Annotated in this window: 58 protein-coding genes and 1 tRNA gene (2 of these 59 cut by a window edge); 23 read left to right on the top strand and 36 right to left on the bottom strand. The window is 63.3% G+C overall.

Features of this window, described 5'->3' with window-relative positions:
- The 5 genes from NKJ72_RS24250 to NKJ72_RS24230 all read right to left on the bottom strand — a co-directional run.
- Window positions 1-1,828: the 5' portion of an aldo/keto reductase gene (locus NKJ72_RS24250; protein WP_352479726.1), read on the bottom strand. The gene continues 206 nt to the left of window position 1, outside the view; 1,828 of the gene's 2,034 nt are visible here — the first part of the coding sequence; the start codon lies at window positions 1,826-1,828; its stop codon lies beyond the left edge, outside the window.
- Between the two features lie 57 nt (window positions 1,829-1,885).
- Window positions 1,886-2,983, bottom strand: a complete 1,098-nt coding sequence (locus tag NKJ72_RS24245; protein WP_352479725.1) for an ABC transporter ATP-binding protein — start codon at window positions 2,981-2,983, stop codon at window positions 1,886-1,888.
- Window positions 2,984-2,991: 8 nt separating this feature from the next.
- Window positions 2,992-3,858, bottom strand: coding sequence for a carbohydrate ABC transporter permease (locus NKJ72_RS24240; protein WP_023720571.1), 867 nt, complete (start codon window positions 3,856-3,858; stop codon window positions 2,992-2,994).
- Window positions 3,855-4,715, bottom strand: coding sequence for a carbohydrate ABC transporter permease (locus tag NKJ72_RS24235; protein WP_254817930.1), 861 nt, complete (start codon window positions 4,713-4,715; stop codon window positions 3,855-3,857). The genes NKJ72_RS24240 and NKJ72_RS24235 overlap by 4 nt, the downstream gene beginning before the upstream one ends.
- A 204-nt stretch (window positions 4,716-4,919) precedes the next feature.
- Complete coding sequence (locus tag NKJ72_RS24230; RefSeq protein WP_254817929.1) at window positions 4,920-6,191, bottom strand: extracellular solute-binding protein; 1,272 nt, start codon at window positions 6,189-6,191, stop codon at window positions 4,920-4,922.
- 106 nt (window positions 6,192-6,297) lie between these two features.
- Here NKJ72_RS24230 and NKJ72_RS24225 point away from each other — a divergent pair, with 106 nt between their 5' ends.
- On the top strand, window positions 6,298-7,170 hold the full coding sequence (locus NKJ72_RS24225; RefSeq protein ID WP_352479724.1) for a helix-turn-helix domain-containing protein: 873 nt from the start codon (window positions 6,298-6,300) through the stop codon (window positions 7,168-7,170).
- A 9-nt stretch (window positions 7,171-7,179) separates the two neighbouring features.
- On the opposite strand, the gene NKJ72_RS24220 is transcribed toward NKJ72_RS24225, so the two are convergent.
- Together NKJ72_RS24220 and NKJ72_RS24215 are read right to left on the bottom strand one after the other, a co-directional pair.
- A complete protein-coding gene (locus NKJ72_RS24220; RefSeq protein ID WP_352479723.1) occupies window positions 7,180-8,418 on the bottom strand; it encodes a M24 family metallopeptidase in 1,239 nt (412 codons plus the stop codon).
- A gap of 184 nt (window positions 8,419-8,602) precedes the next feature.
- The gene (locus NKJ72_RS24215) at window positions 8,603-8,941 is read right to left on the bottom strand and encodes a hypothetical protein (RefSeq protein ID WP_254817926.1); all 339 of its coding nucleotides are present in this window, start codon (window positions 8,939-8,941) and stop codon (window positions 8,603-8,605) included.
- 397 nt (window positions 8,942-9,338) lie between these two features.
- Here NKJ72_RS24215 and NKJ72_RS24210 point away from each other — a divergent pair, with 397 nt between their 5' ends.
- Window positions 9,339-10,211, top strand: coding sequence for a ferritin-like domain-containing protein (locus tag NKJ72_RS24210; RefSeq protein ID WP_352479722.1), 873 nt, complete (start codon window positions 9,339-9,341; stop codon window positions 10,209-10,211).
- Window positions 10,212-10,352: 141 nt separating this feature from the next.
- Here NKJ72_RS24210 and NKJ72_RS24205 read toward each other — a convergent pair.
- A tRNA-Gly gene (locus NKJ72_RS24205) sits at window positions 10,353-10,427 on the bottom strand.
- A gap of 231 nt (window positions 10,428-10,658) precedes the next feature.
- Between NKJ72_RS24205 and NKJ72_RS24200 the strand changes: the two genes are divergently transcribed.
- The 4 genes from NKJ72_RS24200 to NKJ72_RS24185 all read left to right on the top strand — a co-directional run bounded on the left by NKJ72_RS24200 (window position 10,659) and on the right by NKJ72_RS24185 (window position 13,408).
- Window positions 10,659-11,156 (top strand): prolyl-tRNA synthetase associated domain-containing protein, encoded by a 498-nt coding sequence (locus NKJ72_RS24200; RefSeq protein WP_254817917.1) that lies wholly within the window; start codon window positions 10,659-10,661, stop codon window positions 11,154-11,156.
- Window positions 11,157-11,256: 100 nt separating this feature from the next.
- Complete coding sequence (gene trxA / locus NKJ72_RS24195; protein ID WP_352479721.1) at window positions 11,257-12,249, top strand: thioredoxin; 993 nt, start codon at window positions 11,257-11,259, stop codon at window positions 12,247-12,249.
- Window positions 12,250-12,412: 163 nt separating this feature from the next.
- Complete coding sequence (locus tag NKJ72_RS24190; RefSeq protein WP_023675985.1) at window positions 12,413-13,084, top strand: LON peptidase substrate-binding domain-containing protein; 672 nt, start codon at window positions 12,413-12,415, stop codon at window positions 13,082-13,084.
- An 84-nt stretch (window positions 13,085-13,168) separates the two neighbouring features.
- Complete coding sequence (locus NKJ72_RS24185) at window positions 13,169-13,408, top strand: Trm112 family protein (protein ID WP_352479720.1); 240 nt, start codon at window positions 13,169-13,171, stop codon at window positions 13,406-13,408.
- Window positions 13,409-13,440: 32 nt separating this feature from the next.
- On the opposite strand, the gene NKJ72_RS24180 is transcribed toward NKJ72_RS24185, so the two are convergent.
- The 3 genes from NKJ72_RS24180 to NKJ72_RS24170 are packed head-to-tail and all read right to left on the bottom strand — an operon-like array spanning window position 13,441 to window position 19,224.
- Window positions 13,441-16,749 carry an error-prone DNA polymerase gene (locus NKJ72_RS24180; protein WP_352479719.1) on the bottom strand — a complete coding sequence of 1,103 codons (3,309 nt, stop codon included), beginning with the start codon at window positions 16,747-16,749 and terminating at the stop codon, window positions 13,441-13,443.
- On the bottom strand, window positions 16,746-18,224 hold the full coding sequence (locus NKJ72_RS24175) for a DUF6504 family protein (RefSeq protein ID WP_352479718.1): 1,479 nt from the start codon (window positions 18,222-18,224) through the stop codon (window positions 16,746-16,748). Before NKJ72_RS24175 ends, NKJ72_RS24180 begins: the two co-directional genes overlap by 4 nt.
- Window positions 18,166-19,224: an ImuA family protein gene (locus NKJ72_RS24170; RefSeq protein WP_352479717.1), complete on the bottom strand. Its 1,059-nt coding sequence runs from the start codon at window positions 19,222-19,224 to the stop codon at window positions 18,166-18,168. The genes NKJ72_RS24175 and NKJ72_RS24170 overlap by 59 nt, the downstream gene beginning before the upstream one ends.
- Before the next feature lie 184 nt (window positions 19,225-19,408).
- Between NKJ72_RS24170 and NKJ72_RS24165 the strand changes: the two genes are divergently transcribed.
- The gene (locus tag NKJ72_RS24165; RefSeq protein ID WP_023680515.1) at window positions 19,409-19,831 is read left to right on the top strand and encodes a metallopeptidase family protein; all 423 of its coding nucleotides are present in this window, start codon (window positions 19,409-19,411) and stop codon (window positions 19,829-19,831) included.
- 277 nt (window positions 19,832-20,108) lie between these two features.
- Here NKJ72_RS24165 and NKJ72_RS24160 read toward each other — a convergent pair whose 3' ends face one another.
- Together NKJ72_RS24160 and NKJ72_RS24155 are read right to left on the bottom strand one after the other, a co-directional pair.
- Window positions 20,109-20,315 carry a DUF1737 domain-containing protein gene (locus tag NKJ72_RS24160; protein WP_352479716.1) on the bottom strand — a complete coding sequence of 69 codons (207 nt, stop codon included), beginning with the start codon at window positions 20,313-20,315 and terminating at the stop codon, window positions 20,109-20,111.
- A gap of 28 nt (window positions 20,316-20,343) precedes the next feature.
- Window positions 20,344-21,225 (bottom strand): HpcH/HpaI aldolase/citrate lyase family protein, encoded by an 882-nt coding sequence (locus tag NKJ72_RS24155; protein WP_352479715.1) that lies wholly within the window; start codon window positions 21,223-21,225, stop codon window positions 20,344-20,346.
- Between the two features lie 278 nt (window positions 21,226-21,503).
- On the opposite strand from NKJ72_RS24155, the gene NKJ72_RS24150 reads away from it, so the two are divergent.
- The 4 genes from NKJ72_RS24150 to NKJ72_RS24135 are packed head-to-tail and all read left to right on the top strand — an operon-like array spanning window position 21,504 to window position 26,516.
- Window positions 21,504-23,048, top strand: a complete 1,545-nt coding sequence (locus NKJ72_RS24150) for a DUF4153 domain-containing protein (protein ID WP_352479714.1) — start codon at window positions 21,504-21,506, stop codon at window positions 23,046-23,048.
- Window positions 23,049-23,052: 4 nt separating this feature from the next.
- Window positions 23,053-23,745 (top strand): response regulator, encoded by a 693-nt coding sequence (locus NKJ72_RS24145; protein WP_352479713.1) that lies wholly within the window; start codon window positions 23,053-23,055, stop codon window positions 23,743-23,745.
- Window positions 23,733-25,319 carry an ATP-binding protein gene (locus NKJ72_RS24140; RefSeq protein WP_352479712.1) on the top strand — a complete coding sequence of 529 codons (1,587 nt, stop codon included), beginning with the start codon at window positions 23,733-23,735 and terminating at the stop codon, window positions 25,317-25,319. Before NKJ72_RS24145 ends, NKJ72_RS24140 begins: the two co-directional genes overlap by 13 nt.
- A 30-nt stretch (window positions 25,320-25,349) precedes the next feature.
- Complete coding sequence (locus NKJ72_RS24135; RefSeq protein WP_352479711.1) at window positions 25,350-26,516, top strand: NAD(P)/FAD-dependent oxidoreductase; 1,167 nt, start codon at window positions 25,350-25,352, stop codon at window positions 26,514-26,516.
- 36 nt (window positions 26,517-26,552) lie between these two features.
- Here NKJ72_RS24135 and NKJ72_RS24130 read toward each other — a convergent pair whose 3' ends face one another.
- The 4 genes from NKJ72_RS24130 to NKJ72_RS24115 all read right to left on the bottom strand — a co-directional run bounded on the left by NKJ72_RS24130 (window position 26,553) and on the right by NKJ72_RS24115 (window position 28,354).
- The gene (locus tag NKJ72_RS24130) at window positions 26,553-27,041 is read right to left on the bottom strand and encodes an SRPBCC family protein (protein ID WP_254817905.1); all 489 of its coding nucleotides are present in this window, start codon (window positions 27,039-27,041) and stop codon (window positions 26,553-26,555) included.
- A gap of 37 nt (window positions 27,042-27,078) precedes the next feature.
- A complete protein-coding gene (locus NKJ72_RS24125) occupies window positions 27,079-27,525 on the bottom strand; it encodes an SRPBCC family protein (protein ID WP_352479710.1) in 447 nt (148 codons plus the stop codon).
- Entirely contained in the window at window positions 27,525-27,836 is a 312-nt protein-coding gene (locus tag NKJ72_RS24120; protein WP_031213186.1) for an ArsR/SmtB family transcription factor, read from the bottom strand. The genes NKJ72_RS24125 and NKJ72_RS24120 overlap by 1 nt, the downstream gene beginning before the upstream one ends.
- A 92-nt stretch (window positions 27,837-27,928) precedes the next feature.
- Window positions 27,929-28,354, bottom strand: a complete 426-nt coding sequence (locus tag NKJ72_RS24115; RefSeq protein WP_352479709.1) for a GNAT family N-acetyltransferase — start codon at window positions 28,352-28,354, stop codon at window positions 27,929-27,931.
- 155 nt (window positions 28,355-28,509) lie between these two features.
- Here NKJ72_RS24115 and leuD point away from each other — a divergent pair, with 155 nt between their 5' ends.
- The 6 genes from leuD (at window position 28,510) to NKJ72_RS24085 (ending at window position 32,913) form a co-directional block, all read left to right on the top strand.
- The gene (gene leuD, locus NKJ72_RS24110; protein WP_352479708.1) at window positions 28,510-29,115 is read left to right on the top strand and encodes a 3-isopropylmalate dehydratase small subunit; all 606 of its coding nucleotides are present in this window, start codon (window positions 28,510-28,512) and stop codon (window positions 29,113-29,115) included.
- 46 nt (window positions 29,116-29,161) lie between these two features.
- Complete coding sequence (locus NKJ72_RS24105) at window positions 29,162-30,073, top strand: Ivy family c-type lysozyme inhibitor (RefSeq protein ID WP_352479707.1); 912 nt, start codon at window positions 29,162-29,164, stop codon at window positions 30,071-30,073.
- A 321-nt stretch (window positions 30,074-30,394) separates the two neighbouring features.
- The gene (locus NKJ72_RS24100; protein WP_352479706.1) at window positions 30,395-30,778 is read left to right on the top strand and encodes a RidA family protein; all 384 of its coding nucleotides are present in this window, start codon (window positions 30,395-30,397) and stop codon (window positions 30,776-30,778) included.
- 52 nt (window positions 30,779-30,830) lie between these two features.
- Complete coding sequence (locus NKJ72_RS24095; RefSeq protein WP_352479736.1) at window positions 30,831-31,181, top strand: VOC family protein; 351 nt, start codon at window positions 30,831-30,833, stop codon at window positions 31,179-31,181.
- A 139-nt stretch (window positions 31,182-31,320) separates the two neighbouring features.
- Window positions 31,321-32,424: a 3-isopropylmalate dehydrogenase gene (leuB, locus tag NKJ72_RS24090; RefSeq protein ID WP_352479705.1), complete on the top strand. Its 1,104-nt coding sequence runs from the start codon at window positions 31,321-31,323 to the stop codon at window positions 32,422-32,424.
- Between the two features lie 57 nt (window positions 32,425-32,481).
- On the top strand, window positions 32,482-32,913 hold the full coding sequence (locus tag NKJ72_RS24085) for a GNAT family N-acetyltransferase (protein WP_352479704.1): 432 nt from the start codon (window positions 32,482-32,484) through the stop codon (window positions 32,911-32,913).
- Here NKJ72_RS24085 and NKJ72_RS24080 read toward each other — a convergent pair.
- The 3 genes from NKJ72_RS24080 to NKJ72_RS24070 form a co-directional block, all read right to left on the bottom strand.
- Window positions 32,903-33,547 (bottom strand): DUF805 domain-containing protein, encoded by a 645-nt coding sequence (locus NKJ72_RS24080; protein ID WP_352479703.1) that lies wholly within the window; start codon window positions 33,545-33,547, stop codon window positions 32,903-32,905. The genes NKJ72_RS24085 and NKJ72_RS24080 overlap by 11 nt on opposite strands.
- A gap of 96 nt (window positions 33,548-33,643) precedes the next feature.
- A complete protein-coding gene (locus NKJ72_RS24075) occupies window positions 33,644-34,351 on the bottom strand; it encodes a DUF805 domain-containing protein (protein WP_352479702.1) in 708 nt (235 codons plus the stop codon).
- Between the two features lie 88 nt (window positions 34,352-34,439).
- Entirely contained in the window at window positions 34,440-36,287 is a 1,848-nt protein-coding gene (locus tag NKJ72_RS24070) for a DEAD/DEAH box helicase (RefSeq protein WP_352479701.1), read from the bottom strand.
- 456 nt (window positions 36,288-36,743) lie between these two features.
- On the opposite strand from NKJ72_RS24070, the gene NKJ72_RS24065 reads away from it, so the two are divergent.
- Entirely contained in the window at window positions 36,744-37,778 is a 1,035-nt protein-coding gene (locus NKJ72_RS24065; protein WP_352479700.1) for an aspartate-semialdehyde dehydrogenase, read from the top strand.
- 187 nt (window positions 37,779-37,965) lie between these two features.
- Here NKJ72_RS24065 and NKJ72_RS24060 read toward each other — a convergent pair whose 3' ends face one another.
- Window positions 37,966-38,373, bottom strand: a complete 408-nt coding sequence (locus NKJ72_RS24060) for an ACT domain-containing protein (protein ID WP_352479699.1) — start codon at window positions 38,371-38,373, stop codon at window positions 37,966-37,968.
- Between the two features lie 254 nt (window positions 38,374-38,627).
- On the opposite strand from NKJ72_RS24060, the gene NKJ72_RS24055 reads away from it, so the two are divergent.
- On the top strand, window positions 38,628-39,038 hold the full coding sequence (locus NKJ72_RS24055; protein ID WP_352479698.1) for a DoxX family protein: 411 nt from the start codon (window positions 38,628-38,630) through the stop codon (window positions 39,036-39,038).
- A 206-nt stretch (window positions 39,039-39,244) separates the two neighbouring features.
- Window positions 39,245-39,508, top strand: a complete 264-nt coding sequence (locus NKJ72_RS24050; RefSeq protein WP_023680734.1) for a YMGG-like glycine zipper-containing protein — start codon at window positions 39,245-39,247, stop codon at window positions 39,506-39,508.
- 71 nt (window positions 39,509-39,579) lie between these two features.
- On the opposite strand, the gene rpsP is transcribed toward NKJ72_RS24050, so the two are convergent.
- The 7 genes from rpsP to NKJ72_RS24015 form a co-directional block, all read right to left on the bottom strand.
- Entirely contained in the window at window positions 39,580-39,981 is a 402-nt protein-coding gene (rpsP, locus tag NKJ72_RS24045; RefSeq protein ID WP_254817891.1) for a 30S ribosomal protein S16, read from the bottom strand.
- A gap of 49 nt (window positions 39,982-40,030) precedes the next feature.
- Window positions 40,031-40,357 carry a chorismate mutase gene (locus NKJ72_RS24040; RefSeq protein WP_352479697.1) on the bottom strand — a complete coding sequence of 109 codons (327 nt, stop codon included), beginning with the start codon at window positions 40,355-40,357 and terminating at the stop codon, window positions 40,031-40,033.
- Window positions 40,358-40,364: 7 nt separating this feature from the next.
- A complete protein-coding gene (gene ffh, locus NKJ72_RS24035; RefSeq protein ID WP_254817889.1) occupies window positions 40,365-41,993 on the bottom strand; it encodes a signal recognition particle protein in 1,629 nt (542 codons plus the stop codon).
- Between the two features lie 410 nt (window positions 41,994-42,403).
- Window positions 42,404-43,372 (bottom strand): CPBP family intramembrane glutamic endopeptidase, encoded by a 969-nt coding sequence (locus NKJ72_RS24030; RefSeq protein ID WP_352479696.1) that lies wholly within the window; start codon window positions 43,370-43,372, stop codon window positions 42,404-42,406.
- Between the two features lie 146 nt (window positions 43,373-43,518).
- Entirely contained in the window at window positions 43,519-44,121 is a 603-nt protein-coding gene (locus NKJ72_RS24025; RefSeq protein WP_352479695.1) for a DUF1236 domain-containing protein, read from the bottom strand.
- A 63-nt stretch (window positions 44,122-44,184) separates the two neighbouring features.
- Complete coding sequence (locus NKJ72_RS24020; RefSeq protein ID WP_352479694.1) at window positions 44,185-45,279, bottom strand: zinc-binding metallopeptidase family protein; 1,095 nt, start codon at window positions 45,277-45,279, stop codon at window positions 44,185-44,187.
- Between the two features lie 90 nt (window positions 45,280-45,369).
- Window positions 45,370-46,617 (bottom strand): flavin monoamine oxidase family protein, encoded by a 1,248-nt coding sequence (locus NKJ72_RS24015; RefSeq protein WP_352479693.1) that lies wholly within the window; start codon window positions 46,615-46,617, stop codon window positions 45,370-45,372.
- A gap of 185 nt (window positions 46,618-46,802) precedes the next feature.
- Here NKJ72_RS24015 and NKJ72_RS24010 point away from each other — a divergent pair, with 185 nt between their 5' ends.
- Entirely contained in the window at window positions 46,803-47,597 is a 795-nt protein-coding gene (locus tag NKJ72_RS24010) for a lytic murein transglycosylase (protein WP_352479692.1), read from the top strand.
- 92 nt (window positions 47,598-47,689) lie between these two features.
- Here NKJ72_RS24010 and NKJ72_RS24005 read toward each other — a convergent pair whose 3' ends face one another.
- Window positions 47,690-48,283 carry a hypothetical protein gene (locus tag NKJ72_RS24005; RefSeq protein WP_352479691.1) on the bottom strand — a complete coding sequence of 198 codons (594 nt, stop codon included), beginning with the start codon at window positions 48,281-48,283 and terminating at the stop codon, window positions 47,690-47,692.
- 191 nt (window positions 48,284-48,474) lie between these two features.
- A complete protein-coding gene (locus NKJ72_RS24000) occupies window positions 48,475-49,698 on the bottom strand; it encodes an argininosuccinate synthase (RefSeq protein ID WP_352479690.1) in 1,224 nt (407 codons plus the stop codon).
- Between the two features lie 168 nt (window positions 49,699-49,866).
- On the opposite strand from NKJ72_RS24000, the gene NKJ72_RS23995 reads away from it, so the two are divergent.
- Window positions 49,867-50,508: a LysE family translocator gene (locus tag NKJ72_RS23995; protein WP_352479689.1), complete on the top strand. Its 642-nt coding sequence runs from the start codon at window positions 49,867-49,869 to the stop codon at window positions 50,506-50,508.
- 39 nt (window positions 50,509-50,547) lie between these two features.
- On the opposite strand, the gene NKJ72_RS23990 is transcribed toward NKJ72_RS23995, so the two are convergent.
- From NKJ72_RS23990 to NKJ72_RS23980, 3 genes are all read right to left on the bottom strand, one after another.
- Entirely contained in the window at window positions 50,548-51,000 is a 453-nt protein-coding gene (locus tag NKJ72_RS23990) for a hypothetical protein (protein ID WP_352479688.1), read from the bottom strand.
- Window positions 50,997-52,229: a dual-specificity RNA methyltransferase RlmN gene (rlmN, locus tag NKJ72_RS23985; RefSeq protein ID WP_352479687.1), complete on the bottom strand. Its 1,233-nt coding sequence runs from the start codon at window positions 52,227-52,229 to the stop codon at window positions 50,997-50,999. Before rlmN ends, NKJ72_RS23990 begins: the two co-directional genes overlap by 4 nt.
- Before the next feature lie 261 nt (window positions 52,230-52,490).
- Window positions 52,491-52,997 (bottom strand): invasion associated locus B family protein, encoded by a 507-nt coding sequence (locus tag NKJ72_RS23980; protein ID WP_023721899.1) that lies wholly within the window; start codon window positions 52,995-52,997, stop codon window positions 52,491-52,493.
- A 362-nt stretch (window positions 52,998-53,359) separates the two neighbouring features.
- On the opposite strand from NKJ72_RS23980, the gene NKJ72_RS23975 reads away from it, so the two are divergent.
- On the top strand, window positions 53,360-53,968 hold the full coding sequence (locus NKJ72_RS23975) for a methyltransferase family protein (protein ID WP_352479686.1): 609 nt from the start codon (window positions 53,360-53,362) through the stop codon (window positions 53,966-53,968).
- A gap of 40 nt (window positions 53,969-54,008) precedes the next feature.
- Here the strand turns inward: NKJ72_RS23975 and NKJ72_RS23970 are convergent, their stop codons facing one another.
- The 3 genes from NKJ72_RS23970 to thpR form a co-directional block, all read right to left on the bottom strand.
- Window positions 54,009-54,371 (bottom strand): YkvA family protein, encoded by a 363-nt coding sequence (locus tag NKJ72_RS23970; RefSeq protein ID WP_352479685.1) that lies wholly within the window; start codon window positions 54,369-54,371, stop codon window positions 54,009-54,011.
- Between the two features lie 92 nt (window positions 54,372-54,463).
- A complete protein-coding gene (locus NKJ72_RS23965; protein ID WP_352479684.1) occupies window positions 54,464-54,760 on the bottom strand; it encodes a 4a-hydroxytetrahydrobiopterin dehydratase in 297 nt (98 codons plus the stop codon).
- Between the two features lie 6 nt (window positions 54,761-54,766).
- On the bottom strand, window positions 54,767-54,795 hold the 3' portion of the coding sequence (gene thpR / locus NKJ72_RS23960; protein ID WP_352479683.1) for an RNA 2',3'-cyclic phosphodiesterase. The gene runs 568 nt beyond the window's last position; the window shows 29 of its 597 coding nt (coding positions 569-597); its start codon lies beyond the right edge, outside the window — the gene reads right to left on this strand; it ends in the stop codon at window positions 54,767-54,769.

The raw sequence follows: 54,795 nt of genomic DNA, 5'->3' as shown, positions 1-54,795 counted from the left end.
TGGCGCGGTCGCGGCGGCCGAAGTTCCTCTCCGAGTACCAGACCCGGACCAGTTCCTCATTGTCGCGCCTGTCGCGGCCGGCGCGGTCGGTGAAGAAGCCGCGGCCCTGGCTCGACCAGGCGAAGTTCGGCATTTGCCGGGCGGTGAGCCAGGCCTTCCATGCGTCACTGGAGGACGTGACGCAGCCCGCCCAGATCGGCTCCAGCATCTCGGCCAGCGAGAAATTGTTGGAAAGCGCGCCGGGCTTCTGCTTGCCGGTGCGCTCGGCATAGGCAATCGCCTCGTCCATGCGTTCCATCGTCCAGTTCGAGCCGCCGAACGGACCGCGAATGCGGCCGGCCTTGACCTCGCGATCCATCGCATCGACGAACTCGTCGACCGGCACGTCCGGGTTGTCGCGATGCATGAAATAGACGTCGATATGGTCGGTCTGCAGCCGCTCGAGCGACTGGGTGAGCTGCTTGCCGATGACGTCGGGATAGCAGAGCGGCGAGTGCGCACCCTTGCCGATGACCACCGATTGCTCGCGCACGCCGCGGTTCTTCAGCCACTGGCCGAGCAGCGTCTCGGTATAGCCGGAACCGTAGACGAAGGCGGTGTCGAACAGATTGCCGCCCGCCTCAAAATAGGCGTCGAGCAGGATGGCGCCCGACGAAAAGGTGCGGAAATCCTCGAAGCCGAGCGCCAGGCACGAGGCCGGCCGCGGCAGGCCCGGAATGCCGCGCTTGGGGATGGCGGTCCCGCCGGAGCGCAGCTTCCGCCCGGAGATCGTGTTGACGCGCTTTGCCGGTTTCTCGATGTCATATTCGAGCCCGATGGCGGCCCGCCATCTATCGAGCACGCGCAGATTGCCGAGACTGTCGGCCCAGCTCATGCCCGGCCAGGCGAACTCCTGCTTCCCGCCGAGAATGGCCTCGCCGGCGGCGTCCACCTCGAATGCGTAAAGCCAGCCGTCCTCCTTGACCTCGACCACCTCGGTGTCACCCGGACGGATGATGCGGATTTCGCCGGTGCCGCCTTGCTGGCCGCCGGCATACCAGAAATCCGCCACCTCGATACGGCCCTTGCTGCCGAGAATACGCAATACGTTGTCCTGCGCGAGCGAAATGCTGCAGGAGACTTCCGCGACGATGCCGCCCGGAAAATGCAACAGCGCCGACGCCCATTCGTCGACGCCGGATTGGCCGAGATGCGCAGCGCCGACCACTTTGTCCGGCTCGGCAAAGGGCTTTCCCGCCGCGGCGCCGGCAATCAGCCGCGCCATCGAGACGGGATAGCCGCCGACATCGAGAATGCCGCCGCCGGCGAGATCCTTGGCGTAAAGCCGGTGCTCCGGCATGAAGCCCGGCATGGCGAAGCCGAAACTGGATTTGATCATCTTGATGTCGCCGATCGCGCCGGCCCTGATCAGCTCGACCAGCCTGGCCGTCTGCGGATGCAGCCGGTACATGAAGGCTTCACCGAGAAAGGTGCCGGCCTTGCGCGCGGCATGGATCATAGCGTCGGCCTCGAAGGCGGTCAGGCCAAGCGGCTTTTCGCAAAGCACATGCTTTCCGGCCTCAGCCGCCTTGATCGCCCATTCGGCATGGCTTGGATGCGGCGTTGAAATATAAATCGCGTCGACATCCGGATCGCCAAGCAAAGCCTCGTAGCCATCAAGGATGCGGGCGCCGGGGAAAGCCTCAGTGAGCCCGGCCTTGCCGGGATTGCGCGCCCCTAAGGCGACCAATGTGCCGGTGCGCGAATGGGCAACGCCGCCCGCAAAGGCCTTGGCGATGTTGCCGGGCCCGAGAATGCCCCAGCGAATTTTTTCTGGCTTGGACGTCATGTCAACTCTCCGTGGGGTGGCCGCGACCAATCGCGATCGGACAAAAGAAAAGATGGGTTAGCGAATGCGTGCGCCGGTGGCGTCGAAGAGAAGCGAGCGGTCGGCCTTGATCGACACCACCAGGTCGTCGCCGTTCGCGCGATGCCGCGAGGCCTCGCGCTCGATGATCAGTTCCTCGCGCCCGCCCCCGGTCCCGGAATTGGCATAGACATAGCTCACCGATCCCAAGTGCTCGGCGACGTCGGCCTTGAGGGTAAGGTCGCAATCGCCCTGGCCGGCGTCGAAGAAATGCTCCGGCCGCACGCCAAGCACGACATCGCCGCCTATCGCAGGCAGAGCATCCGAAAGCGGCTTGCGCAGTCGCGCGCCGCGATGATTGACCAGTTCGACGACCGCAGCACCGTTGTCGGCCCCGACCATTTTCGCCGCCAGAAAGTTCATTTTCGGGGAGCCGACGAAGCCGGCAACGAAGCGGTTGGCGGGGTCGTCGTAGAGATCGAGCGGCGCGCCGATCTGCTCGATATTGCCGGCGTTGAGCACGACGATCCTGTCGGCCAGCGTCATCGCCTCGGTCTGGTCGTGCGTCACATAGACCATGGTAACGCCAAGCTCCTTGTGAAGGCGCGATATCTCGACGCGCATCTGCACCCTGAGCTCGGCGTCGAGATTGCTGAGCGGTTCGTCGAACAGGAACACTTGCGGCTCGCGCACGATGGCGCGACCGATGGCGACGCGCTGGCGCTGGCCGCCCGACAATTGCCGCGGCCGCCGCTTCATCAGCTCGGCGATACGCAGAATTTCGGAAGCCCGCTTCACCCGCCGCTCGGTATCTGCCTTGGGGTTGCCGGTCATTCTTAGGCCGAAGCTCAGATTCTGCTCGACCGTCATGTGCGGATAGAGCGCGTAGGACTGGAACACCATGGCGATGCCGCGATCGGCTGCCTCGACGTCGTTCACCACCTTGCCGCCAATGGCGATCTCGCCGTCGCTGATGTCCTCGAGCCCGGCGATCATCCGGAGCAGCGTGGACTTGCCGCAGCCGGAAGGGCCGACGAAGACGACGAATTCGCCGTCATCGATATCGATATTGGCGCCGTGGACGATTTCGAAGACGCCGAAGCGCTTGATGACGTTTTTGAGTGTGACTGCCGCCATGCTGATCCTTACTTGATGGCGCCGGCGGCGATGCCGGCGACGAAATGGCGCTGCAGAAGCACGAACACGACGAGCATTGGCGCCGTCAGCATCACCGCGCCCGCCATGATGCCGCCCCAGGACACCTTGGTGAGACCGATCAGCGTGCCGAGGGCCACCGGTGCGGTCATAGCGCCCGGCTTGGAATTGATCAGCAGCGGCCACAGATAGTTGTTCCAGGAAGCAAGGAAGAGAATGATGGCGAGCGCCGCCAACATCGGCCGCGCCAGAGGCAATGCGACGAACAGGAATATCCGCCATTCCTTGACGCCCTCGACCTTGGCGGCGTCGAACAGCTCGTGCGGCATCATCGAAAAACTCTGCCGCATGAACAGCACGCCCAGCGAGTTGAACAGCGGCGGCACGATCAGCGCCACCCAGGTGTTGGCGAGCTTGAAGTCGCGCGCCACCATGATGAATTGCGGGATCAGCACGACCGCATAGGGCAGCGTGATGGTGCCGAAGATGATGGCGACGACCATGCCCTTGCCGAAGAAGTTGTAACGCGCCAGCGCCCAGCCGGCCATCGAGGTGAGCATCACCGACAGGAAGGTATAGGTGACCGCCACTGAGACGGAGATGCCGATGGCGCCGATGAAATTGGTGCCGCGCTGCAGATTGCTGACATTGTCGAGAAAATTGCCGTGCGGCAAAAGCTCGATGTCGGGGCTGAAGATGCCATTGTCGGGCATCGTGGAAAAGACCACCATCATCCACAGCGGAAACAGCCAGACCAGCGCCAGCGGCGTCAGGAACAGATGCAGCGCGATGCTGCGGCCCAATCTGGCCTGGGAACGGCTGACCCGGGAATGGCTGATTGGGGAGCGCGAGGTCATTTCGGTTCCCTCGTCAGCCATATCTGCACCAGCGAAATGGCAATCGCCAGCCCGGCCATGGTGTAGGCGACGGCCGAGGCGTAGCCGAAATTGAGCGACCGGAAGCCCTGGCGGTAAAGCAGCAGCCCGAGCGTTTCGGTGCCGCCGCCCGGCCCGCCGCGCTCGGTGATCAGGAAGGGCTCGGTGAACAGCTGCATGGTCCCGATGATCGACAGCACGGCGCAGAACACGATGATCGGCTTGAGCAGCGGCAGCGTGATGTAAAAGAACTGTTTGACCTTGCTGACCCGGTCCAAGGTTGCCGCCTCGTAGACATCCTCGGGGATGGACTGCAGGCCGGCGAGCAGGATGATGGCGTTGTAGCCGGCCCAGCGCCAGGTCACCGCCATCATGATCACCGCCATCGCCGGGGTGACGTTGGTAAACCAGTCGACACTGGGCAGGCCAATGCTGTTCAGCAATTTGTTGATGATGCCGTAGTCGAGATTGAACATCAGCCGGAAAACCGCCGAATAGGCGACTTCGCCGACCACGACCGGCGCGAAGAAGGCAAAGCGGAACAGGCCACGCGCCTTGAGCAGCGGCGAATTCAAAAGCACCGCCATCACTATCGCCAGGGAAATCATCACCGGCACCTGGATGACGAGGATCAGCAATGTGTTCTTCAAGGCATTGAAGAAGGCGGGGTCGCCGATCAGCCGGCCCCAGTTGAAGGTCGGCGCGAACCGCCACGGCACGGTGCGCGTCGCCTGGAACGAGATCAGGAAGGAATCGATGATCGGCCACAGCCAGAAGATCGAGAAGATCAGCAGATAGGGCGCGAGAAAGCGATAAGCCGTGGCGTTCTGGTAGCGCATCGTTTTCCTCCTTTCTGCTTTCAAGTTCTTGCCTTCTCCCCTTGTGGAGAAGGTGGATCGGCGCATAGCGCCGAGACGGTTGAGGGGTGATGGCCGGAGTGCCGCCGGCGCCAAGCTGGAGCACCCCTCATCTGCCGCCTTCGGCGATACCTTCTCCCACAAGGGGAGAAGGGGAGCCGTGCGCTCGGAGCCGCCTCGTCTAGATCACGACTTGACCGGTAGGCCGGTCGCCGCGGCGATCTGGCTTGCGGCATCGTCGAGCGCTGCCTTGGCGTCGGGATAGCCGCCGGCCAGATATTTGGTCTGCACCGCGCGGATGATGATTTCGGCGTCGCTCTGGAACGGAGTGCCGCGGCTGGGGACGACCTTGGGCAAGGTGCCGAGGATGTCCTTCCACACGGCTTGGCCACCCCAATAGGGCAGGCCTTCGGAGACGTAAGGGTCGTTGAGCGCCGAGATCAGAGACGGCACCAGGCCGAAGCCTTTCAGCATGGTGATCTGGCCCTCATTCGTCCCTAGCGTGTATTTCAGATAGGCGTAGGCGGCTTCCTTGTTCTTCGACACCGAAGTGATGGCGAGCGAGGAGCCGCCGAGATTGGCGGCGCGCGGACCGTCGGCGGTCAGGCTCGGCATCAGATAGACGCCCCATTTGCCTGCGCCATCGGGCGACTCGGTGCGTATGGTGCCTTCATACCAGCCGCCATACATCTGGCTGGCGACCTTGCCGGCGGTGTTGTTGGTGATCTTGGTGCTCCAGTCGGCAGAGGAAATGATGCCGGCGTCCTTCATCTCCTTGATCTTGGTCATGGCATCGACGCATTTGGGCTGATTGACGGTGATCGATTGACCATCGGCGGAGAAATAGGCGCAGCCCTGCTCGTTGGAGATCATGCGGAAGAATTCGGAATCGCCGTTGAAATCGGCGTTGGTCATCGTCACGCCAGGATTGGCGGCCTGGATCTTCTTGGCGGCGGCAATGAAATCGTCCCAGGTCTTGATCGAAGACGGGTCGACGCCGGCCTTCTCATAGAAGTCGCGGCGGTAGAACATCGCTACTGGACCGGAATCCCAGGGCATCGCATAGGCCTTGTCGTCCACCTCGAGCTCGGTGCGCTTGAAGTCGGGGAATTTTGCCTGGTCTTCCGCGGTGTAGCCGAGCGTATGCAGGTCGACGAAGCAATCCGGGAACTGGCTCCAGTAGTTTTCCGCCTCGCCGTTCTCGATCGTCACGATGTCCGGCAGCCCCTCGCCGCCGGCGGCACAGCCGGCGATCGACTTGTCGTAGGTCGGCTGGTTGCCGAGGTCCTCGACCGTGACCTTGATGTCGGGATACTGCTTGTTGAAGCCCGCTATGGTGGCCTTCAGCGACGAAGCGGCGATGTTCCAGCTCCAGATCGTGATTTCACCGGACTGCGCAAAGGCTGGGCTGGAGCCCAGGGCAAGCGCGAGCGCGGCGCAGGTCAATTTTAAGCGCATTGAAATCCTCCCATTTCAGTTGCTCTCTGTTTGCGAGCGTGGCTAGACTAGGCTTCGGGAAAGCCTTGTCCGCGACAAAGGGAATAAGAAATGAGCGGAAAGTAAGATGCCGGAAAGGCCGTTTTACCAGCCTGGCGCCAGCAGCGTGGAGGGCCTGCCGCTGCTGCTGCAAATGTTCCACACCCAGCCCCTGGTGATGCTCAAGCCGCATTGGCATGCCCAGGTCGAGGTGAATTTCATCGTGCGTGGCGCCGTGCATTACCGCATGGACGGGCACGGGCTTTCGCTTTCTGCGGGCGACATGTGCCTGTTCTGGGGCGGCCTGCCGCACCAGATGGACGAAGCCTCCGACGATACCATCTACGCCGGCGCGCATCTGCCGCTGGTTCATTTCTTCCGGCTGCATTTGCCCGTCGACGTCCGCAACAGGCTGATGACCGGCGCGACGCTGGTGACCGACGCCACAGACCGGTCGGACGACCACAATTTCGAGCGCTGGAACCGCTATGCCCGCTCCGGCGACCCGGTCAAGGCGGAGCATGCCGTCAACGAGCTTTTGCTGCGGCTTGAGCGGGTGCGGTTCGAACCCTACCGGCTGGTGCCGGAAACGCCGGTCGAACAGGAGCTAGGCAGCCCGTTCGATCAGCAATCGCTGCGCAATGTCGGGCGCATGTGCGACTTCATTGCGGAGAATTTCCTCTACGAGATCGATTGCGTCGACATCGCCGCGGCGGCCGACATCCATCCCAAATACGCCATGAGCATCTTCAAGAAATCGACCGGCATGACGCTCAATGAATATGTGAATTTGCTGCGCCTCAGCTACGCGCAGGCGCTGCTGATGCATCAGGACACCAATGTGCTGCGCGTCGCCATGGAATCGGGCTTCGGCTCGCTCAGCGCGTTCAACAAGTCGTTCCGCAAGCTTGCCGGCATGTCGCCGTCGGATTTCCGCAGGGGCGTGGCCGGCGCCAGATAACGGCTGGATTCAGCCGATAACCCCCAGACGTCTCGGCAGGCGGTTCATCGGCAGCGGCCCGTTGGCCGTGATCAGGAACTGGTCCTCGAGATTGAAACTGGCGAGACCGTCGATGTAGAGCGGGATCTCGAATGCCAGCACCATGCCGGGTTCGATCGCGACATCGCAGTCGGCCGAAATGAACGGCCATTGCTCGGAAAACACGGAATGGCCGACGCCGTGGCCGAAATGGCCGCGGCGATAGGAACGCAGGCCCTGGCGCGCCAGGCTGTCGCTGGCGGCGCGATACACAGTGGCCAACGGCTTTCCGGGCATAAGCGCGGCAAGCCCGTCGGCGAAGGCGCGTTCGGCTATCGCATGCAATTCGGCCTGTTCGGGCGACGGCGGCCCGAAGGTGAAATTCCGCGACATATCCGAGGCATAGCCGTTCACGCTGCACACCATGTCGGCCTTCAGCGGATCGCCGGCGGCGGCGACCGCGTCGGCGCCTTTTGGGCGAGCGCCCAGCGTGACGTATTCCGCCGTCGAGATTTGCTGCGACGACCCGGCGGCTACATCCGCGACGCCTTGCCGGTAAAGCGCGACCAGCTCAGACTGACGCATGCCGGCCGCTGCATGCTGCTGCAGCCGCGACAGGCCGGCCTCCGACAGGACGATGCCCTGCTGCAACAGGTCGATCTCGCTCTGCGACTTGATCGCCCGCAGCCGGTCGAGGATCGGCGAACCGTTGACCAGGGCAGTGCCCGGCAACATCGCCTGCATCGCGGAAAAATCGCTGGCCGAGACGAAATCCAGCTCGATGCCGAGCGTCGCACGCTCCAGCCCGAATTCTGCGAGGATCGTCTTCAGCTCGCGGACGGAGCGGGCAAGCTCGAAGGTCGCCGGACGTGAAAAACCGGGGGCGCGGCCAACCAGGCCGGCCTCGATGCGCTGCGCAACAGGCCGGTCGGCCGTCGCCGGCTCGAGCGACGCCGATTCGATCCAGGTCGGATGCGTGCGTACCATGGCGCCGGCCATCGGCGCCGGGAGCTGGGCAGCCTGGAAATCCGCCACCACGACGCCGATCGGCAGGTCGCCTCGCTTGGGAATAACGACGAAACCGGCGCCGGCCCGCCGGAACAGGCCGGCCGGGCCGATCCAGGCACCGGTGGCATATTGGAACGCCTCGGGCTCGCAAAGCACCAGCGCCTCGATGCCGGCGCGCTGCATCAGGTCAGTCGCGCGCTCGCGGTCGACAAAGCCGGTCATGGGATCTCCTCATATGCAGTCGAAACCGACGCCGATGCGGCGGCGTTTGGCCTTAGCCTAGTTTCAGTGCCGTGGAGCAGCTTTTTTCTGGAAGCGCTGTTCACCTTGAGAGTTCGTCGTCGGGAAACGAAAAAGCCGCGGCGAACCGCGGCTTTTCAACACAACAAGCGGCTGCTTCGAAAGCTTATTCGGTTTCGTCGGAAGTGTCGTCGGCAGTGTCTGCCGCGTCATCCGCGGTCTGTCTTGCCAGCGCTGCCTGCAAGGCCAACGTGGCCTGTGGCGAGGCCGGTGTCGTCGCAACGACCGCCGCTGCGTGAGCAACTCCGTGCGTCGACTTGTCCCTGGCCGCGGCGGAGGTAGCGGCTCCGTGTCCCTGCGAGCCGGCCCCGGCCGAGTTTCCGCCGTTGCCGTTGCTGCCGCCATTGCCGTTGCCATTGCCATTGCCGCCGGGAGCAGCGAGGACCGGAGATGCGACAAGGGTGAGAGCGGCCACAGTCGCGAATAGACAGGTGCGCGTTTTCATAGTTCCTCCTTCGAGTCGCCCTCCCGCCAGGATGGGTTCCAGATGAAAAACGCCAGGACTTCCAATGTGAAAGCCGGCTATTACTAGCTTTGTTCAAATACAGTATTCTGCAAGATGGACCTTGGTCCGAAACCGGCACGCAAAAGTCCTTAATTTTATCGACAGCGTACTTCGGACGACCGCAACGGCTGGATTTTGCTGCCGTCAGATCAAGCGCCGCTACAGCGTATGTGCGTCGGCTGACATGAGGTTACAATCGAGGAAACCTCGGTGCTCGCCATCCGGCGAGATCATTTGAGGCGATTGAGGAACATTCCACCCTTCGTGAAGTTGGGAGCGCAGGCCCGCTTTTGAGGTGCCAAAATGTTTGATGCCGGCGGGCTTTTGGGAGGAAGCCATGATCCGCGTCACGCCTGCATTTCGTGTTTCACGCCGCCGCGCATTGCAGTTTGGCCTAGGAGCCACGCTCGCTTCGGCCACCGGGCTTGCCCCGGTTTCCCGCGCCTATGCGCAGGATGAGGTCAAAGACGAAGACATTTTCCGGTTCGCCCTCAATCTCGAATATATGGAAGCCGAATATTACCTGCGCGGCACCACCGGAAAAGGGATCGATGACTCGGATGCCGGCCCGAAGGCCGGCGCTGTGGCTGGCGGCAAACAGGTTCGCTTTGACACGCCTGCAATCGGCGAGTTCATGCGGGAGGTCGCCGAAAACGAACTTGCCCATGTCAGGTTCTATCGCAAGACACTTGGAAGCGATGCCGTCGACCGGCCGGCAATCGATTTCGATGCGGGCTTTGCGGCGGTTGCCAAGGCGGCGGGGCTCGGAGCGGACTTCGATCCTTTCGGCAACCAGATGAACTTCGTGCTCGGCGGCATGCTGTTCGAGGATGTCGGCGTCACTGCCTATGCCGGCGCCGCGCCCCTTCTGAAAAACAAAGATTTCCAGGCCGCCGCCGCTGGCATTCTGGCCGTCGAGGCCTATCACATGGGGATGGCGCGATCGTCGCTTTACCGAATGGGCGAGGATGCCTGGAAGGCCGCCAATGCGGTTTCCGACGCCCGCGACAAGATCGATGGACCGGAAGACAAGGACCAGGGCATCCGAGTGGACGGCAAAGCCAACATCGTTCCATCGACCCCGGATGCAATCGCCTTCACGAGGACGCCGCAAGAAGTGCTTCGGATCGTCTATCTGACCGACCAGAAAGGCGTCAGCAAGGGCGGCTTCTACCCGAACGGAATGAACGGAACGCTCAAAAGCACCTGAGCGGTCTGCGGATGAATCTCGTGGCAAATGAACTTGCGCGCGCGGCCAGGCGATTCGGCGCGCTGCGCCCTGTTGGCGCGCAAAAACGAAAAAGCCGCGGCGGACCGCGGCTTTTCGATGCTTGATTTCCCTTGAGAGAAATGGAGCGGGTGAAGCGATTCGAACGCTCGACCCCAACCTTGGCAAGGTTGTGCTCTACCCCTGAGCTACACCCGCTCGCGCGGCTTTTGGGCCGCAAGCCGCGCCTATATGGCTGAAGAGCGCGGCGATTGCAACAGGGAATTCGCAGGCTTTTTGCTTCGCCGGCAATGCGGAGAAGCGCTCCTCCGGACGTCGCAAGGCAATCACCCCCGGCGTTGCGCGACGGACTTGTCTTGGCCGCATCATTGGCCGTAAACGGCGTTAGCCGAACAAGCCGTTGAAAGCGGGCCACCAGAAGAAAGACCGATGCCGAAGACCGAAGCCGAACTTTTCGCCTTTCTTGCCGGACTTGGGATCGAGGTATCGACGCGGCGGCATCCGCCGCTGTTCACGGTCGCCGATTCGCAGGCGCTGCGCGGTGAGATTGCCGGCGGCCACACCAAGAACCTGTTCCTCAAGGACAAGAAGGACAATTTCTTCCTGGTCAGCGTCGACGAGGAGGCGGTGGTCGATCTCAAGCAGATCCACCATCTGATCGGCGCTGCGGGGCGCGTGTCTTTCGGCCGGCCGGAGATGCTGATGGAGCTTCTCGGCGTCGTCCCGGGCGCGGTCACGGTGTTCGGGCTGATCAACGACACCGAGCGAAGGGTCAAGGTCGTTTTGGACGAGAAGCTGATGAGCCATGCGGTGGTCAATGCCCACCCGCTGACCAATGAAGCGACGACTTCCATCGCTGCCGCGGACCTGGTCAAATTCGTCGAGGCAACCGGACATGATGCTGTTATCTTGAAAGTCTCGGCATGATCGCCACATGGGTGACTAAGACCGGGGTGACTGAAACCGGGTTCTAAAGAAGGATGTTGCGCCCGTCCCTTGCCCGGCGGCGCGACCGAAAGGCGACGAGATGAGCGATAGCAACCCCTTTGGCGGCCCATTTGGCAGCAATGGCGGCCAGTATGCCACCACCGTGCAATATGGCGGCACCGACGCCGCGCGTGAGAAGGTCGCACTTGCGGAGGCGCCGGCCGATGTCATCAAGGACACAACGACCGCTGGATTTGCTGCAGACGTCATCCAGGAATCGCGTCGCCAGCCGGTGCTGGTCGATTTCTGGGCGCCGTGGTGCGGCCCCTGCAAGCAATTGACGCCGCTGCTGGAGAAGGCGGTGAAAGCCGCCGGTGGCAAGGTCAAGCTGGTCAAGATGAATATCGACGACCATCCATCGATCGCCGGCCAGCTCGGCATCCAGTCGATACCGGCGGTCATTGCCTTCAAGGACGGCCAGCCGGTCGACGGCTTCATGGGCGCCATTCCCGAGAGCCAGATCACGCAATTCATTCAGAAGGTCGGCGGCAAGAACGGTGGCGCGCCGCAAGTGGCCGAGGCACTGGCCGCCGCTGCCGAGGCGCGCGACGCCGGTGACGTGCAGACCGCTGCCGACATTTATGATGCCATCCTGGAACAGGCGCCGGAGACGATCGAGGCGATCGCGGGCTTGGGCGATCTGCTGTTCGAGGCCGGCGATACCGAAGGTGCCGAGGCGGTGCTGGCGCGGGCGCCGGAAGCGAAGAAGGATGCGCCCCAGCTCGCCGCGCTGCGCGCCAAGATGGCGCTCGCCGCGCAAGCAGCAGTGCTCGGCAATCCGGCGGAACTGGAACGGCGGCTGGCCGAAAATCCCGGGGATCACCAGGCACGGTTCGAGCTCGCCATGATCCAGAACGCCAAGGGTGATCGCATGGCGGCGGCCGACAATCTGCTGGCGATCATCAAGGCCGACCGCTCGTGGAACGACGACGGCGCCAGAACCCAGTTGCTGCAGCTCTTCGAGGCATGGGGCATGACCGACGAAGCAACGCTGTCGGCACGGCGCAAATTGTCGTCGCTGCTGTTTTCCTGAGCCGGCGCAGACTGTTTTGTCGCGCGGGCTTGCGGTGGGCGGCAGCTGCGCCAGATTAGGTTTTCGGACGGCGTTCGATTTCAGGTTTCCGGTGTTGCGCCTTGTGCCGGCCGGGAGGAGACGGATTTGGTGCGCTTCCTGACAAAGCGATCGGAGGATTGAGGTGCAGGCGGGAAACGCGCATTACCGGCTCGCTGCGGACTTACCGTCGACCATGCCGATCTTTCCGCTCGAGGGCGCATTGCTGCTGCCGGGAGGCCGCATGCCGCTCAACATCTTCGAGCCGCGCTATCTGCAGATGGTCGACGAAGCGATCGCCGGGCCGCGGCTGATCGGCATGATCCAGCCCAGCCTCGACGGTGCGCTGCGTCCAGACGGCGAGCCGGAGCTCTGCAATGTCGGCTGTGCCGGGCGCATCATTGCGCTGTCCGAGAGCGGCGACGGCCGTTACCTGATTTCGCTGCAGGGCGTGTGCCGGTTCCGCATTGTTCAGGAACTCACGGTCAAGACGCCGTTCCGCCAGTGCCGGTTGGCACCTTTTCTCGCCGATCTCGACGAGGAGCAGGCAGACGCCGAGATCGACCGGCCGGCGCTGCTCAAAGCGTTTCGCGCCTATCTGCAGGCCAACGATCTGGAGGCCGACTGGGAGAGCGTCAGCCGCGCCGAAAACGCCATGCTGGTCAACGCACTGTCGATGATGGCACCCTACGGTCCGGCCGAGAAACAGGCGCTGCTCGAAGCGGCCGATCTGAAGACACGCGCCGAGACCCTGATCGCCATCACCGAAATGGCGCTGGCGCGCGACAATGAGGATTTCGGTTCGAGTTTGCAGTAGGTTGGCCCTCCTTCTCCCACAAGGGAGAAGGAGAGGCCGCGCGCAAAAACCTGAAGCGGTCGCCTTGTGGAAAAGATGGATCGAATGGCGGATGGACGTGACGGGAACAGGACTGTCGACCCCAAGCTGCTGGAACTCTTGGCCTGCCCGCTGACCAAGGGGCCGCTTGCCTGGGATCCGGAGCGCGGCGAGCTTATCTCGCGGGTGGCAAAGCTTGCCTATCCGGTGCGGGACGGCATTCCGATCATGCTGCCCTCGGAGGCACGTACGATCACCATTGACGATACCGTGCCCACGCCACCGCGCCTGGGCGGAACGTCCTGACGAAGAGAAGAGGCCAATAGCCAGCCACTGTTCTACTGAAAATTGCGCCCCTTGGGCATGACCTTCTCTGCCTTTCCCAATAGTTCCGTTTGCGCGATGCTGTCGGGCCGTTTCTCCTCGGGGCCGCTCGAAGGCTCATCCACAAGCCTTGCCTCCTCAAGCAGCACCGACAGCCACGGCGTCAGATCCTCGACCTTCTCGGCGACGATATGGATGACGTCCGATTCCGATTGCAGCTTGCCGGTGACGCGGATGAGACGCGCGCCCATGACGATGGGGCGGAAGCGGTTGAAGGTTCTTTCCCAGAAAATGATATTGGCGACCGCATTCTCGTCTTCCAGCGTCAGGAAAATCGCCTTGCCATTGCCCGGCCGCTGCCGCACCAGCACGAGGCCGGCGACCGAAACCCGGCGGCCGTCCCGCACCTGGCCGAGCTGCGCATTGGGCGTGACGCCGGACCGATCCAGCCTTTGACGCAGGAAGGCGACCGGGTGCGCCTTCAGCGACAGGCCGAGCGAGCGGTAGTCGTGGACGACGTGCTCGCCGAGCGGCATTGCCGGGAGCCGGGTTTCAGGCTCGAGATCGCGCAAGCGGATCGCCGGCTGATCGAACAGCGGCAGCTTTTCGGCGGCACTCTTGCCGTCGAGCGCGCGGACCGCCCATAGAGCGTCGCGGCGGTTCAATCCAAGCGAGCGGAAAGCGTCGGCCTGTGCCAGTTTTTCGATCTCGTCGACGTTGAGGCCCGAGCGCAGCCAGACATCGCGCACGGATGCGTAGCCGTCGCCGCGTCGCAGCACAAAGGTCTCCATGCGCTCCTTCGACAGGCCCTTGACCTGGCGAAAACCAAGCCGGACGGCATGGCTGGTCCGGATGACGCCGCGCATCTGGGCATGGCGGTCAAGGATACGATCCGGATCGAAAGGCGATTTCTCCAAGGCGCAATCCCAGCCGGAAAAATTGACGTCGACCTCGCGGATCTCGACGCCGTGGTCATGCGCGTCGCGGACAAGCTGAGCCGGCTGGTAAAACCCCATCGGCTGGGAATTCAGGATCGCGGCGCAGAACACGTCGGGATAGAAGGTCTTGAACCAGCAGGAGGCATAGACCAGCAGGGCGAAGGAGGCGGCGTGGCTTTCGGGAAAGCCGTATTCGCCAAAGCCTTCGATCTGCTTGAAGCAGCGCTCGGCGAAGTCTCTTGCGTAGCCCTTGGCGACCATGCCGTCGACCATTCTCTTGCGGTAATTGCCAATCGTGCCGGTGCGCTTAAACGTCGCCATGGCACGGCGCAGTTCATCGGCCTCGCCCGGCCTGAAGCCGCCGGCGACGATGGCGATCTTCATCGCCTGCTCCTGGAACAACGGCACGCCCAGCGTCCTGCCGAGGATTTTTTCCAGTTCCGGCTTGGGGTATTCGGGTTTTTCCTTGCCTTGCCGGCGGCGCAGATAGGGATGGACCATGTCGCCCTGGATCGGGCCGGGCCGCACGATCGCCACCTCGATGACGAGATCGTAAAAGTTTTTCGGCCGCAGCCGCGGCAGCATCGACATCTGCGCGCGGGATTCGATCTGGAAGACGCCGATCGTGTCGGCGCGGCAGATCATGTCGTAGACACGCTTGTCCTCGGCAGGCAGAGTGGCCAGCACATAGGGTTGGCCGTAATCGTCCCGCGCCTCCGGATAATGATCCCGGAGCAGGGTGAAGGCGCGCTGCAGGCAGGTCAGCATGCCGAGCGCCAGCACGTCCACTTTAAGGATTTTCACCGCGTCGAGGTCGTCCTTGTCCCACTCGACCATCTTGCGCTCGTCCATCGCCGTCTTGACGATGGGCACGATCTCGTCGAGCCGGTCCCTGGTGATGACAAAACCGCCGACATGCTGCGACAAATGACGGGGAAAGCCCATGATCTCGTTGGCGCATTCGATCACGTGCCTTGTCGATGGATCTGTCTGATCGAGGCCGCCGGCTTTTGTCTCCTTTTCGCCGAGTTCCGAGGTCGACCAGCCCCAGATCGAACTGGACAGCGCGCTGCGGACGTCGTCCGACAGGCCCATCGCCTTGGCCACTTCGCGCATCGCCGAGCGGCCCCGGTAGCTGACGACGGCAGCGGCCAGCGCGGTGCGCTTGGTACTGTATTTGGAATAGATGTACTGGATGACCTCCTCGCGCTTTTCATGCTCGAAATCGACGTCGATGTCGGGCGGTTCGTTCCTTTCCTCGGAGATGAAGCGCTCGAAAAGCGTGTCGATCTTGTCCGGGCCAACTTCGGTGATGCCGATGCAGAAGCAGACGATCGAGTTGGCGGCGGAGCCGCGCCCCTGGCAGAGAATGTTCTGGCTGCGGGCGAATTTGACGATGTCGTGGACAGTCAGGAAATAGCGCGCGTAGTTCAGGCGCTCGATCAGGGCGAGCTCCTCCTCGATGCGTTGCGTCACAAAAGCGGGCACGCCCGAGGGGTAGCGGATGGCGGCCCCCTCCTTGGCCAGCCTTTCCAGCTCGGCCTGCGGCCCGAGGCCCGATTCCGTCGGCTCGTCGGGATAGTTGTATTGCAGATCACTGAGCGAGAAGGTCAGCTCGCTGGCAAAACGCAGCGTTTCCGCCAGCGCTTGCGGATGCCTGCGGAAAAGCCGTGCCATCTCCAGCGGCGGCTTTAAGTGGCGCTCGGCATTGGCCGCCAGCTCCAGCCCCACCTCGGCGACGGGCACATTGAGGCGGATCGCCGTCAGCACGTCCTGCAGCGGGCGCCGTTCCGACGTATGGTAGAGAACGTCGTTGGTGGCCATCAGCGGGATGCCGGCCAGCTCGGCCATCGCCGCCGCCTGCTCGATACGGAAGCGGTCGTTACCGCGGTAATCCGGCGAAACCGCCAGCCTCAGGTTTTCGCCGAAACGCTCCATGAGCCGGCTAAGGAGTGCGAGGCTGGTTTCCGCGTCCGCCGACAGATCCGGCAGTATGGCCAGCGACAGGAGATCGCCCCATTCGAGAAGATCGCTCTGTTTGAGAAGCGTTGCGCCCTTTTCGTTCTCGTCGCGCAGATTGGCCTGTGTCAGCATGCGGCAGAGATGTCCCCAGCCCTTGCGGTCCTGCGGATAGGCGAGGATGTCCGGCGTGCCGTCGCAAAAAACCAGGCGGCAGCCGGGATGATAGGAAACACCCTCCACCTTGGCCTGCTGCCAGGCGCGTACCACGCCCGCCACCGTGTTTCGGTCGGCGAGACCGATCGCCGAAAACCCCAGGAATTTTGCCGCGACCACCAGCTCCTCCGGTTTCGAGGCACCGCGCAGGAACGAGAAGTTCGACTGGATGCCGAATTCGGCATAGGGGATGGCCGTCAGCGCATTCATGCGAAGATCCCATGCATGTACCAGCGCGGCGGGACTTGAGAGGCGCCGTAAAGGCCCTGGCGATAGAGCCAGTAACGGCGGCCGTCGGCATCCTCGATGCGGAAATAATCCCGGGTCGGGGCATCTTCTCGTCCCGCCGCCTCTCGCCACCATTCCGGCGCGATGCGCTCCGGCCCTTCGGCGCGCGCGACCCGGTAGAGCGCGCGCCGCCAGCGGAAGTTCAAAGGCGGGCCTTCCGGCATTTCGGTGGCTGGCACTTCGATCGGCTCGGGCGACCGGAAAAGCCGGATCGGTCGTTCAGGCTGGAAGATGGTCGAGGGAGCGTCCTTCGCCTTGTCCGGCTGCTTCGGCGGCGAGCTTCTCTGCGGCGCCTCCGTGAAGGGGATAGTGGCGACGGCGCGCTCCGGCAAATGGCTCTCGACGGCAACCGGCTTCAAGACCGCGCCTTCGCCGAGCCGGGCGCGAATGCGGTCGGCAAAAAGCGCGATATCGGCACCGTCGTCGCTCGTCTCGCCGGCAAGGTCTGCCTGCTGCATGTCGAAGGCGGCGGCGGTCAGCACCGAAAGGCGCACGAGATCGAAGCCATAGCCGGCGTCGATATCCCGTTCGAGCGCGGCAAGCCTTTCGTGGAACAATTTCTGGATCAGCCGCGGCTCGCGCAGAGGCCGCGAGGTGCCGACGGCGATGCGGCTGACGCCGCCATCGACGCGGAAAAGCAGCAGCGCCAGCCGCCTTGCGCCCTCGCCGCGACGCTCGAGGTCGCTCTTCAAGGTGGTCGCCAGCATGCCGGTCAGCCGCTCGATGTCCTCGGTCAACAGGATCGGCTCAGCAAGGTGACGCTCGACCGAAAGCGGTGCCACCGGCAGGCGCGGCGACACGGCTTCGTCGAGGCGGCCGAGCGCCTGGTCGAGGCGCAAGAGCAGCGATGCGCCGAAGCGGCGGGCCAGCGGCGCGCGCGGTGCTGCCATGACGGCGCCCGCCGTGCGCAGGCCGACGCTTTCGAGGCTGGCGCGGACCTCCGGGTCGATGCGCAGCGCCGCCAGCGGCATGGGCGCGAGAAGCGCTTCCTCCTCGCCATCGGGCACGATGCGGTCGCCGGCAAACCGCGCCGCCGCCCAGGCAGCACCAGGTGTGGCGGCAAGCCCGGCGCGGACATCGAAGCCCTGATGGAAAAAACGCGACAGGATATCGTCCAGCATCGAGCGTTCGCCGCCGAAAAGATGCGTGCAGCCGGTGACATCGAGATAGAGGCCGTCGGTCCCGTCGAGCGCCACCAGCGGGGTATAGCGGTCGCACCAGTCGGCGAGGCCTTCGAGCAGGCGCCGGTCGGCCTCCGGATCGGCCTCCACGATGTCGATCGAGGGATGCATGGCGCATGCGTCGGCTATGCCCATGCCGCGTTTCAGATTAAGCGCCTCAGCCCGTTCGTCGAGGGCGGCGATGCGCTGGGCGTTCCCTTGGCGATGGCTGATCACCAGCGGCAGGTGATTCGAGGGCCGGGAACGCCAGGACCGCCCCAGACGCTGCCGCAGGATCCTCTCGGCGGCGAGATGCGGAAACCACAGGGACAGGATTCTTTGGCCGTTCTGGGGCCGATTCCTGAGACCATCCTTGCTCGCCCCGTCTTTCTTCGAATATGCGTTCATCGGGGTTCCACTCCAGTGTGAATTGTCCGGGCAAGGCCGTGCGGCTCTTGCCGATGGCGACGGTGAAGGCGGGCCGGCCGATCGAGCCGGCGAGCGGCCCGGCGATTGTCTGGCGCGCTGCCGCCGGTGCCGCCGACAGGATGAGGCGGACGGGCGCTGCCGTAGGCTCGGGCTCGCCGGCCTGGCGCAGCAGGAACAGCGGCCGGCCGGCACTCTGCGCCCGCGCGTGCAACCGCCGCGTCGCGGTGAGATCCAGCCGCTGCGGGCTGCCGCGGATTTCGAGGATGACGGCGGCCAGCGCCGTCATCCGGGCAGCCTCCTCGGCGACCCACAGCGCATCGAGCAGCCTTGGCGCCTCGGAAAACAGCAATTGCTCCGGCTCGATGCCGAAAAAGGCGTGAAGCCCCCTGGCGTAAGGGAAGCCGGCCTCGCGGAAAACCTCGGATGTGCCGATCCACAGCACCGGCAGTCGCGGGCCCTGGCTGAGGATCAGGCTGACGAGCGCGAGCACAAAGCCGGCGACGGCCCCGGCATCGCGCGTCGCGGCGCCATGAAACTCGCTCAGCGCCGCCTTCGGCAGGCCACCGCTCAGCGCAGCATCGAGGCGCTCGGCGCCGGTGGACAAAAACGCATCCTGCGAAGTCACGGCGAGGCCGCGCCGGACAATAGTTAGATTTCGAGGCAATGTCAGAGTCTGGGGGCTGACATCCGCATCAACGGCGGCTGCGCCGGCCGACGCCTCCAGACGCTCGGACAGCGTTCCCTCGATCTTCGCGATCTGGCGGCGCAGGGCAAAAACAGTCTCCCGCGCCACGGCGCTTGTCGCCATGACGGTCAGCTTCCACTCACAATTGTTCCTGTTATGTTCCTATAGATTCCAGAGGCCGGCCAAAGAGTCAAGCGGAGTCATGGGGAATTTATTCCTGTAGTGGGGGCGTGTCACGGTCACCCCAGCCCGGCCATTTGCCGAGTCCGGCTCGAAAGCCTATATGCCGGGATCAAAGGGACAAAGCATGGCTCGCATCTACCAAACACGCATCTGGCACGACCAGCTTTCGCCAACGATGGAGGAAATCGAGCTCCTGGCGCTGGAGGCCTATGCCCATCTGCCGGAGGACTTTCGCAAGTTGACCGGCGAGATCGTCATTCAGATCGCCGAATTCCCGACCGACGAGATCATGGACGACCTTTCGCTGGAAACGCCCTTCGACCTGTTGGGGCTGTTCGAGGGGCGCGGCATCGCCGAGCGCTGGAATCCGCAAACCGGCGAGGGGCCGAACCGCATCACGCTCTATCGTCGCGCCATCCTTGACTACTGGGCCGAGAACGAGGAAACGCTGGGCGACATCGTCACCCATGTGCTGATCCACGAGATCGGCCACCATTTCGGCCTGTCGGACGACGATATGGAGAAGATCGAAGAGGCAGCGGAGTGAGCGACCCCGCTCCTCGTCATCCTGGGGCGGAGCAAGGAGCGAAGCGACGCGGCGCAGACCCCAGGATCCATGCCGTGATGGTGGTGCAGTGCTCCGGCGGTGCAGAACCGAACGCCCATCATCCCGTTCTGGGTAACGGGGGTGGTAGATCACACTAATCCTGATCCGCCGTGCCCTTCGGCAGAGGTAACGGCATGGATCCTAGGGTACTCCGCGACGTCGCTTCGCGACTGCTACGCCCTAGGATGACGAAGGACGAGCGCTTCGGCGAACCTCCCTACCAATCGCTGAGCTTGGTGTCGGGGCCGTATTCCTGGCCCTCGATGTCCTTCACCACCGCCTGGCCGCAGCGCATGGTTTTCGCTTCCTTGTCATAGGCATAGGTCGGTGAGCCGAACAGGTGCCAGCCCGTGTTCAGCGCCGCCGTCACCTTGTGGCAGAAGCTGGCATCGTCCGGGCCGGACAGAAAGCGGTAGAGTTTCATTCTTCAATCCTGTTGTCAGTTACGATAATCATGCGCGAACAGCGGCGGCCTTCGCCAGCAGTTTTTCGGCCTGCGCCAGATGCAGCCGCTCGACCATTTTTCCGTTCAGCGCAATCACCGCCTTGCCGGCATTTTCGGCAAGCGCGAAGGCTTCCTTGATCGCGCGCGCCTCGGCCAATGCGTCAGGCGTCGGTGCAAAAGCGCGGTTCGCCGCCTCGATCTGGGCTGGATGGATCAGCGACTTGCCGTCAAAACCCATGGCGGCCGCTTCCGTGCACTCGCGCGCAAACCCGTCCATATCGCGAAAATCATTGAAGACGCCATCGAGCAGGTCGAGGCCGCCGGCACGCGCCGCGAGCACCATTTGCATCAGCCATGGCACGAGATAGCGCCGATCGGGCGTGGCGAGAATGCCGGTGTCCTTGACCAAGTCGTTTGTTCCGGCAACGAAACAAACCAGGCGCGAGGCCGGGTCGCGGCCGAGCTCGGCGATCGGCCCGATATTGAGCAGCGCCTTGGGCGTCTCGATCATTGCCCACAGCTTGACCTCGTCCGCGATAAAATTGTCGTCGAGCACGTCGCCGGCCTCGAGGATGTCGCGCGGCGTGTCGACCTTGGGCAGCAGGATGGCGTCGGGCGTGCATTTTGCCGCGGCCAGCAGATCGTCGGCGCCCCATTCGCTCGACAGCGCATTTATGCGCACCACCATTTCGCAGCGCCGGTTGGAACGGCCGGCGAAAATCGCCGCCAGTTTTTCGCGCGCGGAAAGCTTGTCGGCCGGGGCGACGGCGTCCTCGAGATCGATGACGACGGCATCGCAGGTCAGCGACGGGATCTTGGCCAGCGCCTTGTCGTTCGAGGCCGGAACGTAAAGCACCGAGCGGCGCGGGCGGTAGCTTTCGGTGAACATGTTCGATCTATGCCGCCTGCAGCCAGCCGAGGCAAGCCGTGCATAAAAACTGCACGTAATTTCGGAAAATCTCCTCGTCTCCGCCCCGCTTGCCACGCGGCAGAATGCGACAAGGGCGGCATGCAAGAGCAAACGAACTCCCGTTGGTCCGTGCCGTACCGGCTTCGCTGCGAAAGCTGGTGGCTCGTCGATCCGCCCCAGACTTTGGCAACCCTCCTCCCTTTCGTCCGCAAATCCCTGCCCACCGGCCGCATCAAAGCCGCCGAGAAAGCCCGATCATGACAGTATTCCTCTCGGCGGCGCCGAGCTATTGCAGCCGCTTCGGCGTTGCCGTCCTGCTCGTCGCGTTGGCCGATTTCTTCTTCTATGGCCAACCGGCGGGCATCACGCTTTTCCTGTTCGGCGTTGCGATTGCCGCGGCGAGCATGGCTCTCCATCCTCTCGGCGTCTTCAACGATGGCAAGTTCTGGTTCAAGCCGGTTGCGCTGCTTGTGGGGCTGCTGCCGCTTATGGAAAATGTCAGCGCACTGTCCGTCTCGATCGCGCTGGCGGGGCTGGCCATCTTCGTGCTTTCACTGGCCGGACGGCTGCGGCGCGGCCTTGCCCGCATTGCCGGCCAGCTTTTGACCTTCCTGCTCGCAGCGCCTTTTCGGTTCATCCGCGACTTCTTCCGCTGGCGCACGGCGGCGCGGCGGCTTGGCCGACGACGCATGCGCCTTGCGGCGATCGCCGTCTGGGTCATGCCGCTGAGCCTCGGCGCAGTGTTTGTCGCGCTGTTCGGCGCCGCCAATCCGGTCATCGAATACTGGTTTTCGCTGATTGACCTCTTCGCCCTGCTCAACCTCATGCAGTTGCCGCGTCTTGCCTTCTGGCTATTCGTGCTCGTCGGCGTATGGGCCTTTCTGCGGCCGCGCCTGCCGCGGTTTCTCCGCCGCCGCAGGGTGTCGCCAGCCAGCGCAGCGGCGACGCCGGCCACCAGGACCACGATCGAGGACATCGTCTTCGGCAAGGCCGCTATCCTTCGCGCGCTCGTCGTCTTCAACATCCTGTTCGCGGTGCAGAGCTTACTCGACGCCACCTATCTGTGGGGCGGCATCGCGCTTCCCGACGGGCTGACCTATGCCGCCTACGCGCATCGCGGTGCCTACCCGCTGATCGTCACGGCGCTGCTGGCCGCCGGCTTCGTGCTGGCGGCGCTGCGGCCGGGCAGCGCGACCTCCGGCGATCCGCTCATCCGCCGGCTGGTCTATGTCTGGGTGGCGCAGAACATCGTTCTGGTGATCTCGTCGATCCTGCGGCTCGATCTCTATATCGGCATCTATGCGCTGACCTACTGGCGTGTCGCCGCCTTCGTCTGGATGGGGCTGGTGGCGGCGGGCCTTGCCCTGATCATAGCCCGCATCGCGCGCGGAAAGTCCAATGAATGGCTGCTTTCCGCCAATCTTCTGACGCTATCGGCGACGCTCTATGCCTGCTCGTTCATCAACTTTGCCGCGCTGATCGCCAACTACAATGTCGACCATTCCTTCGAAATGACCGGCCAAGGCACCCAGCTCGACGTCTGGTACCTGCGCTCGCTCGGGCCCGGCGCCTTGCCGGCACTCGATCGTTTCGTCCAGCACCAGAGCAGGACGGTTTCCGCGGAGGATGCCTCCATCCGCGAACTCGCCGACTGGTATGCACAGGACGAAGCACGCTTCCGCGCCGGCCAGGAAAACTGGCGCGGCTGGAGCTTTCGTGACTGGCGGCTCAACCGCGCCCTCGACAGGCGTGGCCCGTTTGTGGTTCCTCCGATGTCCGAACCCTTCATGCCGGGCCGCTGATTTGATGCCGCACCACATACTGGTCGCCGACGACGATCCGCACATTCGCGAAATCATCTGCTTCGCGCTCGAAAAGGCCGGCATGAAAACGCTGGCAGTGCCGGACGGCGCAGCTGCCTTGCTGGCGATCGAACGCCGTGCTCCCGATCTTGTCGTGCTCGATATCGGCATGCCGGAAATGGACGGGCTGGAAGTGTGCCGGCGGCTTCGCCACACATCCGACGTGCCGGTGCTGTTCCTGTCCGCGCGGGATGAGGAGATCGACCGCATACTGGGGCTGGAAATGGGCGGCGACGACTATGTCACCAAGCCGTTCAGCCCGCGCGAGCTGGTCGCCCGCGTCAACGTCATCCTGCGCCGCGCCCGGCCTGCGCCCGAACCAGCCGACGACCGGCAATTCTCTCATGGCAGACTGGCGCTGGTGCCGGCAAGCCATACAGCCAGCTTCGACGGCAAGCCGCTGGCGCTGACCTCGATCGAATTCGCGATCCTGAAAGGGTTTCTGGCGCGGCCGGCGCATGTGCTCGGCCGCGACATGGTGATGGCCAATGCCTATGCCGCCAACATCCACGTCGCCGACCGCACCGTCGACAGCCATATCCGCAACATCCGCGCCAAGCTCGCGGCCATCGGCTGCGTCGATGCGATCGAGACCGTGCATGGCGTCGGCTTCCGGCTCGGCCGATGCGGGAGTTGAGCGCCCGAAAATGGATTGGCAGCAAATGGCGGCCACGGCTTGCCACGGTCGTCATTGCCATCCTGATCATGGTGATGACGCTGCCGCTGGCCGGCCTGTTCTTCTTCCGGCTCTACGAGAACCAGCTGATCCGCCAGACCGAGGCCGAGCTGATCGCACAAGGTGCCGCCCTTGCCGCGATCTATGCGCAAGAGGTCCGTGAGACCGGCCTTGCCCCGGAAAAGCTCGGCACATCCATGCCTCCACCCAGTACAAGGGATCGGGCTTCTCCCTACCAGCCAATCGAACCGCGCCTCGATCTTGCATCCGACAGGATCCTGCCAACCCGGCCAGCAGCCACGGCGGCCAGCGTCGATCCTGCCTTCGCGGCAATCGGCGCGCGGCTGTCGGGCATTCTTGCCGAGACGCAGAAGACCACGCTGGCCGGCTTCCGGCTGCTCGATCCCGGAGGCGTGGTCATCGCCGGCCGTGAGGAGGCCGGCCTGTCGCTCGCCGCTGTCGAAGAAGTTCGCGCAGCGCTTGCCGGCCGCTACGCCAGCGCGCTCAGGCTGCGGGTGCCCGACCAGCCTTCGCCGCCGCTCTATTCGGTCAGCCGCGGCACCAAGGTTCGCGTCTTTGTCGCCATGCCGGTTGCCGTTTCAGGCAAGGTCGCCGGCGTGATCTATCTGTCGCGGACGCCCAACAACATCGTCAAGCATCTCTATGGCGAGCGCGGCAAGGTGGCGCTGGCGGCAATTGCCATTCTAGGCGGCACGCTGCTGATCGGGCTGGTTTTCCTGCGCACCGTCAGCCGGCCGATCTATGCGCTGATGGAACGCACGAATCGAATCGCCGCCGGCGACCGCGCGGCGATCAGGCCGCTTGATCACCACGGCACGCGCGAAATGGCGGCGCTTTCTGCCGCCTTCCTCGACATGGCCGAAAAACTGCATGCACGCTCCGACGGCATCCAGACTTTTGCCACCCACGTCTCGCACGAGCTCAAATCGCCGCTGACGGCGATCCAGGGCGCCGCCGAACTGTTGCGCGATTCGGGCAGCGCGATGGACGAGGCCGAGCGGCGGCGCTTTTCGGACAATATCGTCACCGATGCCGGCCGGCTCAATCTGCTCGTGCGCCGCCTGCTCGACCTGGCGCGCGCCGAAAATCTCGAGCCCAGCGGCGAAAGCACGTCGCTCACTGCTGCGCTGGCGCTGCTGCCGGCCGACGACAGGCTGGCGGTGCGCCTCGAGGCGGGCGCCCGGATCGGTCTGCGCATATCGGCCGAAAACGCGGCGATCGTGCTGGCCAATCTCATCGACAATTCGGCGCGGCACGGCGCAACGCTGGTTTCGATCACGGCCGCAAGCGCGGACGGCAAGGCCACCATTGTGGTGGACGACGACGGCGCCGGCATTTCGCCCAGCAACCGAGGCCGCATCTTCGAGCCGTTTTTCACCACGCGCCGCGATTCCGGCGGCACCGGGATGGGCCTCGGCATCGTGCTGGCCCTCCTGAAAGCGCATGATGGCACGATCCGGCTGGTTGACTCGGCGAGCGGCACGCGCTTCGAGATCATCCTGCCGGCGGCGTGACTCGGCGATTCAGACCGGAAGGGCGAAAAGGTGCATTACGACATCGTCATCATCGGTGGAGCCATCGTCGGCTCGTCGGTTGCCTATTACCTGCGCGAGGAAGGGTTTTCGGGCTCGATTGCACTTGTCGAGCGCGACCCGCAATTTTCTCATGCGGCGACCACACTGTCCTGCGCCTCCATCCGCCAGCAGTTTTCGATCCCGGAAAACATCCGTCTGTCGCAGTTCACGCTGAAACTGTTCCGGCGGCTCAGGGAAGAGTTTGGCGCGGATGCCGATATCGGCTTTCGCGAAGGCGGTTATCTCATCCTTGCCGGCGAAAACGGGCTGCCTATCCTGCGGGCCAACCACGAAGCGCAGATGGCCGAGGGCGCCGACATCCTGCTCGAGGATGCGGAGGCGCTCGTCCGCCGCTTTCCGTGGCTGTCGGTCGAGGGCATTTCCGCCGGCGCCTATGGCCGCAGCGGCGAAGGCTGGTTCGACGCGCATGCGATGCTGATGCTGTTCCGCAAGGCACTGCGCACGAAGAACATCGACTTTATCACGGCGTCGGTGACGGGTATCGAGCGGCTAGGCGGCCGCGTCACTGGTGTATTTCTGGACAATGGCGAGCGGCTCGAGGCCGGCACCGTCGTCAACGCCGCCGGGCCGAATGCCGGCAAGGTGGCGGCAATGGCAGGGCTGGCGCTGCCGGTGGAGCCGCGCAAGCGCAACGTCTTCGTCTTCGAGGCGCGCGAGAAATATGAGGACATGCCGCTTCTGGTCGACCCGAGCGGCATCTATGTCCGGCCGGAGGGCTCGGTCTACATCACCGGTGGCGCCGAGCCGGAAGAGGGCGAAGGACCAGCCGATCCCGCCGACTTCGACCCCGACTGGCCACTGTTCGAAGAGGTGATCTGGCCGGTGCTGGCGACCCGCATTCCAGCCTTCGAGGCGATCAAGCCGACGCGCGCCTGGGTCGGCCATTACGACTACAACACGCTCGACCAGAATGCGGTGATCGGCCCGCATCCCGAGGTCGGTAATTTCCTCTTCGCCAACGGGTTTTCCGGTCACGGCTTGCAGCAGGCTCCAGCGGTCGGCAAGGCGCTGGCCGAACTGATCGTGCATGGCGGCTATCGCACGGTGGATTGCTCGGCGTTCGGGTATAGCCGGATCGCCGATGGGCGGCCGTTTCGGGAATTGAATGTAATTTAACGCTAGCCCGAAGGGATGCTACCGTTGCTTGGTGGATTAAGCCGCCACCAAGCCGTCCGTACCAAGATACGCCTGAAGCCAGCCCAGCACCTGGGCCCAGCCTTCGGCATGCTTCGTCGCGGCAGCAGCGAGGCCGGCGAAGCCGCCATGGCAGATGGTGACGCGTGTGCCGCCGGCGATCGGCTCCAGCAGCCAGGCGACTTTGGTTTCGCGGCGGCCAAGCGTCGGATGGTCCCAGCCGTATCTCCGCGTCTGCACGATCCGGCGCGGCTCTTCGATCTCCAGGAATTCGCCGCTGGCGGGCAGGTGTCTGCCGGCCGCCGTCTCGACGGTGACGCTCCAGCGGCCGCCGACGTGGAGGTCGGCCGTCCATCCGGTCATCCGGTAGGTCTTGGCGGACCCCCACCAGCGCTCGACCTCGCGTGTAACGAGCGCGTCAAAGATCCGCTCGGGCGGCGCGCAAACATCGGCGCTCGCCATAACGGTCTTGCCATTGGTCATGCTGTGCACCGCGGCACTGTACATCGCCTGTCTCCAGAAACGTTTCGCTATCGAAACAATCTCAAGCCTTCGACGCCGGGCGCGACAGGCCTTTGCCGGTTTCGAGCAGGCTCTTCAGGCTGGACAGGATGAGCGGCCAGCCGTTCGCCACATGGCCGAGCAGCTTGTGCGGTCCATCGGCTTCGTGTGTGATGGCGAGCTTCACCATCTCGCCCTCCTGCTCGATGGCGAAGGTGCAGCGTGTGTAGCCGTCCGCCTTGACCTCGGGCATGAACTCGTTGCGCCATTTGAGCACGATGCGCTTGGGTGGATCGATCTCGAGGACCTCGCCGCTGTCGGTGACGCGGCCGTCGGTGTAAACCATCTTCCACGCCGAACCTTGTTTCCAGTCGCTTAGCATCTGGGCGCCGAGGAAATATTGCCGCTGGAACTCCGGCTCGGTCAGCGCTTGCCAGAGTTTTTCGGGCGAAGTGCGGATGTAGGTGACATAAACGAAAATGTTGCTCATCAGTCTTCCCTTTCGAGGCGTTTCTTCAAATCGCTGAGGGCGCCCAGTCGCCCCCGCTCGAATTTGCCGATCCAGCGTTCGGCGATCTCGTTGATGGGAACCGGATTCAGATAATGTTGCTTCTCGCGTCCCTTGCGGATGGTGGTGACGAGGTTTGCTTCTTCCAGGATCGCCAGATGCTTGGTCACCGCCTGGCGCGTCATGTCCATCTCACCGCACAGCGCGTTCAGCGTCTGCCCGTTCCTTGCATGAAGGCTGTCCAGTAATCGCCGACGTGTCGGGTCGGCCAAGGCGCGAAAGACGGCATCCATGCTCATGACCCCAATATGCAACCATCTGGTTGCATGTCAAGAGGCAGAACCTTGGCCGAGGATGCGCAGGTTGAGGTCGCTGAAAGTGGATTTCAGCGCTTGCGGCCGAACCAGAATGCGTTGGGCATGCGCTCCATGCCGATACGCTCATAGAAGCCGACGGCGTCGGGCATGGAGATCAGGCTGATGGCGACGGACGGTCCGAGTTGCCGGCGTGCCTCATCCATCAGACCCTTGCCGATACCCAGCCCTTGCGCCGATGCAGAAACAGCGAGCTCGGAGATATAGCAGACCCAGGAAAAGTCGGTGATGCCGCGAGCGACACCGACCAGCGGCTTGCCTTCTGTGTCGAGACGCGCGGTGAGCACCAAATTGGCCGCTGACAACATCGCCTTCAATCGAGTGTTGTCATCGACGGGCCGTGTCTCGCCGAGGCCGGATTCCACCAGCACGCGGCGGAACTCGGCGATGCCGAGGCCCGGTTCGCTGGCGTAAAGGATCGTGGATCGCGTTGTCATGTCGATAAAAGTGCACCATGGGCCGGTGGTTTTGAAGCGTTTTGTGTTTCGATCGACGACGGAAGTCCAGAAACAGCCGCCTTTTATTTGCCCGCGGCTTTGTGTAAACCGGGCGCCAGCAATTCCCCGCAACGAGAAGAAGACGGGCAAGAACCATGGAAAAATTCACCAAGCTCACCGGCGTCGCCGCGCCGATGCCGATCGTCAATGTCGACACCGACATGATCATCCCCAAGGATTATCTCAAGACGATCAAGCGCACCGGGCTCGGCACCGGCTTGTTCGCCGAAATGCGCTACAAGGACGACGGTTCGGAAAACCCGGACTTCGTGCTCAACAAGCCGGCCTACCGCAAGGCGCAGATCCTGGTCGCCGGCGACAATTTCGGCTGCGGTTCGAGCCGGGAACATGCGCCGTGGGCGCTGCTCGATTTCGGCATCCGCTGCGTCATTTCGACCTCGTTCGCCGACATTTTCTACAACAACTGCTTCAAGAACGGCATCCTGCCGATCACCGTCAGCGCTGAAGACCTGGAGAAGCTGATGGACGATGCCTCGCGCGGTTCCAACGCGACGCTGTCGGTCGATCTCGAGACCAAGGAAATCCGCGGGCCGGACGGCGGCGTGGTCAAGTTCGACCTCGACGAGTTCAAGCGCCACTGCCTGCTCAACGGGCTCGACGATATCGGTCTGACCATGGAGAAGGCCGGCGCCATCGCTTCGTTCGAGAAGAAGAACGCCGAGATGCGGCCCTGGGCATAGACTCTAAAGCCGCGCCGACGGTCGGCCTAAGTCCGGGAGGGATGTGATGACACGCTTGCTTGTTGCCGCTGCCTGCGGACTGCCGCTGATACTGCTGCCAGCGGCGAGCGTCTATGCCCAGACGCAGACGCCCACCACCGAGGCGCCAGCGACAGATCAAGGCGCCAGCGACACAGCTGCTGTCGACAATGACAAACAGGCGCCGATCCCGTTCGAGGGCGGCCAGCTGACCATCACCCAGGAGGAAGAGTACGGGGAACGGGTGCTCGCCTTCGACGGCAAGGAACTGGCGCGCAATTACGACGTCTTCTTCGACAAGGTCGTCGAGGTTGGCGGTGTCAAGGTGGCGCTGGTCGATGTCGGCGACGGCGGCAATCAATGCGGCCCGGCCAAGGTGATCGTGTGGAAGCCGGAAGGCGGCACGATCCAGACGACCACGGTCGAGCAGGATGAATGCGGCGCACCGCCGGCCGCGATCTCCGACAGCGCCATCTATTTCGTACCCTATCTTTTGCCGGGCGATTCCAAGCCGGCGCTGCAATGGTCGCCGACGGACGGGCTGACGACGTCCGGTAATCTGACCTACATGCCGGAGCCGGGCACCGACTGGAAAGACGTCGATCCGTCGAAATACGACAACATCATTGATGCCTTTCACAACGAGGCCGTCTACAGGCTAGCCGAGACGCTGCTCGGCAAGGACATGCCCGACATGGCGACCAGCCTGCTGGTCGGCGGCGGTACTGAGGAGACCGCTTCGGGCGCCTTTTTTGCCAGCGGCTGCGTGCCGCATGATTGCGGCGGCAATGACGGTTTCATGGCCGTCGACCCGATCAACCATAAGCTCTATTTCGCCCGCCGCGGCGACAAGCCCGAGCCGGACGCGTGGCCGGCGGTGAGTACATGGCCGGCCGACGTCAAGGAAGCGCTGGACAAGGCGCTGGGGTCGGCGAATTAAGGTTTCGACAAGGGGTCGCAACTGCGCATTCGTCATCCTCGGGCTTGACCCGAGGATCCCTGCCGCGACCGTTGTCGGAAGGCGCGGCTGAGCAGAAATTCTGCACCGTGGCAAAGCCCATGAGGTCTCGGCATGGATCCTATGGTCTACGCTGCGTCGCTACGCTCCTTGCTCCGCCATAGGATGACGACGGATAGGTGCTCCGGCCAATCTCCAAGGTTTGCGTCTTGCCGCCTCGTGACAACAATTTGCCTAGCTTGGCTCATGACCCGCCCGGCCCCCTCTGCTAGACGACGCTCAGCAACCCAACGAGGCCGCCCCATGCGAAAACTGATCTCCACCGGTTCGCCCTTCGAGAAGACCGCCGGCTATTCGCGTGCTGTGGTGCAGGGCGACTGGTGTTTCGTGTCCGGAACGACCGGCTACGATTATGCCACTATGACGATGCCGGAGACGGTCGAGGCGCAGACGCGCAATTGCCTGGCGACGATCGCCAAGGCATTGCAAGACGGCGGCTTCGAGATGGCCGATGTGGTGCGGGCACATTACTATATCACCGATGCGGCTTTCGTGGATGTGGTGTTCCCGATCCTCGGCGAGGCCTTTGGCGAGATCAGGCCGGCGGCAACGATGATCGTGTGCCTGCTCAACAAGCCGGAGATGAAGATCGAGATCGAGGTGACGGCGCTGCGGCGCACAGCCTGATGCCTGCCACGGTTGCGAAAACGACACGGTTAGCACGAGGATCCGGCCAATGGTGAAGGTCAGGCGCATCGTTGCAAACATAGACACGCAGGATATCGCGGCGGCAAAACCCTTCTATCAGGATGTGCTCGGCCTCGATCTCAAGATGGATATGGGCTGGATCGCTACCTACGGCTCGCAAGAGACGATGTCCGTGCAGGTCAGTTTCATGGCCGAAGGGGGATCAGGAACGCCGGTGCCGGACATCTCTATCGAAGTCGACGACGTCGATGCCGCGCTTGAAAGCATGAGGACGGCCGGCTTTGCCATCGAATACGGTCTGGCGGACGAACCCTGGGGCGTGCGGCGCTTCTTCGTACGCGACCCGTTCGGCAGGCTGGTCAATATCCTTTCGCATTTGTAGGCGTTTTGGCTTGAGCATCGGATTCTGCCAAAACCGGTTTCCACTTTTAGGTCCGATGCTCTGAACCGCAGGCTTGCGCGCCGGCTGCTTGGCGTTTAGCAAGGCCGCGTTCATGCGCTAAACAACCGGGACGGTTCTCATGGCTTCGAAAAATCTTCTCCTGCTTGCCGGCGACGGCATCGGACCCGAGGCGATGGCCGAGGTGAAGAAGCTGATCGCCGCCATGAACGACAGGCTCGGCAGCGATTTCGTCACCGATCAGGGCCTTGTCGGCGGCTGCGCCTATGACGCGCATGGCGCGGCGATCTCCGATGCCGACATGGCCAAGGCGATGGCCGCGGACGCAGTGCTGTTCGGCGCCGTCGGCGGACCGAAATGGGATGCGGTGCCTTACGAGGTGCGCCCGGAGGCGGGTCTGCTGCGGCTGCGCAAGGACATGGAGCTGTTTGCCAATCTTCGACCCGCCATTTGTTATCCGGCTCTGGCGGCGTCCTCCTCGCTCAAGCAGGAGGTGGTCGAAGGGCTCGATATCCTCATCGTGCGCGAGCTCACCGGCGGCGTCTATTTCGGCGAGCCGAAGCAGATCATCGATCTCGGCAACGGCCAGAAGCGCGGCATCGACACTCAAGTTTACGACACGTTCGAGATCGAGCGCATTTCGGGCGTTGCCTTCGAGTTGGCACGCACGCGCAAGAACCACGTCACCTCGATGGAAAAGCGCAATGTGATGAAATCTGGCGTGCTGTGGAACGAGGTCGTCACCCAGACGCACAAGGCGCGCTATGCCGACGTCAAGCTCGATCACATGTTGGCCGATGCCGGCGGCATGCAGTTGGTGCGCTGGCCGAAGCAGTTCGACGTCATCGTCACCGACAATCTGTTCGGCGACATGCTGTCCGACATCGCCGCCATGCTGACCGGCTCGATCGGCATGCTGCCGTCCGCCTCGCTCGGCGCGCCGGATGCGAAGACAAAAAAGCGCAAGGCGCTCTACGAGCCGGTGCACGGCTCGGCACCCGACATCGCCGGCAAGGGCATCGCCAATCCGATCGCCATGATCGCCTCCTTCGCCATGTGCATGCGCTATTCCTTCGGCATGGTTGAAGAGGCCGACCGGCTGGAAGGCGCGATCGCCGCCGTTCTCGACCAGGGCTTGCGCACCAGGGATATTCATTCGCCGGGGATGACCGAGGTCGGCACCGCTGAGATGGGCGACGCGATCATCGCCAAGTTCCTGGGCTGATCCGGTGTCGGTCGACTCCGCTGGGCGACGACCGGGGATGCCGCGGCACTCGCCGCCATGCTTTGCGAAATGGCGGTGCATTACCGGCAGCCGCCACTCGACGCCAGCCAAGCTTTGTCGGCGGCGCAGAAATGGCTTGGCGACGAAAGTCCGGCCTATCCGCATTTTGCGCTCGCCTTCGTCGATGGTGAAGTTTGCGGGCTGGCCTCGGTTGCGATCGCGCATCCCGGCATCGATCTCGAGCGGCTGCTGTTCCTCAAGGACCTATTCGTACGCGATGATGCCCGCAATGGCGGTGTCGGTCGAGCGCTGATGGCATTCCTTGCCGGCCATTGCCTGCGCGAAGGCATCGGCCGCATCGACCTGACCACCGAGGACTGGAACGAGCGTGCGCTGCGCTTCTACGTCAGACTCGGCGCGGAGCGCCAGGGCCGGAAGGTCTTCCTCAGGCTTTCGAGCGAGGCGCTGAAGGCGACCGCTAAACCCTGACGCCCGCCGGCACCGACCCCCAAGGGTTTTCACCGACCTTGGATGGGATAAGCCCAAGCGCCAACAGACCCAGCGTGTTGAAGCCGGGAACGAAGTACAGCAAAACGAACCAGCCGCTCAGGCCGATGTCGTGCAGGCGTCGTACCATAAGGGCAAACCACGGCAGGACAGTCAGTAGCAGGAACACGAAGGCTGGCGCATAACCCAAAGCTCCAAATTCCAGGTCGCCTCTGACAGCTGTGATCGCTGCATTGATGAGGACGCCGAACGCAAGAAGCGCGAAGAACACAATCAGCGTGAGCAGAAAAAAGCCCCAAAATTCCTTGCGGCGGGCGCGGCCGGTGAAGCTGACATGTCTCACTTTGAATGCGCGCCAGAAATAAGCCCATAATCCGGTGGATAGGGCAGGTTCAACGCCGTTGGGAATGAGGCTGCGGGATTCGGCAGCCCTTGGCCTTCCTGCAATGACGGCGCGCGCAGTCCCATCGTCCGGCTGGAACTCGACGGGTGCGCCTCTGACCAACGCCACGCCGGGACTCAGATCCTCATGCCCGACGATGTAACGCTTGCCGTCGGCTCCATTGATGTATCCGAAACCCTGATCCTGGTCATAATGATAAATCGCGCCGCGCATTGCTTGCCCCCAAATACTGTGCCGTACGGGTTGTTTTCAATTGCAATATGCACGCATCACATGTGCGAATGGAGCGGCTGCTAGGCACGGCGCCGGCTAAACCCTGACGCCTGCCGGCACCGGACCCCACTGGTTTTCACGTGCCTGTGTCGGGATCAGCGCGAAGATCAGGATGATCACGGTGCCGAAGGTCGGGATCAGGAAAAGCAGGAAGAGCCAGCCGGTCAGGCCGATGTCGTGCAGGCGACGCACGTTCAGCCCGAACCACGGCAGGGCTGTCGCCAGCAGAAAGAGGCCGAAAAGGCCGACCGTTACTGCCGGCAGTTCAGCGGTATTGCCCATGACGCCGTCGATAAAGACACCGATGCCTACGACCACGATCAGCGCGATCGTCCAGAACAGGCAATAGCCCCAATATTCCTTGCGGCGGGCACGGCCGGCGAAGTTGAAATAATTCTCGGTCAGGCCCAGCCAGAAATAGTTCCACAGGCCGGCGGATTCGGCCGGACTTTGTTCAGCGGAACGGCCGAAATGTTGCGGCGGACGTGCCGCTGGCGCATTGCCGGCCTGAGATGGCGCGGCGGTTGCAGTGGAGGCGTCGGCAGGCGCACTGCCAGGTTGGGCGCGGATCGAAAAAACATCGCGTGCCCGTCCGCCAGCCGGCTGGAATTCGACGGTCGTGCCTCCGGCAACCGATGCTTCGCGGCGCAAATCTTCGCGGGCCAAAGTGTAGCGGTTGCCGTCGGCTCCGGTGATGAAACCAAAACCCTGGTCTTCGTCGTAATGAAGAACTTCGCCGCGCATGTCCTGCCCACCCCCATTTCCCCGCCCCAGACTGTGCAAAGTTCCGGCAGACCGCAAGGGGCGTGCGGAAATGGAGAGTGCTGGCTATTTACCCCGGCCGTTTCTTCGATTTCTTGTGTTTCGCAGGTCCGCCTTCGAACTTCGCCTTGGCCGGTTTCCCGGCCCAGGGCTTCGCCTCGAATGCCGGGCGCTGGTCGGCGGGTGCGCGCTTCTCGAATTTGGGCGCGTGCTGATCGAAGGTTCGCTTGCCGCGATGCGGCTTCTTGTCGGGCCGCGGTTCCTGATAGCCGGCTCGCGACAAATCCGGCGTAGCGTCCAGCCGCTTGACCGCAATGTTGCCCTGCAGCTTGCGGTCGGGACCGATCGCAGCGAGGAAGCGCTCGGCCCAGTCCGCCGCGATCTGCACGAAGGTTTCCTCCGGCTGCATCTTGATCGCGCCTATCTCGCGCTTGGAAATGCCGCCTGTCCGGCACAGCATCGGGATCAGCCAGCGCGGCTCGGCGTTCTGCCGGCGTCCGACCGACAGCGAGAACCAGACGCTGTCGCCGAAATCGTCGCGGCGGCTCGGTGGCTCGTCGCGGCGGGCGGCTCTGTCGCCAGCGGGTCTGTCGCCCGACGGCGTGAACGGAGCGACCTCCAAGAGATCCTCGGGCGCCGAGCGGCTGGAGCGGCAGAGACGCACGAAGGCCGCCGCCACCAGTTCGGCGCCACGTTGGGCGAGAAGCGCGTTGACGAAGCCGCGCTCATCGTCCGTCACCGGCTCGCTGAAGACCGGGTCGGCGAGGATGCGTTCGTCGTCGCGGCGCAAGACGTCGTCGGCCGAAGGCGGGCTCGCCCACGTCGCTGCAAGGCCGGCGCTTTGCAGCAGGCGTTCGGTGCGCCTGCGGGCATTGTTGGGCACGATCAGCGCGCTGACGCCCTTGCGTCCTGCCCGTCCCGTCCGCCCGCTTCGGTGCAGGAGCGTCTCCGGGTTGGTCGGCAAGTCGGCGTGGATGACCAGTTCGAGGTTGGGCAGGTCGATGCCGCGTGCCGCGACGTCGGTGGCGATGCAGACTTTTGCGCGGCCGTCGCGCATCGCCTGCAGCGCGTGGCTGCGCTCGTTCTGGCTAAGCTCGCCGGACAGCGCCACGACGGAAAAGTTGCGGTTGTTGAAGCGCGCCGTCAGATGGTTGACGGCGGCGCGGGTGTTGCAGAACACCAGCGCGTTCTTGGCTTCGTAAAAGCGCAGCACGTTGATGATGGCGTTTTCGCGGTCCGCCTGGGCGACGCTCAGCGCCCGGTATTCGATATCGAGATGTTGTTTCTCCTCGCCACCAGCCGAGATGCGTACCGCATCGCGCTGGTAGCCCTTGGCCAGCGTGGCGATGGAGCGCGGCACAGTGGCGGAAAACATCAGCGTGCGGCGATCGGCAGGGGCAGCATCGAGGATGAATTCCAGATCCTCGCGAAAGCCGAGGTCGAGCATCTCGTCGGCTTCGTCGAGCACCACTGCCTTGAGCGCCGACATGTCGAGCGAGTTGCGGGTGATGTGGTCGCGCAGGCGGCCGGGCGTGCCGACGACGATATGGGCGCCGCGCTCCAGCGCGCGCCGCTCGGTGCGCATGTCCATGCCGCCGACGCAGGACGCCACCGTGGCGCCGGTCAGTTCGTAAAGCCATTCCAGCTCGCGCGTCACCTGCAGGGCCAGCTCCCGCGTCGGCGCCACGGCAAGCGCCAGGGGTGCCGCCGCGTGGGAAAAGCGCTCCGCGCCATCGAGAAGGGTCGGCGCCAAAGCCAGACCGAAGGCGACGGTCTTGCCGGAGCCGGTCTGGGCCGAAACCAGCGCATCGGCCTGGCCAAGCTCGAGAACCGCCTTCTGCACCGGCGTCAGTTCGACATAGCCGCGTTTTTCCAGCGCCTTTGCCAGCGCGGGAACGATAGCTTCGAAATTGGACATCTTGCTCTTTCGAAATTCGGATTCTTAAATACCCGGCGACGGGTAAATGTCGGCAAGCGCCACGGACGGGCGCCACGAGCCAGACGATACCCGTTCGTACTTGGTGCCGCTGGCATTGTACAGGGCGGGCGGGTCGGCCTGCTTGCGATTGACTCTGGACGCAAACCGCGTAAAAGCCGGCACCGAACGGGATAGTTTCGATGCGCGGCCTTATGATGGCGCTCCTTGCATTCGACATCCCCGGCCCCAATGCGAACCATTGGACCGGGTGCGTCGCTGCGTCTCCTCGTTCCAGCAAACCCACGTTGTTGCTCAAAAAAACCGGCAAAACGATCACCAAAACGGTCTGATTCCCTTGGCCTAACCACCCTCTCCCGGGTCCGGCCCGGGGGTTGAAACCCGCATCGGCCGGCGGGTTTTCTCCAGAAACCGAGCGGAGAGCGACAGGAGATTTCGATGAGTTTCAAGGTTGCGATCGTCGGCGCCACGGGCAATGTGGGCCGGGAAATGCTTAACATACTGGAGGAACGCGGCTTTCCGGTAAGCGAGGTGGTGGCGCTGGCCTCGCGGCGCAGCCAAGGCACGGAAGTGTCGTTCGGCGACCGCACGCTGAAGGTCAGGGCGCTCGATCAATATGATTTTTCAGACACCGACATCTGCATCATGTCGGCTGGCGGCAACGTCTCAAAGGAATGGTCGCCGAAGATCGGCAAGCAGGGCTGCGTCGTCATCGACAATTCGTCGGCCTTCCGTTACGACCAGGACGTGCCGCTGATCGTTCCGGAAGTGAACCCGGATGCGATCTCGTTGTTCACGCGCAAGAACATCATCGCCAACCCGAACTGCTCGACGGCGCAGCTGGTCGTGGCGCTGAAGCCGCTGCATGACGCTGCCACCATCAAGCGCGTCGTCGTCGCCACCTACCAGTCGGTCTCCGGCGCCGGCAAGGAAGGCATGGACGAATTGTTCACGCAGACGCGCGCTGTGTTCGTCGCCGACACCGTCGACGTCAAGAAGTTCACCAAGCGTATTGCCTTCAACGTCATCCCGCATATCGACGTCTTCCTCGACGACGGCTTCACCAAGGAAGAGTGGAAGATGGTGGCCGAGACCAAGAAGATGCTCGACCCCAAGATCAAGCTGACGGCGACCTGCGTGCGGGTGCCGGTGTTCATCGGTCATTCGGAAGCGGTCAACATCGAGTTCGAAAAGCCGATCACCGCCGATGAGGCGCGCGAGATCCTGCGCGAGGCGCCGGGCTGCCAGGTCATCGACAAGCGCGAGGACGGCGGCTACATCACGCCACTGGAATCGGCCGGCGAGGACGCCACCTTCATCTCGCGCATCCGCGAGGATTCGACCATCGACAACGGCCTTTCGATGTGGATCGTCTCCGACAATCTGCGCAAGGGCGCGGCACTCAATGCGGTTCAGATCGCCGAGCTGCTGGTCGAGCGCGGGCTGATACAGCCAAAGAAGAAGGCGGCGTAGTTTCGCTCACGGCCGTATCGCCGCTATCGCGGCTGGCCCTCCGCGGGGGCGCCGGAAGGCCGGCGGCCCGCAGTCGCGGGCTCGGCCTTCGGCCGTTAGCGCCCTTCTCCCCGCTCACGGGGAAAAGGTTCCGGCAGGAGGATGAGGGGCAGCGCAGGCGTCTCAAATGGCCAGCAAGGTGCCGGCGTCACAGCCGGTTCTCCTCCGCTAGGTCCAACAGCAACTCCAGCGCCTCCTCCGCCCGGTCGGCGGGCACGAACAGGTGATCGTGGTAGAAGGCCGAGACCGGATTGACGCCGATGCCGGCCGCGGCCAGTCGTGCGGTGATGGCGGCGAGGAAGCCGACCGCGTCCAGCGACGAATGGATGTTCAGCGTCAGCATCCGGCAGCGGAACACGGTTTTCAGTCCAGCGGCCTTGGCATGGTCTTCATGCACGATCAGCGTCATGCCCTCGCGCTCGCGAAATAGCATCACCGGGTGGAGCCTGTCGGGAACGGGCGCATCGGGTGGCAACGTGGTGAACACATGAACCCCGGCAAGCAATTCCGGCGTCATTGCCGCCAGCAACTGTTTCAGGTCGGTCTCTCCGGCCATCGATTGCTTTCGTTGTGCGACTAGGCGGCTGCTGCGTCGAGCGCTCGAAGACACTTCTATGGATTTTCGATAACGCCCTCCACCTCACCCCGCAAGGTGGACTTGGCCAGGTTCGTTGCTGACTGAACGTACACACCCAAGGTTCGCCGCTGGAGTGAAAAGAACTGGAGGCATGTCGGATCGCCGTAATGGACCGCGTCCTTGGTTCGAGCTGGCGGAGGAGCCAGTGCTCACAACGACCGGAGGGAACATCAATGACCATGTCTCAGGCAGCACCCGTCTCATCGCGTGCCTTGTGGGCCGGCCGCGTGCTCAGCGCCGTCGTCGTGCTGTTCATGATCTTCGACGGCGTGATCAAGCTACCGCCGCTCGAAATCGTCACCCAGACCATGGTGCAGCTCGGCTGGCCGGCCGATGCCAATGTCTCGCGCATTCTCGGCATCATTGGACTGGTCTCGACAGCGCTTTACGCGCTGCCGCGCACCTCGGTGCTCGGCGCCATCCTGCTCACCGCTTATCTCGGCGGCGCCGTCGCCACGCATGTGCGGATCGGCAGCCCTTTGTTCTCGCACATACTGTTCGGCGTCTATCTCGGCGCCATCCTCTGGGGTGGCCTGTATCTGCGCGATCCAAGGGTGCGCGGGTTGTTCCCATTCAACCAATAGCGGCGACTTCGAAAGCCGTTCGATGGTGGCCACGCCGCCAGAGCGGGCGCGATCTGCCGCCGCTTTTCTACTCTTTGGATCAAATCGAGTTGGATCAAATCGAGCGCCGCCGGGCGGCAGCCGATCTTCTTCTTTGGATCAAATCGCCTGGTTGCGAGTTAGGAGGTTCAGCGGCGAGGACGGCACCCTGTTGGAGAGGAACGACAATGAAAAAGGTGATGATCTTGATGGCCTTGCTGGTACCGCTCGGTGCCTGCTCCCGCACTGAGCAAGGCGCGGCAGTTGGTGGCCTGGGCGGTGCGGCGGTCGGCGCTGCGGTGGCCGGCAACCCAACCAAGGGCGCGGTGATCGGTGGTGCGGCCGGCGCTTTGGCCGGTGCGCTGATCGGCCGTGCCAGCGAAAGCGGCCAGTGCCGTTATCGCGATCGTAACGGTCGTGTGTACGTTGCGAGTTGCCCAGAGGGCTATTGATCGGGCCGCACCATGCGGACGAACAGCAAAACGGCGGGCAAGGCCCGCCGTTTCGTGGTTGTGGAGATGATTTATTCGGCGCTGGCGGCTTCCGCCTCGGCCGGCGCGGCTGCAGCGGCGGCAACGGCCGCGGCGGCATCTTCCTGCGCCTTCTTCAGCAAGGCTGCGCGCTCCTGCGCCTTCTTGCCGGGCTCGGCCTTCTTCGGGTTGGAGCGGGCTTCGCGCTTGGCGATGCCGGCTTCATCGAGGAAGCGCAGCACGCGGTCGGTCGGCTGGGCGCCATGCGACAGCCAATGCTTGACGCGCTCGGCGTCGACCTTGACGCGTTCGCCGTCCTTGGGCAGCAGCGGGTTCCACGAGCCGAGCGACTCGATGAAACGACCGTCGCGCGGCGAACGCGCGTCGGCGACGACGACATGGTAATAGGGACGCTTCTTCGAGCCCGCACGGGCCAATCGGATTTTCAGTGGCATTTCTCTTCTCCTAAAGCTCTGATTTGGTTGATCGGTTGGTGGCTGGTCCTCAGCCGGTTCTCGTCACGCCGTTGGATGCGGCGATCTGCTCGTGATGGCGGATCACTTCGCGGACGACGAAGTTCAGGAATTTCTCCGCGAAATCCGGGTCGAGATGGGCGTCCTTGGCCAGTTGGCGAAGACGGGCGATCTGCTCCTGCTCGCGCGCCGGGTCGGCAGGCGGCAGGCCATGTTCCGCCTTCAGCACACCGACTGCCTTGGTGCAGCGGAAGCGCTCGGCCAGCATGTGGATCAGCGCCGCGTCGATATTGTCGATCGAGGCGCGATAATTGGCCAGCGCCGCACGCGCGTCCGCCATGTCCTTCTCTTCGTTCATGGCGCTCTCACTTCTTCTTGCCCAGGCCATTCTTGCCAAGCATTGGCAGCCCGCCACCACCCGGCAGGCCGGGAAGTTTCATGCCGCCGGGCAGCCCAGGCAGGCCACCGCCACCGGGAAGACCACCGGGCAGGCCCTTCATGCCGCCGAGCCCGGCCGCCTGCGCCTGCTTCTGCAAGGCTTCGAGCTGCTTCGGGTCCATCTTGGAGAGATCCGGCATGCCGCCGCCCATCATGCCGCCTCCGGGACCGCCTGGGCCGCCAGGCATCATGCCGCCGAGCCCCATCTTGGAAGCGAGGCCGCCCATCATGCCGCGCATCAGGCCGCCGCCTTTGCCCTTGCCGCCCATCGCCTTCATCATGTCGGCCATGCCGCGATGCATCTTCAACAGTTTGTTGATTTCGGCCGCGTCGGTGCCCGAGCCGGCGGCGATGCGCTTCTTGCGCGAGTGCTTCAGAATATCGGGGTTGGCGCGCTCCGCCTTGGTCATCGACGAGATGATGGCGAGCTGGCGGCCGAACATCTTGTCGTCGAGACCGGCGGCGGCCATCTGATCCTTCATCTTGCCCATACCGGGCATCATCCCCATGATGCCCCCCATGCCACCCATTTTCGACATTTGCTGAAGCTGGCCGGCGAGGTCGTTCAGGTCGAACTTGCCCGACTGCATCTTCCTGGCCATCGCCGCCGCCTGTTCGGCGTCGATGTTCTCGGCCGCCTTCTCGACGAGGCTGACGATGTCGCCCATGCCGAGGATGCGGTCGGCGATACGCTTGGGATGGAATTCCTCCAGCGCGTCCATTTTTTCGCCGGTGCCGATCAGCTTGATCGGCTTGCCGGTAACGGCGCGCATCGAGAGCGCCGCACCACCGCGGCCGTCGCCGTCCATGCGGGTCAGCACGAGGCCGGTGATGCCGACGCGCTCGTCGAAGCTTTTTGCCAGATTGACGGCGTCCTGGCCGGTCAGCGAATCGGCAACCAGCAGGATCTCGTGCGGCGACGACATCTTCTTGATGTCGGCCATCTCGACCATCAGCGGCTCGTCGATGTGGGTGCGGCCGGCAGTGTCGAGGATGACGACGTCATGGCCGCCGAGCTTGGCCGCCTGCACGGCGCGGCGGGCGATATCGACCGGCGTCTGGCCGGCGACGATCGGCAATGTGGCGACCTTGACCTGCTCGCCGAGCTGGCGGAGCTGCTCTTGCGCGGCGGGACGCCGCGTGTCGAGCGAGGCCATCAAAACCTTCTTGTTTTGACGGTCGGTGAGGCGCCTGGCGATCTTGGCCGAGGTCGTCGTCTTGCCGGAACCCTGCAAGCCGACCATCATGATGACGACCGGAGCCGGTGCATTGAGATCGATGGCGACGCCCTCGGCGCCGAGCATCTCGACCAGTTCGTCATGGACGATCTTGACGACCATCTGGCCGGGCTTGATCGACTTGACCACGGCGGCGCCGACGGCCTTCTCGCGCACCTTGTCGGTGAAGGAACGCACCACTTCCAGGGCCACGTCGGCCTCGAGCAACGCACGGCGCACCTCGCGCAGCGCCGCCGAGACATCAGCCTCCGACAAGGCGCCGCGGCCGGTGAGGCCATTCAGGATCGAACCAAGGCGCTCTTGCAGGGACTCAAACATTGGTCAACCCACCGCGCGACAGCGCCTTGGATTGATTTTGATCCCTGTCGGGCCGATGGCCCTCCACGCTTCTTGTGCGTTCCTGTAGCGATTCAAACATTCTTTTTCCTTTTCCCTGGCACCCGGATGTGCCCGAGAGGTAATGCGTTCGCGCCAACTGTCCAAACAAAAGCCGGTCCGGGCAAAAGCCCAAAGCCAAAAAGCACCCGGGGGCGCACAGCGCTGCCGGGTGTTGGCCTCCGGGATCGATTTACAGCACTTCACCTCAAGGAGGTTTCGGCGTCCCGGTCGGTTTGCTCGGAGGAATACTCGTCGCGGATTTCGCGGCGTGTAGACAGGAAATCGGCCGCAGAGTCAAGCTTTGGTCAGGCTTTGCGCCAAATATGCTCGGGGCGGCCAGGCAAGGCGCATCAGCGCACGCCGCCGGCGAGCGGCATATCCGGCTCGACCTTCAGCGGTGAGCGCGGATGCAAAAGCAACAGAACAGTCAACAGGCTGCTGACGATGCCGATCACGGCGATGAGGACGGCGTCTAAAGTCGTCCAGCCGGCGGATTCGAGCGGCTTGGCGTTGAACAGGGCGAAGGAATTATAGCTTTGCTGGTGCGAAATCAGCAGGAAACCGGTCAGATTGTTGCCGAGATGGGCGCCGAAGCCGGCACCGAGATTGCCGGTCGCATAGACCAGAAGGGTCAGCAACAGCGCAAAGGCGGCGATCGAGGCCAGCACGCAGGCATTGATGGCGGCGCTCGAACCTGGGCTCCAGTGCAGGGCGGTGAACAGCAATCCCGGCAGCAGCGCCCAGATGAAAGGGTTCTGGAACCGGCTCGCCAGGCCCCTGAGCAGATAACCGCGAAAAAGCATCTCCTCCGACGAGGTCTGCAGAAAGGTCAGGGCGGCGATCGGGATCAGGAACAAAAGCCACGAGGACAGGCCGATCGCGCCGCGCGCGATGTCGGGCTGCAAACCATAAAGCAGGATCTCGGAAAGCAGCGAGGTGATCAGCACCGCGGTCAACCCTTTCAGGAACCCCGCCCAAGAAATGCGCCGGCTGACGCCAATCAGGGCGGTCAGCTTCTCGCGATGGATCCAGCGCATTGCAGCCCAAAGGCCGAGCCAGATTCCGACAAATGAAGCCAGCGCCGCGAGGATGCCCGCAGGAGAGGCCATGAAATCCTGCACCGCTCCTCCACCTGGCGAGGCGGTGCCAGATGACGCCTGCCAAACGGCAAAGGCATATGTGCCGCCGAACAGCACGGCGGCAGTGATTCCGAGCCAGAACAGGATGACCACCACCGCTCCAAGCAGAAGCCGCGGCAAAGTGGTCTTGTTGTTGGTGGTGTGCCGGTACTGTTGGAAGGCGGTTGGGTCGATCGTCACGCGGGCTCGCTGGCTGGTGCTTCGGCTCGCAAGGTCTAGAACATCGGCCGCAATGTGGAAACCGGTATTGCAGCGGCAGTACCGGCTTGTGGCAGTGTCGGCAGTGCGAGCGGCCGCCGCTATAGGCGACCGCCCTGTTTGTATCGTCAGCGCTCGACGTACATGATGCGCCTGGTGCCTGGATCGACCAGTGCCGGCTGGCCGTTCACATAGACATAGCGGTAATCATAGTCCGGAATCTCGCGCAGCTCGACGGTGTCAGGCAACGTCGCGCCGGTCACCACCTCGCCCTCGAGATAGACCGGTTCGAGCCGATGCGTACGGACATAGGTGCGGATCTCGGCCGGCGGTCTGCGGATAGGCTCGATCGCCTCGCCGGCAACGATCGCTCCGGTATAGGTGTCGGAATATTCGGCGCTATCGGCAGGCGGTGTCACGACGGCAATGTCAGCGCTGGCCGGACGCTGTGTCAGGACCACACGGCTGCCGCCGAAATCGGCCGTCACATAGTCGGAATAGACCCAGCCCTGGCCGTTGGCCTCGGCGATGGTGCACCATTTGCTATTGGCGATGCAGCCGTCGAGCGTCGCCGACTGGCCGGCCGCGAGCACACCGATGACCGGATATTGCGGGCCGGGGCCGGCGCGTACATTGAGATCGGTGATGGCCGAGACGGCGGTGTCGGCCAAAGCAGAGCCCGACATCGCTATGAGCGCTCCGGCCACCGCCGGAAACAATATGCGTTTCATGGTTTTCTCTCCGTTTCACAGTCCCTCGGGACCGAAAACGAAGCAAAGCCGCATGCGTTCCGGCTAAAAGGCTTCGGCCGGCTCACGATTTGTTCCAGTCGTTTTCGGCAGGTCGGTCAAAAGCTCGTGAACAAAAGCAAGTTTTTGCGCCGCCACGTCCGAGATGACGAAGGGATAGAGATCGGGCAGGCCCATACAGCGGTTGATCGAGTTGGACGCCTCCGACAGCACCAGCCAGCGCTCGAGAATCCTTTCGAAGGGCTCTGGCCTGGGGGCGGGTTCCGATGGTGCCGGCTGCAACTTGCCGCCGGTATCGGCGCGCGGCAGCTCGTTGGCTTCAACGGTCTCCAACCGGCCGAGCGGGAAATTCAGGGCATGCACCATCTCCAGCGTGTCGGTGATGTGCATGTGATGCGCCCATGTCTCGGCCCAGTCCTCCCATGGGTGCGACGTCGCATAGGCGGAGATATGGCGCTGCTGCCAGTCGGGCGGCGCGCCATCGGCATAATAGGTCTTCAGCGCCTGTTCGTAATCGGCGCGCTCGTCGCCGAACAAAGCGCGAAAACCGGCAAGCCTTTGCGGATCGTCGCGGATCAGGCGGTCCCAGTAATAATGGCCGAGTTCATGGCGGAAATGGCCGAGCAGCGTGCGGTAGTTCTCGCCCATCTCGACGCGCCGTCGCTCGCGCTCTGCCGAATCCGCCTCGGCGACGTTGAGCGTGATCCGGCCGTTGTCGTGGCCGGTCAAGATACGCTCGCCGCCGGGACCGCCGCCGATCGGATCGGCAAGAAAATCGAAAGCGAGGCCGATCTCGTCGCCGGGATTCTGCTTGGGTGCGACCGGCAGGCCGAAGGCGAGCAGCGAATACACGGCACGCTTCTTTGCCGCCTCGACACGGATCCAGCGGCGGCGGTTGCCGTCGACCGACAGATCCGGAATCAGCTGGTTCAGCGCACAGGCGCGGCAGAAGGCGTGGCCGGGCTCCGCCATCCAGTTGCAGGCGCATTCGTCGGCATTGGTGCAATGGAAGACGTCGCCGCCGGACAGCGCGAAGCGCGCATGCTCGGGATCGTAGACCACGAGGCTGGCGCAGTTCAGGCATTGCGCGTTCTCGAAATAGAGACGGTGGCCGCAATGCGGGCAGTCGAAAAGCTTCATTGGCGTCTCAAATCATTCGAAATGCGAAGGACAATACGAACAGGAGAACGCCAAACGCCTGTCAGCTGCCCACGTTCCTGCCGGCCGACGCTATTTTGCCGCAAGCTGGGCGACGACCTCCTTGGCCACTGCCGCGCCCGATAGCCTGGCGCCGCCGCAGGTCTGCATCAGCGGACCGGCCAAATGCTCGCCGGCGAAGAAGATCTTTTCCGCCACCGGCTGCATCAGCGTGGCGCGCGCTTGCGAGCGGCCTGGCCGCGCCGCCGCATAGGCGCCGCGCACGAACCGCTCAGCGCCCCAATTGGTCATCATCGCGCGTCCGACATGTTTTCGCACGTCGCCGCCAAAGATGCCGCAGAGCCGGTCGACGACGAAGTCGATGCCGGCCGCCTCGCCCGCCGCCGACATCTCCCAGGCGAAATCGCCGCCGACGAAACCGACCATCAGATCGAGGTCGAAGGGAAAGCAGAGGAAGTAGATGTCGTGTCTGGCCAGCCGCTCGATCAGCAAATCGTCGAACGGCTCCAGGCCGAGCCTTGTACCGGATATTTCGACCGGCAGCTTGGTCAGCATGCCCATCGGCAGGTCAAAGAAGGCGGCGAAATGCGCGTCGGGGAGTGCAGGCGAGAACGCAATCTCCTCGAAGGCGAGCACTGCCGGCGAGGCGGTGACGATAACCGCCTTGGCGCAGATGATACCGCGATCGGTGACGCAGGCTACGCCCGGCCCATCCCAGACGATCTTGCGCACCGGCGTCGACAGTGCCACCGGCACATCGGCGCCGAAGCGCGCAACCAGCGTACCGAAGCCTTCCCTGGTGAAATAGTTCGGATCGAGATCGGCGGCCGCCTGAAAGTCGCGGATCGATATCTCGTCCTCGTCGGCGCCGAAATCCATCGGCCCGGCGAAGGTTGCGGCGGCGCGCGGCGCGTGTCCCTTGGCGAGCAATGCCGAAAGACGGTCGTCGTCGCCTTCCCTCACCTGATGTGCCGCCACCAGTTCGAACAGCCTTGCGTCGGCAACCTTCATCGCCGCCTCTTCGGCTTCGCTTGCCTTTCGCTCGCGGTAGTAGAGATGATCGACATTCATGTCGTGGTGATGAAGCGTCCAGGCGGCGGCTTTCGCCTCGGGAAAATAAGGATTGCGGTCCGCGGCATGCAACCAGGCGCAGCCGATGTCGAACGGCACGCCGAAATGCTGATCGCTGGTCCAGGCGCGGCCGCCAATGCGGTTCATCGCTTCCAACAATTTGAAGGAAAAACCGGCAGCGCGCAGGGTCTTGGCAGCCGAAAGCCCGGCTGAACCGGCGCCGATGATCACGACGTCAACGTCTTCCATGCTTATTCTGCCCCCGCCACAATAATTACTTGATCGTAGGCAAATTCCCGGGCGTCCGCCAGTGTGGTGGATTTGAGGTTCCTGCTGTATTGAGTGCATCGGCGTGGCGCCGGGGCAGTGACAAGCAGGTGTTTCGCAGGCAAGTTCGCAATTGGGAACGTGATTCAGGCAACCAGGAGAGCAGCATGGCATTTCTTGCCAAGAAGATGTTTGTAGTGGCCACGGTGGTGGCGGTGCTTGCGCTGGCGACGGGCGCGCAGGCGGCCAGCTGTGGCAAGAGCGGCGCCGGCTTCGAGGCGTGGAAACCGGAGTTCGCCGCGGAGGCCAAGGCCGACGGCGTCGGCTCGAAGGGTCTGGCCGCTCTGGCTCGCGCAACCTACGCGACAAAGACGATCTCCGTCGACCGCGCCATCCATAAGGCTTTCAGCGGCTCGGTGGAAGCTTTCATGAAGCGCCGTGGCGCGTCCGCGATCATTGCCAGGGGCCGTGCGCTGAAGAAGGCCAATGCTGCGCTGTTCGACAAGATCGAACAGAATTACGGCGTGTCGCCGGGCGTGTTGCTCGCCATCTGGGGCATGGAGACCGGCTTCGGTTCCGCCATGGGCAACCAGAATACGGTCTCCGCCATTTTAACGCTTGCTTATGACTGCCGCCGTCCGGAGTTCTTCTACCCGCATGCCATTGCGGCCCTGAAGCTGGTTGATCGCGGAGCGTTGAGCGCCTCGTCGGTCGGTGCCGCGCATGGCGAGATTGGTCACACGCAGTTCCTGCCCGGAAATGTTTTGACATATGGCGTAGGTAACAAAAACCTGCGCGACAAGGCCACTGCGTTGGCTTCTACCGCCAACTTCCTCAAGAGTCATGGTTGGCGACCGGGCGCCAGCGCGCAGGCGAATATCGGTGCAATTGCCGGCTGGAATTCCGCGAGCGTCTACCAACAGGCCATCGCCCATATCGCCGACGCGATCGACGGCGGCTGACTAGAAATGTCCGTTCGACAAAAAGCCCGGCCGTGTGCCGGGCTTTTTTGTCGGTGCGTGTGGCATGCCAAGAGCGGCGAGCGCCTGGGCTCTCAATTGTTCACGTAACCGCCGCCCAATGGGCATTTCTTGGAAGCGGGAACCTCGAAGGAGCCTGAGTAAACATTTGAGCAGGTACGGAACTTGGAGTTCGGTGGCGTTGAAGGAGCCGCCTTTGGCCTGCCCTCGATCACCGTCGGGACTCCGGCAGCTTGCGAGTAGCTGCCGCCCAAGGGGCATTTCTCGGAAGCGGCAACCTCGAAGGAGCCGGTGATAACATTTGAGCAGGTACGGAATTTGGGGTTCCGCGGCGCCGGGGTGGCCCTAGCAGCCGCCTTTGACTTGCCCTTGATGACCAGCCAGATTTCGGTCGATTGGTCGAGCTGTAGGCTGTTTATGTCGGAGTAGCTGATGCGTCCGGTGCGCACCCCTTCGGCAAGGCGCTGGCAGAACAGGGCCGGCATGCGCTCCTGCGAGACGCCCATGAAGGAGGCGATATCGTGCTTGAGCGTGATGCCCCATGCGTGGACAGCGGTGACACATCCGCCCAAGTTCGCGCCCGGGTTGCGTTTCGCGCTTGCCTCTGACAACTGGCACACCGTCAAGGCGGTGACCGTTGCAAGCAGAATAAAAACACCATTTTTCATTGTCAAAAGCCCCCATACAGCAAGCGGGAACTTAGATGAAGTCGCCAAAAGGTCAAACAGAACTCTTTTGAGGTGGTTTAATTTCTGTTATATTAGAAGTAACAAATAAAACCCGGCGTCTCCGCCGGGTTTCTCGAACCGTTTCAGCTTTCACGGGATCGGTGGAGCGGCCCCAGGGTGCTGTTCAGATGTCAGCTTTTTCGACTACGCGCCGCCAGCGTGCGCAGCCTGAGCGCGTTGAGGCGGATGAAACCTTCGGCATCCTTCTGATCATAGGCGCCGCGGTCGTCCTCGAAGGTGACCAGCGCATCGGAATAGAGCGTCTTCCTCGACTTGCGGCCGGTGACAATCACGTTGCCCTTGTAGAGCTTCAACCGCACGGTGCCTTCAACGTCTTCCTGGCTCTTGTCGATCATCGCCTGCAGCATCAGCCGCTCGGGCGCGAACCAGAAGCCGTTATAGATCAGCTCGGCATAGCGCGGCATGAACTCGTCCTTGAGATGGGCGGCTCCGCGGTCGAGCGTGATCGATTCGATCGCCCGGTGGGCCGATATCAGGATGGTGCCGCCGGGGGTCTCGTAGACGCCGCGCGATTTCATGCCGACGAAACGGTTCTCGACCAGATCTAGCCTGCCAATGCCGTTGTCGCGGCCGAGATCATTGAGCGCCGCCAGCATCGTCGCCGGCGACAGTTTCTTGCCGTCGAGCGCGATCGGATCGCCCTTGAGGAATTCGATCTCGATCTCGGTGACCTCATCGGGCGCATCCATCGGCGATATGGTGCGCTGGTGGACGAATTCCGGCGGCTCGCTCCACGGGTCCTCTAGCACCTTGCCCTCGGAGGAGGAGTGCAGAAGGTTGGCGTCGACCGAGAACGGCGCATCGCCCTTCTTGTCCTTCGGCACCGGGATCTGGTGCTGCTCAGCGAAGTTGATCAGGTCGGTGCGCGACTTGAACGACCAGTCGCGCCAGGGTGCGATGACCTTGATGTCGGGGTTCAGCGCATAAGCGGAAAGCTCGAAACGCACCTGATCGTTACCCTTGCCGGTGGCCCCATGCGCGATCGCGTCGGCGCCGGTCTCCCTGGCGATCTCGACAAGATGTTTCGAGATCAGCGGCCGGGCGATCGAGGTGCCGAGCAGATAGCTGCCTTCATAGACGGCGTTGGCGCGGAACATCGGGAAAACGAAATCGGATACGAACTCCTCGCGGACATCTATGATGCGGATGTCCTTGATGCCCATCATCTCGGCCTTGCGCCTAGCCGGCTCCAGTTCGCCACCCTGGCCGAGATCGGCGGTGAAGGTGACGACCTCGGCGCCGAGCTCGGTCTGCAGCCATTTCAGGATGATCGAGGTATCGAGGCCGCCGGAATAGGCGAGCACGACTTTCTTGACGGGTTTTGCTTTCGACATGGTGGGCAGTTCCGCGACAGGGGTTCTTCGCGGGCGAGGTATCACGGCGTTTTAGGCCAGCGCAAGGGACGAACGATGCCTGGACCAGATGCTGTATCGCTCAGAGGCTGGCGAGCACACGGGTCCTGCGCTATGGCTGCGCCGTCTTTTGCCGCTACGAGACGAGCCATGTCCTTCATCCCCGACAGTACGACGCTTATCCAGTTTTCCATCGCCACCTTCATCCTGGCGATCACACCCGGGCCTGACATGACGCTGTTCGTCTCGCGCACGCTGAGCCAGGGCCGTGCCACCGGCTTTGCCTCTATGGCCGGCGCCTTGTGCGGCACACTAATTCACACCACGCTGGTGGTGGTCGGCGTCTCGGCGCTGATCGTCGCCTCGCCGATGGCGTTCTTCGTGCTGAAGATTTTCGGCGCCGGCTATCTGGTCTTCCTGGCATGGCAGGCGATCACAAAAGGGTCGGCGTTTTCACCGGAGAAGAAGAGCGGGCCGCAGATCTCGCTGTTCCGCAGCTGGGCCGCGGGGCTCGGGGTCAATCTGCTCAACCCGAAGATCATCCTGTTCTTCATGACCTTCCTGCCGCAATTCGTCTCCGCGCATGATCCCAACGCGCCGGGAAAGCTGTTCTTCCTCGGCGCGATGTTCGTCGTGCTGGCGATCCCGGTGACGGCGCCGATGGTGCTGGCGGCGGAAAAATTCTCGGCCGCGATGAAATCCAGCCCGCGTGTGACCCGCGTCGTCGACTATCTGTTTGCCGGAGTTTTTTCGGCCTTCGCGCTCAAGATCCTGACCGCCCAGGCGAAATAGGTACTTTGCGCATGATCCTTTCCGAACCTTTGGTTCGGGTCATGCGCTGATCTGGCGCCAGCTTCCGGCCGAGCGCCCGGCGCTCAGCCAGTAGAAAATACCGCCGACCATACCGCAGCCGATCACCGCCAGCATGACGCTGGTGTTGGTAACCTCGAAATTGGCATCGGCCGTCTGGTGGACGAAGCCGAGGAAGACCGCCGCCACCGCCGCGCCCGCCAGTGCATAGAACAGCCAGTCCCGCCGGCCAAGGATCTCGGAAATCAGGATGGCGATCGCCGCCGGCATGAAAGCGAAATAGGCGACGAACAGCCCGACGAAGGGGACTGAAAACCACAGCGAAGCCTGCGCCGCCGGTTGCGTCTCGTCCGTCATCAGCCCAAGAGACGCCAGGAACATGATGTTAAGGAAGGCGCTTGCCGCCAGCGAAGCAACGCCATAGCCGACAAGGATGACGGCGAAGCGGATCAGATAGGCGACGACGCGATTCACACCTCGCCATGCCCCGCGATCATCATCGCTTCCAGCGCCAGCCGGTCGACCTTGCGCATACGCTCGGAGTCCGACTTGAGCTGACCGCAGGCGGCGAGGATATCGCGGCCGCGCGGCGTGCGGATCGGCGAAGCATAGCCGGCATTGTTGATGTAGTCGGCGAATTTCTCGATCGTCTCCCAGTCCGAGCACTGGTAGTTGGTGCCCGGCCACGGATTGAACGGAATCAGATTGATCTTGGCTGGGATGCCCTTGAGCAACTTGACCAGCGCCTTGGCGTCCTCGATCGAATCGTTGACGTCCTTCAGCATCACATATTCGAAGGTGATCCGCTTGGCGTTGGAAAGGCCGGGATAGGCCCGGCAGGCAGCGATCAGCTCGTTCAGCGGATACTTCTTGTTGATCGGCACCAAAAGGTCGCGCAGATCGTCATTGGTGGCGTGCAGCGAGATCGCCAGCATCACACCGATCTCCTCGCCGGTGCGGAAGATCTCGGGCACGACACCCGATGTCGAGAGCGTGATGCGCCTCTTCGACAGGGAAAGCCCATCGCCGTCGGATGCGATCAGCAGCGCCTTCTTCACCGCCTCGAAATTATAGAGCGGCTCGCCCATGCCCATCATGACGATGTTGGACACTTTCCGGCCCTCGGCCGGCACGATGGCGCCGTCGGGTGTGTCGCGGTCGGGGAAATCGCCGAGCCGGTCGCGGGCGGTCAAAAGCTGGGCGAGGATTTCCTCGGCGGTCAGGTTGCGCACCAGCTTCTGCGTGCCGGTGTGGCAGAAGGAGCAGGTCAGGGTGCAGCCGACCTGCGACGAGATGCAGAGCGTGCCGCGGCCTTCTTCGGGAATGTAGACGGTCTCGATCTCGACCGGCCGGCCGGCGCCGCGCGGCGGAAAGCGGAACAGCCATTTGCGCGTGCCGTCGGAGGAAATCTGCTCCTCGACGATCTCGGGCCTGGCAACGGTGAAATGCCTGTCGAGCGCGGCGCGCAGATCCTTGGAGATGTTGAACATGCCGGCAAAGTCGGAAACGCCGCGCACATAGATCCAATGCCAGAGCTGTTGGGCGCGCATTTTCGCCTGGCGCTCCGGCACGATGCCGGCGGCGACGAGGGCGGCCCCGAGTTCGGCGCGCGTCAGGCCGATCAGCGACGGCTTTTCAGGCGTCGTGCGGGTGCGCAACGCGTCACGCGCGCCCTCAGTGGTGAGATCGAATGAAAGGGTCATTGTTGCGCCAATATAAGCGATTTGCGGCCGAATACAGCATCGTGCCCGAAATGAAGCGCGGCGCATAGCACAGGTTCGCGGCGGAGTCATGCAGGTGGTCTTCCCTTCTCCCCTGGGAGAAGGTGGCCCGAGCGTAGCTCGGTCGGGGGTGTTCCAGCTTGGCGCCGACCGCGTTCCGTCCAACACCCCTCTTCCGTCTCGGCGCTGCGCGCCGATCCACCTTCTCCCACAAGGAGGGAAGGGAAGACCGCGCCTAACCGCCTACTTGCACTTGGCGATCGAGGCCAGCGCCGCCGAGATGCCCTTCAGCGAGAAGACGTAAGTGGTGGTGTTGCCGCGGCCGGACTTGGCCGACACCTTCATGTCCGTGCCGGTCTTCATCGCGGCGATCAGCACCGGCTCCTCGGCGGCGTTCTCGACCCAGGCCGACTTGCCGCGCGTGAACATCGAGAAAGACTTCTTGTCGATGGTGACGGTGGCCTTGGAACCCTCCTGGAAGGTATAGCCGGCAATGAATTGCGGCTCGTAGGACACCTGCTGCCCCGGCCGCTGGCTGACGAAGAAGAACATGTCGCCGTGATCGAGCGTCGGCGGCTGCTTGTCGGTTGGCACGGTCAGGACATAGCAGACCTTGCCGCCGCCCGACGCCTGATAGCTGTAGGTGCCCCAGGCATTATGCTGGCCGATCTTGGTGGCCGACTGCGCCAGCGCGGGCGCCGTCAGGGCCACCAGGGCCAGGCTGGAAACTATAGCAATCAATCCGCGCATCGCTTTTCCCGTATTCCACTGGTGCGGCGGCAGGCCGGCTCGGCGTCCTGCCCGTCGCTTCATTTTGATTTAATCTGGGTTACCAAACGGTGAATTTCCCCTGAGAAAAGGATGTTCACGCCAGGAAACCGCCGCCGTCTTCGCGCTGCCGCTCGAAAAAGCGGCTGGCGCACTGTCCCTGCCGCGACTTGGAGGCCACGAAAACGGCAAGAGTTTGACTTTTCAAGCAGCTAGGTTTCGCGGCGATTCCCGCTTTTCTTGAGGTACGTGACGAATTTCCCTGCAGGCGGTACCATGTCTGCGTTCGTCGCTACGGCACTCGGCCAGGGTGCCCTCCTTGGCGGCTTACGGGAGATTTGGCCATGGCCATTTCCGAGACAGTCCTGATCCTCGCGGGCGGCACAGTCGTCCTGGCGATCGTGTTCGGCATTCGTGTCGCCGTCCGCGCGGCGGCTAGCGGCGCGGTTCCCCGGTCGGATGGCGGAGAGGCGGCGGGCGGATCGGGCGCGTCCGACGTGCCCGGGGTCATTGCGCTACCGCCTTTGATTTTCCTCGGCTTCCTGGCGGCGGCAACCGTGCTCGAGGTGCTCGCGCCGCTGCCTGTCATGGCCGGGCAGGCGCTCGCCCGCTATCTGGCCGGCGCCGTGCTCGCGGTGTGCGGCTTCGTGTTCCTCTTTATGGCGGCGGGCCGCTTTCAGGCCGCTGGAACCAACATACCACCGACCTTGCCAACGACGGCGCTGGTCGTCGACGGTATCTATCGGCGGACCAGAAACCCGTTATATCTGGGAGCGACCCTCATCTATCTGGGCCTCGGCGTCGCCGCCGGAAGTCTTTGGGCTATCGCGCTCGTCATCCCCCTGCTGTGGGTGATCAATACCGGCGTCATCGCGCCGGAAGAGCGCTATCTCGAGCGGAAGTTCGGAGATGCCTATCGCGCCTACAAGGCGCGGGTGCGGCGGTGGGTTTGACGGCCGGAAAGTCTCGCGCGATTTTTTGCGCCGTGCCGGCTCAGCTCTTGTCGGCGATGGCCTGTTTGGCGGCGAGCCGGTGCGCGGGCGTGATGTGGGCGCTGACGGTTGTGATCGCGGCGGTCAGCACGGCGATGTCGTCGGTGAAGCCAAGCCCAACGATAAAATCGGGGATGACGTCCGTCGGCAGTACGAAATAGCCGAGCGCAGCCAGCAATGTGCCCTTGGCGCGAAGCGGCGTTTTCTTGTCCATGGCGCAGTAATAGGCGGCGACCACCTCTTCCATAAACGGGATATGCCGGGCGGCTTTCTTCGCCGTACGCCAGAACTTGTCGCGCACTTCACTCTCGTTGCCCGGCTTGCTGCCGGGGCCGAAGAAATCAAAACCGGATTTTTGCGCCATCAATCTCTCCGTGCGGCCGTCGCGTGACTTCACGCATGACCGCGAGGCAAAATGTGGTGAAAGCCGAACCTCGCTGCAAGGTGCAGATAGGCTCAGCCGCCGAAATAGCGGTTCATCTTTCTGGCCAGATCGAAATCCAGCGCCGTCAGGCCGCCGGCGTCGTGCGTGTTGAGGGTCACGTTTACCGTCTTGTAGACGTTCGACCAGTCGGGATGGTGGTCCATCTTCTCCGCCGCCAGGGCGACGCGGGTCATGAAGGCAAAGGCTTCGGAGAAATTCTTGAAGGTGAAGGTGCGGGTGATCGAGCCGCCATCCTTGGCCAGCGACCAGCCTTCGAGGCCGGCAAGTTCGGCGCGGATCGCCTCTTTTGCTAGTTTCTCCCTGGTCATATCCGCCTACCGCATGATCCGCGAAGCGTCGGCGG

The sequence above is a fragment of the Mesorhizobium sp. M0045 genome (genome assembly GCF_040323385.1).
Lineage (GTDB): Bacteria > Pseudomonadota > Alphaproteobacteria > Rhizobiales > Rhizobiaceae > Mesorhizobium.
This window is presented reverse-complemented; position numbering and strand designations above follow the sequence as displayed.

Coding starts and splice junctions, on each gene's coding strand:
- NKJ72_RS24075 (WP_352479702.1), bottom strand. CDS start 34,351: ATGCGCGGCGAAGTTCTTCATTACGACGAAGACCAGGGTTTTGGTTTC.
- NKJ72_RS24210 (WP_352479722.1), top strand. CDS start 9,339: ATGATCCGCGTCACGCCTGCATTTCGTGTTTCACGCCGCCGCGCATTG.
- NKJ72_RS24085 (WP_352479704.1), top strand. CDS start 32,482: ATGCTTTGCGAAATGGCGGTGCATTACCGGCAGCCGCCACTCGACGCC.
- NKJ72_RS24170 (WP_352479717.1), bottom strand. CDS start 19,224: ATGGCGACAAGCGCCGTGGCGCGGGAGACTGTTTTTGCCCTGCGCCGC.
- NKJ72_RS24160 (WP_352479716.1), bottom strand. CDS start 20,315: ATGAAACTCTACCGCTTTCTGTCCGGCCCGGACGATGCCAGCTTCTGC.
- NKJ72_RS23975 (WP_352479686.1), top strand. CDS start 53,360: ATGGCCATTTCCGAGACAGTCCTGATCCTCGCGGGCGGCACAGTCGTC.
- leuD (WP_352479708.1), top strand. CDS start 28,510: ATGGAAAAATTCACCAAGCTCACCGGCGTCGCCGCGCCGATGCCGATC.
- NKJ72_RS24100 (WP_352479706.1), top strand. CDS start 30,395: ATGCGAAAACTGATCTCCACCGGTTCGCCCTTCGAGAAGACCGCCGGC.
- rlmN (WP_352479687.1), bottom strand. CDS start 52,229: ATGACCCTTTCATTCGATCTCACCACTGAGGGCGCGCGTGACGCGTTG.
- rpsP (WP_254817891.1), bottom strand. CDS start 39,981: ATGCCACTGAAAATCCGATTGGCCCGTGCGGGCTCGAAGAAGCGTCCC.
- NKJ72_RS24185 (WP_352479720.1), top strand. CDS start 13,169: ATGGCGGATGGACGTGACGGGAACAGGACTGTCGACCCCAAGCTGCTG.
- NKJ72_RS24225 (WP_352479724.1), top strand. CDS start 6,298: ATGCCGGAAAGGCCGTTTTACCAGCCTGGCGCCAGCAGCGTGGAGGGC.
- NKJ72_RS24010 (WP_352479692.1), top strand. CDS start 46,803: ATGGCATTTCTTGCCAAGAAGATGTTTGTAGTGGCCACGGTGGTGGCG.
- NKJ72_RS24150 (WP_352479714.1), top strand. CDS start 21,504: ATGACAGTATTCCTCTCGGCGGCGCCGAGCTATTGCAGCCGCTTCGGC.
- NKJ72_RS24115 (WP_352479709.1), bottom strand. CDS start 28,354: ATGACAACGCGATCCACGATCCTTTACGCCAGCGAACCGGGCCTCGGC.
- NKJ72_RS23965 (WP_352479684.1), bottom strand. CDS start 54,760: ATGACCAGGGAGAAACTAGCAAAAGAGGCGATCCGCGCCGAACTTGCC.
- NKJ72_RS24125 (WP_352479710.1), bottom strand. CDS start 27,525: ATGAGCAACATTTTCGTTTATGTCACCTACATCCGCACTTCGCCCGAA.
- NKJ72_RS24050 (WP_023680734.1), top strand. CDS start 39,245: ATGAAAAAGGTGATGATCTTGATGGCCTTGCTGGTACCGCTCGGTGCC.
- NKJ72_RS23980 (WP_023721899.1), bottom strand. CDS start 52,997: ATGCGCGGATTGATTGCTATAGTTTCCAGCCTGGCCCTGGTGGCCCTG.
- leuB (WP_352479705.1), top strand. CDS start 31,321: ATGGCTTCGAAAAATCTTCTCCTGCTTGCCGGCGACGGCATCGGACCC.
- NKJ72_RS24155 (WP_352479715.1), bottom strand. CDS start 21,225: ATGTTCACCGAAAGCTACCGCCCGCGCCGCTCGGTGCTTTACGTTCCG.
- NKJ72_RS24005 (WP_352479691.1), bottom strand. CDS start 48,283: ATGAAAAATGGTGTTTTTATTCTGCTTGCAACGGTCACCGCCTTGACG.
- NKJ72_RS24200 (WP_254817917.1), top strand. CDS start 10,659: ATGCCGAAGACCGAAGCCGAACTTTTCGCCTTTCTTGCCGGACTTGGG.
- NKJ72_RS24070 (WP_352479701.1), bottom strand. CDS start 36,287: ATGTCCAATTTCGAAGCTATCGTTCCCGCGCTGGCAAAGGCGCTGGAA.
- NKJ72_RS24025 (WP_352479695.1), bottom strand. CDS start 44,121: ATGAAACGCATATTGTTTCCGGCGGTGGCCGGAGCGCTCATAGCGATG.
- NKJ72_RS24080 (WP_352479703.1), bottom strand. CDS start 33,547: ATGCGCGGCGCGATTTATCATTATGACCAGGATCAGGGTTTCGGATAC.
- NKJ72_RS24020 (WP_352479694.1), bottom strand. CDS start 45,279: ATGAAGCTTTTCGACTGCCCGCATTGCGGCCACCGTCTCTATTTCGAG.
- NKJ72_RS24065 (WP_352479700.1), top strand. CDS start 36,744: ATGAGTTTCAAGGTTGCGATCGTCGGCGCCACGGGCAATGTGGGCCGG.
- NKJ72_RS24230 (WP_254817929.1), bottom strand. CDS start 6,191: ATGCGCTTAAAATTGACCTGCGCCGCGCTCGCGCTTGCCCTGGGCTCC.
- NKJ72_RS24105 (WP_352479707.1), top strand. CDS start 29,162: ATGACACGCTTGCTTGTTGCCGCTGCCTGCGGACTGCCGCTGATACTG.
- NKJ72_RS23995 (WP_352479689.1), top strand. CDS start 49,867: ATGTCCTTCATCCCCGACAGTACGACGCTTATCCAGTTTTCCATCGCC.
- NKJ72_RS24235 (WP_254817930.1), bottom strand. CDS start 4,715: ATGCGCTACCAGAACGCCACGGCTTATCGCTTTCTCGCGCCCTATCTG.
- ffh (WP_254817889.1), bottom strand. CDS start 41,993: ATGTTTGAGTCCCTGCAAGAGCGCCTTGGTTCGATCCTGAATGGCCTC.
- NKJ72_RS24060 (WP_352479699.1), bottom strand. CDS start 38,373: ATGGCCGGAGAGACCGACCTGAAACAGTTGCTGGCGGCAATGACGCCG.
- NKJ72_RS24140 (WP_352479712.1), top strand. CDS start 23,733: ATGCGGGAGTTGAGCGCCCGAAAATGGATTGGCAGCAAATGGCGGCCA.
- NKJ72_RS24215 (WP_254817926.1), bottom strand. CDS start 8,941: ATGAAAACGCGCACCTGTCTATTCGCGACTGTGGCCGCTCTCACCCTT.
- NKJ72_RS24040 (WP_352479697.1), bottom strand. CDS start 40,357: ATGAACGAAGAGAAGGACATGGCGGACGCGCGTGCGGCGCTGGCCAAT.
- trxA (WP_352479721.1), top strand. CDS start 11,257: ATGAGCGATAGCAACCCCTTTGGCGGCCCATTTGGCAGCAATGGCGGC.
- NKJ72_RS24055 (WP_352479698.1), top strand. CDS start 38,628: ATGACCATGTCTCAGGCAGCACCCGTCTCATCGCGTGCCTTGTGGGCC.
- NKJ72_RS24130 (WP_254817905.1), bottom strand. CDS start 27,041: ATGTACAGTGCCGCGGTGCACAGCATGACCAATGGCAAGACCGTTATG.
- NKJ72_RS24165 (WP_023680515.1), top strand. CDS start 19,409: ATGGCTCGCATCTACCAAACACGCATCTGGCACGACCAGCTTTCGCCA.
- NKJ72_RS24015 (WP_352479693.1), bottom strand. CDS start 46,617: ATGGAAGACGTTGACGTCGTGATCATCGGCGCCGGTTCAGCCGGGCTT.
- NKJ72_RS23970 (WP_352479685.1), bottom strand. CDS start 54,371: ATGGCGCAAAAATCCGGTTTTGATTTCTTCGGCCCCGGCAGCAAGCCG.
- NKJ72_RS24240 (WP_023720571.1), bottom strand. CDS start 3,858: ATGACCTCGCGCTCCCCAATCAGCCATTCCCGGGTCAGCCGTTCCCAG.
- NKJ72_RS24145 (WP_352479713.1), top strand. CDS start 23,053: ATGCCGCACCACATACTGGTCGCCGACGACGATCCGCACATTCGCGAA.
- NKJ72_RS24245 (WP_352479725.1), bottom strand. CDS start 2,983: ATGGCGGCAGTCACACTCAAAAACGTCATCAAGCGCTTCGGCGTCTTC.
- NKJ72_RS24220 (WP_352479723.1), bottom strand. CDS start 8,418: ATGACCGGCTTTGTCGACCGCGAGCGCGCGACTGACCTGATGCAGCGC.
- NKJ72_RS24000 (WP_352479690.1), bottom strand. CDS start 49,698: ATGTCGAAAGCAAAACCCGTCAAGAAAGTCGTGCTCGCCTATTCCGGC.
- NKJ72_RS24180 (WP_352479719.1), bottom strand. CDS start 16,749: ATGAATGCGCTGACGGCCATCCCCTATGCCGAATTCGGCATCCAGTCG.
- NKJ72_RS24120 (WP_031213186.1), bottom strand. CDS start 27,836: ATGGATGCCGTCTTTCGCGCCTTGGCCGACCCGACACGTCGGCGATTA.